At 62.7% G+C, this 56231-nt stretch carries 50 protein-coding genes and 2 pseudogenes (2 of these 52 cut by a window edge); 19 read left to right on the top strand and 33 right to left on the bottom strand.

The genetic code is table 11. From position 1 onward, the window contains the following. Both gshB and MF410_RS17525 read left to right on the top strand, forming a co-directional pair. On the top strand, window positions 1-274 hold the 3' end of the coding sequence (gene gshB, locus MF410_RS17530) for a glutathione synthase (protein WP_097624604.1). Its footprint begins 674 nt before the window's first position; 274 of the gene's 948 nt are visible here — the last part of the coding sequence; the start codon falls outside the window, past its left edge; the stop codon is at window positions 272-274. Window positions 275-448: 174 nt separating this feature from the next. Beyond that, entirely contained in the window at window positions 449-1981 is a 1533-nt protein-coding gene (locus MF410_RS17525) for a YifB family Mg chelatase-like AAA ATPase (RefSeq protein WP_131710687.1), read from the top strand. A gap of 499 nt (window positions 1982-2480) precedes the next feature. On the opposite strand, the gene MF410_RS17520 is transcribed toward MF410_RS17525, so the two are convergent. Then, window positions 2481-2981, bottom strand: a complete 501-nt coding sequence (locus tag MF410_RS17520; RefSeq protein ID WP_239619921.1) for a hypothetical protein — start codon at window positions 2979-2981, stop codon at window positions 2481-2483. Here MF410_RS17520 and MF410_RS17515 point away from each other — a divergent pair. After that, entirely contained in the window at window positions 2966-3892 is a 927-nt protein-coding gene (locus tag MF410_RS17515; protein WP_239619919.1) for a reverse transcriptase family protein, read from the top strand. The genes MF410_RS17520 and MF410_RS17515 overlap by 16 nt on opposite strands. 326 nt (window positions 3893-4218) lie before the next feature. Here the strand turns inward: MF410_RS17515 and cysK are convergent, their stop codons facing one another. Together cysK and MF410_RS17505 are read right to left on the bottom strand one after the other, a co-directional pair. After that, window positions 4219-5181 carry a cysteine synthase A gene (gene cysK / locus MF410_RS17510; RefSeq protein ID WP_097624608.1) on the bottom strand — a complete coding sequence of 321 codons (963 nt, stop codon included), beginning with the start codon at window positions 5179-5181 and terminating at the stop codon, window positions 4219-4221. A 144-nt stretch (window positions 5182-5325) separates the two neighbouring features. Beyond that, window positions 5326-5943, bottom strand: a complete 618-nt coding sequence (locus MF410_RS17505) for a LysE family translocator (RefSeq protein ID WP_097624609.1) — start codon at window positions 5941-5943, stop codon at window positions 5326-5328. A gap of 228 nt (window positions 5944-6171) precedes the next feature. Here MF410_RS17505 and MF410_RS17500 point away from each other — a divergent pair, with 228 nt between their 5' ends. Next, window positions 6172-6690 (top strand): DNA starvation/stationary phase protection protein, encoded by a 519-nt coding sequence (locus tag MF410_RS17500; RefSeq protein ID WP_097624610.1) that lies wholly within the window; start codon window positions 6172-6174, stop codon window positions 6688-6690. Window positions 6691-6735: 45 nt separating this feature from the next. Here MF410_RS17500 and MF410_RS17495 read toward each other — a convergent pair whose 3' ends face one another. Beyond that, complete coding sequence (locus MF410_RS17495) at window positions 6736-7638, bottom strand: DMT family transporter (RefSeq protein WP_097624611.1); 903 nt, start codon at window positions 7636-7638, stop codon at window positions 6736-6738. A 112-nt stretch (window positions 7639-7750) separates the two neighbouring features. Here MF410_RS17495 and MF410_RS17490 point away from each other — a divergent pair, with 112 nt between their 5' ends. Further along, window positions 7751-8215, top strand: coding sequence for an Lrp/AsnC family transcriptional regulator (locus MF410_RS17490; RefSeq protein ID WP_003583755.1), 465 nt, complete (start codon window positions 7751-7753; stop codon window positions 8213-8215). A 12-nt stretch (window positions 8216-8227) separates the two neighbouring features. On the opposite strand, the gene MF410_RS17485 is transcribed toward MF410_RS17490, so the two are convergent. Further along, window positions 8228-9127 carry a GNAT family N-acetyltransferase gene (locus MF410_RS17485; protein WP_097624612.1) on the bottom strand — a complete coding sequence of 300 codons (900 nt, stop codon included), beginning with the start codon at window positions 9125-9127 and terminating at the stop codon, window positions 8228-8230. Beyond that, complete coding sequence (dut, locus tag MF410_RS17480; RefSeq protein WP_097624613.1) at window positions 9127-9597, bottom strand: dUTP diphosphatase; 471 nt, start codon at window positions 9595-9597, stop codon at window positions 9127-9129. Before dut ends, MF410_RS17485 begins: the two co-directional genes overlap by 1 nt. 91 nt (window positions 9598-9688) lie before the next feature. Here dut and MF410_RS17475 point away from each other — a divergent pair, with 91 nt between their 5' ends. Further along, window positions 9689-11272: a peptide chain release factor 3 gene (locus MF410_RS17475; protein ID WP_097624614.1), complete on the top strand. Its 1584-nt coding sequence runs from the start codon at window positions 9689-9691 to the stop codon at window positions 11270-11272. 10 nt (window positions 11273-11282) lie between these two features. Here MF410_RS17475 and MF410_RS17470 read toward each other — a convergent pair whose 3' ends face one another. The 7 genes from MF410_RS17470 to MF410_RS17440 all read right to left on the bottom strand — a co-directional run bounded on the left by MF410_RS17470 (window position 11283) and on the right by MF410_RS17440 (window position 22645). Beyond that, window positions 11283-12617: an HlyD family type I secretion periplasmic adaptor subunit gene (locus tag MF410_RS17470; protein ID WP_097624615.1), complete on the bottom strand. Its 1335-nt coding sequence runs from the start codon at window positions 12615-12617 to the stop codon at window positions 11283-11285. Window positions 12618-12634: 17 nt separating this feature from the next. Continuing rightward, entirely contained in the window at window positions 12635-14359 is a 1725-nt protein-coding gene (locus MF410_RS17465; protein ID WP_097624616.1) for a type I secretion system permease/ATPase, read from the bottom strand. Between the two features lie 80 nt (window positions 14360-14439). After that, window positions 14440-17988 (bottom strand): DUF5801 repeats-in-toxin domain-containing protein, encoded by a 3549-nt coding sequence (locus MF410_RS17460; RefSeq protein ID WP_097624617.1) that lies wholly within the window; start codon window positions 17986-17988, stop codon window positions 14440-14442. A gap of 545 nt (window positions 17989-18533) precedes the next feature. Beyond that, window positions 18534-18935, bottom strand: a complete 402-nt coding sequence (locus MF410_RS17455) for a GFA family protein (protein ID WP_097624618.1) — start codon at window positions 18933-18935, stop codon at window positions 18534-18536. Between the two features lie 10 nt (window positions 18936-18945). Beyond that, window positions 18946-20478, bottom strand: coding sequence for a carboxypeptidase (locus MF410_RS17450; RefSeq protein ID WP_131710686.1), 1533 nt, complete (start codon window positions 20476-20478; stop codon window positions 18946-18948). Between the two features lie 200 nt (window positions 20479-20678). After that, the gene (locus MF410_RS17445) at window positions 20679-21971 is read right to left on the bottom strand and encodes an MFS transporter (RefSeq protein ID WP_097624620.1); all 1293 of its coding nucleotides are present in this window, start codon (window positions 21969-21971) and stop codon (window positions 20679-20681) included. Beyond that, window positions 21968-22645 carry a FadR/GntR family transcriptional regulator gene (locus MF410_RS17440; protein ID WP_097624621.1) on the bottom strand — a complete coding sequence of 226 codons (678 nt, stop codon included), beginning with the start codon at window positions 22643-22645 and terminating at the stop codon, window positions 21968-21970. Before MF410_RS17440 ends, MF410_RS17445 begins: the two co-directional genes overlap by 4 nt. A 507-nt stretch (window positions 22646-23152) precedes the next feature. On the opposite strand from MF410_RS17440, the gene MF410_RS17435 reads away from it, so the two are divergent. Beyond that, window positions 23153-23965 carry a class II glutamine amidotransferase gene (locus MF410_RS17435; protein ID WP_097624622.1) on the top strand — a complete coding sequence of 271 codons (813 nt, stop codon included), beginning with the start codon at window positions 23153-23155 and terminating at the stop codon, window positions 23963-23965. Window positions 23966-23994: 29 nt separating this feature from the next. Here MF410_RS17435 and coaBC read toward each other — a convergent pair whose 3' ends face one another. The 3 genes from coaBC to MF410_RS17420 all read right to left on the bottom strand — a co-directional run bounded on the left by coaBC (window position 23995) and on the right by MF410_RS17420 (window position 27019). Next, window positions 23995-25200, bottom strand: a complete 1206-nt coding sequence (gene coaBC / locus MF410_RS17430; protein WP_097624623.1) for a bifunctional phosphopantothenoylcysteine decarboxylase/phosphopantothenate--cysteine ligase CoaBC — start codon at window positions 25198-25200, stop codon at window positions 23995-23997. A 176-nt stretch (window positions 25201-25376) separates the two neighbouring features. Then, window positions 25377-26126: an SDR family oxidoreductase gene (locus tag MF410_RS17425; protein WP_130678829.1), complete on the bottom strand. Its 750-nt coding sequence runs from the start codon at window positions 26124-26126 to the stop codon at window positions 25377-25379. Window positions 26127-26254: 128 nt separating this feature from the next. Then, window positions 26255-27019 carry an SDR family oxidoreductase gene (locus MF410_RS17420; protein WP_130670205.1) on the bottom strand — a complete coding sequence of 255 codons (765 nt, stop codon included), beginning with the start codon at window positions 27017-27019 and terminating at the stop codon, window positions 26255-26257. Between the two features lie 126 nt (window positions 27020-27145). On the opposite strand from MF410_RS17420, the gene MF410_RS17415 reads away from it, so the two are divergent. Then, a complete protein-coding gene (locus MF410_RS17415) occupies window positions 27146-28051 on the top strand; it encodes a LysR family transcriptional regulator (protein ID WP_239619918.1) in 906 nt (301 codons plus the stop codon). A gap of 100 nt (window positions 28052-28151) precedes the next feature. Here the strand turns inward: MF410_RS17415 and MF410_RS17410 are convergent, their stop codons facing one another. Then, window positions 28152-29027 (bottom strand): LysR family transcriptional regulator, encoded by an 876-nt coding sequence (locus tag MF410_RS17410; RefSeq protein ID WP_131710685.1) that lies wholly within the window; start codon window positions 29025-29027, stop codon window positions 28152-28154. 91 nt (window positions 29028-29118) lie between these two features. Between MF410_RS17410 and MF410_RS17405 the strand changes: the two genes are divergently transcribed. Then, entirely contained in the window at window positions 29119-30369 is a 1251-nt protein-coding gene (locus MF410_RS17405) for an MFS transporter (protein ID WP_239619916.1), read from the top strand. Beyond that, window positions 30366-30752, top strand: a complete 387-nt coding sequence (locus MF410_RS17400; RefSeq protein WP_130670209.1) for a VOC family protein — start codon at window positions 30366-30368, stop codon at window positions 30750-30752. The genes MF410_RS17405 and MF410_RS17400 overlap by 4 nt, the downstream gene beginning before the upstream one ends. A 17-nt stretch (window positions 30753-30769) precedes the next feature. On the opposite strand, the gene MF410_RS17395 is transcribed toward MF410_RS17400, so the two are convergent. From MF410_RS17395 to ubiE, 8 genes and pseudogenes are all read right to left on the bottom strand, one after another. After that, window positions 30770-32431, bottom strand: coding sequence for a urocanate hydratase (locus MF410_RS17395; RefSeq protein ID WP_130703837.1), 1662 nt, complete (start codon window positions 32429-32431; stop codon window positions 30770-30772). Window positions 32432-32502: 71 nt separating this feature from the next. After that, window positions 32503-32832 carry a TfoX/Sxy family protein gene (locus tag MF410_RS17390; protein ID WP_239619914.1) on the bottom strand — a complete coding sequence of 110 codons (330 nt, stop codon included), beginning with the start codon at window positions 32830-32832 and terminating at the stop codon, window positions 32503-32505. Window positions 32833-32835: 3 nt separating this feature from the next. Continuing rightward, entirely contained in the window at window positions 32836-33933 is a 1098-nt protein-coding gene (locus MF410_RS17385) for a DUF917 domain-containing protein (RefSeq protein WP_130695754.1), read from the bottom strand. Further along, window positions 33914-35194, bottom strand: coding sequence for a Zn-dependent hydrolase (locus MF410_RS17380; RefSeq protein ID WP_130670213.1), 1281 nt, complete (start codon window positions 35192-35194; stop codon window positions 33914-33916). Before MF410_RS17380 ends, MF410_RS17385 begins: the two co-directional genes overlap by 20 nt. After that, window positions 35191-36570, bottom strand: a complete 1380-nt coding sequence (locus MF410_RS17375; protein WP_239619912.1) for an amidohydrolase family protein — start codon at window positions 36568-36570, stop codon at window positions 35191-35193. Before MF410_RS17375 ends, MF410_RS17380 begins: the two co-directional genes overlap by 4 nt. A gap of 24 nt (window positions 36571-36594) precedes the next feature. Beyond that, entirely contained in the window at window positions 36595-38181 is a 1587-nt protein-coding gene (locus MF410_RS17370) for an aromatic amino acid lyase (RefSeq protein ID WP_097624635.1), read from the bottom strand. Between the two features lie 199 nt (window positions 38182-38380). Further along, window positions 38381-39954: pseudogene (gene ubiB / locus MF410_RS17365) on the bottom strand (2-polyprenylphenol 6-hydroxylase). Between the two features lie 48 nt (window positions 39955-40002). Continuing rightward, window positions 40003-40779: a bifunctional demethylmenaquinone methyltransferase/2-methoxy-6-polyprenyl-1,4-benzoquinol methylase UbiE gene (ubiE, locus tag MF410_RS17360; protein WP_097624637.1), complete on the bottom strand. Its 777-nt coding sequence runs from the start codon at window positions 40777-40779 to the stop codon at window positions 40003-40005. A gap of 149 nt (window positions 40780-40928) precedes the next feature. Between ubiE and mutM the strand changes: the two genes are divergently transcribed. The 5 genes and pseudogenes from mutM to MF410_RS17335 all read left to right on the top strand — a co-directional run bounded on the left by mutM (window position 40929) and on the right by MF410_RS17335 (window position 46730). Next, window positions 40929-41834 carry a bifunctional DNA-formamidopyrimidine glycosylase/DNA-(apurinic or apyrimidinic site) lyase gene (mutM, locus tag MF410_RS17355; RefSeq protein WP_097624638.1) on the top strand — a complete coding sequence of 302 codons (906 nt, stop codon included), beginning with the start codon at window positions 40929-40931 and terminating at the stop codon, window positions 41832-41834. Between the two features lie 15 nt (window positions 41835-41849). Then, window positions 41850-42623, top strand: coding sequence for an enoyl-CoA hydratase (locus MF410_RS17350; RefSeq protein WP_097624639.1), 774 nt, complete (start codon window positions 41850-41852; stop codon window positions 42621-42623). Window positions 42624-42814: 191 nt separating this feature from the next. Continuing rightward, a complete protein-coding gene (rpsT, locus tag MF410_RS17345; protein ID WP_003570835.1) occupies window positions 42815-43093 on the top strand; it encodes a 30S ribosomal protein S20 in 279 nt (92 codons plus the stop codon). A 942-nt stretch (window positions 43094-44035) separates the two neighbouring features. After that, a pseudogene (dnaA, locus tag MF410_RS17340) lies at window positions 44036-45483 on the top strand (chromosomal replication initiator protein DnaA). A 164-nt stretch (window positions 45484-45647) separates the two neighbouring features. Further along, window positions 45648-46730 carry a saccharopine dehydrogenase C-terminal domain-containing protein gene (locus MF410_RS17335; protein ID WP_003589021.1) on the top strand — a complete coding sequence of 361 codons (1083 nt, stop codon included), beginning with the start codon at window positions 45648-45650 and terminating at the stop codon, window positions 46728-46730. A 62-nt stretch (window positions 46731-46792) separates the two neighbouring features. Here the strand turns inward: MF410_RS17335 and hemW are convergent, their stop codons facing one another. From hemW to rph, 4 genes are read right to left on the bottom strand one after another with little or no spacing between them, the layout of a single operon-like run. Continuing rightward, a complete protein-coding gene (gene hemW, locus MF410_RS17330; protein ID WP_097624641.1) occupies window positions 46793-47995 on the bottom strand; it encodes a radical SAM family heme chaperone HemW in 1203 nt (400 codons plus the stop codon). 9 nt (window positions 47996-48004) lie between these two features. Then, entirely contained in the window at window positions 48005-48649 is a 645-nt protein-coding gene (rdgB, locus tag MF410_RS17325; protein WP_097624642.1) for an RdgB/HAM1 family non-canonical purine NTP pyrophosphatase, read from the bottom strand. Between the two features lie 9 nt (window positions 48650-48658). After that, a complete protein-coding gene (locus MF410_RS17320; RefSeq protein ID WP_097624643.1) occupies window positions 48659-49075 on the bottom strand; it encodes a VOC family protein in 417 nt (138 codons plus the stop codon). Then, a complete protein-coding gene (gene rph / locus MF410_RS17315; RefSeq protein ID WP_097624644.1) occupies window positions 49072-49791 on the bottom strand; it encodes a ribonuclease PH in 720 nt (239 codons plus the stop codon). Before rph ends, MF410_RS17320 begins: the two co-directional genes overlap by 4 nt. 127 nt (window positions 49792-49918) lie before the next feature. Between rph and hrcA the strand changes: the two genes are divergently transcribed. Then, a complete protein-coding gene (gene hrcA, locus MF410_RS17310) occupies window positions 49919-51007 on the top strand; it encodes a heat-inducible transcriptional repressor HrcA (protein WP_097624645.1) in 1089 nt (362 codons plus the stop codon). A gap of 109 nt (window positions 51008-51116) precedes the next feature. After that, entirely contained in the window at window positions 51117-51749 is a 633-nt protein-coding gene (grpE, locus tag MF410_RS17305; protein WP_097624646.1) for a nucleotide exchange factor GrpE, read from the top strand. 30 nt (window positions 51750-51779) lie between these two features. Here grpE and MF410_RS17300 read toward each other — a convergent pair whose 3' ends face one another. After that, window positions 51780-52724 (bottom strand): nucleoside hydrolase, encoded by a 945-nt coding sequence (locus tag MF410_RS17300; RefSeq protein ID WP_097624844.1) that lies wholly within the window; start codon window positions 52722-52724, stop codon window positions 51780-51782. A gap of 238 nt (window positions 52725-52962) precedes the next feature. On the opposite strand from MF410_RS17300, the gene MF410_RS17295 reads away from it, so the two are divergent. Both MF410_RS17295 and MF410_RS17290 read left to right on the top strand, forming a co-directional pair. Next, window positions 52963-53388, top strand: coding sequence for an Hsp20 family protein (locus MF410_RS17295; RefSeq protein ID WP_097624647.1), 426 nt, complete (start codon window positions 52963-52965; stop codon window positions 53386-53388). A 47-nt stretch (window positions 53389-53435) separates the two neighbouring features. Continuing rightward, window positions 53436-53693: a DUF1150 family protein gene (locus MF410_RS17290; protein WP_003570822.1), complete on the top strand. Its 258-nt coding sequence runs from the start codon at window positions 53436-53438 to the stop codon at window positions 53691-53693. 147 nt (window positions 53694-53840) lie between these two features. On the opposite strand, the gene MF410_RS17285 is transcribed toward MF410_RS17290, so the two are convergent. From MF410_RS17285 to MF410_RS17275, 3 genes are all read right to left on the bottom strand, one after another. After that, the gene (locus MF410_RS17285) at window positions 53841-54542 is read right to left on the bottom strand and encodes a tRNA (guanosine(46)-N(7))-methyltransferase TrmB (RefSeq protein ID WP_097624648.1); all 702 of its coding nucleotides are present in this window, start codon (window positions 54540-54542) and stop codon (window positions 53841-53843) included. 8 nt (window positions 54543-54550) lie between these two features. Then, a complete protein-coding gene (metK, locus tag MF410_RS17280) occupies window positions 54551-55789 on the bottom strand; it encodes a methionine adenosyltransferase (protein ID WP_097624649.1) in 1239 nt (412 codons plus the stop codon). A 178-nt stretch (window positions 55790-55967) separates the two neighbouring features. After that, window positions 55968-56231 carry the 3' portion of a helix-turn-helix domain-containing protein gene (locus tag MF410_RS17275; protein ID WP_003589003.1) on the bottom strand. The gene runs 156 nt beyond the window's last position, so the window shows 264 of its 420 coding nt (coding positions 157-420); the start codon falls outside the window, past its right edge — the gene reads right to left on this strand; the stop codon is at window positions 55968-55970.

Here is a 56231-nt window from a genome sequence, read left to right as displayed (position 1 = left end):
CCGCGTCCCGGCCGAGCACGACAGCCGCTCCAACATGCATGTCGGTGGCCGCGCCGAGGCGACCGAGCTGACGTCGCGCGAACAGGAAATCTGCGAGCGCATCGGTCCGGCGCTGCGGGAACGCGGCTTCCTGCTCGTCGGCATCGATGTGATCGGCGATTACATGACCGAGATCAACGTCACCTCTCCCACAGGCATCCGCGAAGTGAAAAAATTCGGCGGCGCCGATATCGCAAGTCTGCTCTGGGATGCGATCGAGCGCAAACGCGGCTGAGCCTGCCGGCCGCAGCCGGACGCGGGCATGATCGGATACAACCAAGGTCACTTGCTTCGTCCGAATATGTTCCGCGACTGTTCTTGTTTTATTCTTTTTCCATGCCAGATTGCAACCGCTGGCCTTAAAGGCCGCAGGGCGGTAAGTAAAGTTTGCTGGGCAGGGGGTAGGCGGATGGTCGCGCGCGTCAGTACGGTTGCATTTCAGGGTATCGAAGGCGTGCCGGTCGAGGTCCAGGTCATGGTCGCGCCCGGCAAGATCGGCATGCAGATCGTCGGCCTGCCCGACAAGGCCGTGGCCGAAAGCCGCGAGCGGGTGCAGGCCGCCCTTCATGCCTCCGGCCTGTCGCTGCCGGGCAAGCGGGTGACCGTCAATCTGGCGCCCGCCGATCTGCCGAAAGAGGGCTCGCATTTCGATCTGCCGATCGCGCTTGCCCTGATGGCCGCCCTCGGCGCCATTCCCGCCGATGCGCTGTCGGATTATGTCGTCGTCGGCGAACTCAACCTCGACGGCACCATCGCCGCGATATCAGGCGCGCTGCCGGCTGCCATCGGCGCCAATGCGCTCGGCAAGGGGCTGATCTGCCCGGCCGAAAGCGGCGCCGAGGCCGCCTGGGCCGGCGCCGAGGTCAATATCCTCGCGCCGCGCAGCCTGATCGCCCTCGCCAATCATTTCCGCGGCACCCAGGTGCTGTCGCGGCCGGAGGCGTCGATCCGCGCCAATGCCGCCAACCTGCCGGATCTTGCCGAGATAAAGGGCCAGGAAAGCGCCAAGCGTGCCCTCGAAGTGGCGGCCGCCGGCGGCCATAATCTCTTGATGGTCGGCCCTCCCGGCTCCGGCAAGTCGATGCTGGCCGCACGGCTGCCGTCGATCCTGCCGCCGCTTTCGGCGGCCGAGCTGCTTGAAGTCTCGATGGTCCATTCGATCGCCGGCCAGCTTACCGGCGGCAAGCTTTCCGATCGCCGTCCCTTCCGCACCCCGCATCATTCCGCCACCATGGCGGCCCTCGTCGGCGGTGGCCTGCGCGCCCGTCCCGGCGAAGCCTCGCTTGCTCATCATGGCGTACTCTTCCTCGACGAATTTCCGGAGTTCACGCCGCAGGCGCTCGATGCGCTGCGCCAGCCGCTCGAAGGCGGCGAATGCGTTATTGCCCGCGCCAATCACCGCGTCTCCTATCCGGCGAAATTCCAGCTGATCGCCGCCATGAACCCCTGCCGCTGCGGCATGGCCGGCGAGCCCGGCCACAGCTGCGCCCGCGGCCCGCGCTGCATGAGCGATTACCAAGCCCGCATCTCCGGCCCGCTGATGGACCGCATCGATATCCGCATCGACGTACCCGCCGTCTCCGCCGCCGATCTCATCCGCCCGATGGCCGCCGAGGCCAGCGCCGACGTCGCCCGCCGCGTCGCCCGCGCCCGCGAACGGCAGCAAGAGCGCTTCGAGGCCGCCGGCGCCAAGGGCATCGGCACCAATGCCCGCTGCTCCACATCAATGATCGAGAAACTCGCCGAACCGGATGCCGCCGGCCTGCAGCTCTTGCGCGACGCCGCCGAAAAAATGAAATTCTCCGCCCGCGGCTACCACCGCGTCCTCAAGGTCGCCCGCACCCTGGCTGATCTCGACGGCAAACCGACCGTCGGCCGCCTGCATCTTGCCGAAGCGATTTCTTACCGGATCGCGGGGGAGAGGCTGACGGCGGCGGCGTAAGAAGAGTGGATTTTCTAACAAGTCTGAGGCCGGCTGGGCCGGCGCCGAGGGTAATATGCTCGCGCCAACCCCACAGCCTGATCGCCCTTGCCAATCATTTTCGCGGCATTCAGGTCCTGCCCCCTGACAGAATAACGCGTCCACGGTGGAAAAAAGTTCGCTGTTAGCGAATATTGTTCTTGTAATTGCGGCAGGGCGAGTTTACATCTCGTTTCAGATCACGAGCGGAAGAAGTCGTTATTTTCAGGCCATTCGCGAAAGCGAATGCCGTGGAGGGCCTTCGTGCCCTCTGATCTTACCCGGACGCCCGAGGAGACCCGAGAGGGGACGACGGCGGCGGGCGAAGCAGAAGCAACCCCGACGAGCGGGTTGCTTCTAGGTAGACGGTGCATGCTGCTGGTTCCGAGTTTGTTTGGCGACGACCCTTAGGGATGGTCCCGAGGGCAAACAGAAGGGAATCTCTATGTCTGTAGAAGAAAGTGATCGCCAGCGGCAGCGGTTAAGGAGTGGAACAAAGACGCGCTGGAAGCAGTTCGTCTCTTGGTGCTGGAAACAGCTGAAAAATCCGCAAATGTTGAAGGTGGTCGTCAGGCTGGCTTTGACCATATATCGCATATTGCGAGTATGCCACGATATCTTCGGACCGTCGTGATAAACCGTGAACCCAATATCTACAAGGAAGGGAACGTAATATGTTATCCGAAGCCTTGAGATTAATGAGGGTTTTCCATGACTTGAAGCAGGTTGAACTTGCGGAAAAGCTTGGTATTTCCAGATCGCATCTCTCAGAGATCGAGAGTGGAAGCAAGATACCTTCACTTGATATAATTGAGCGATACTCAAAGACCTTCGGAATCCCGGTGTCTTCGATAATGTTCTTTTCCGAGAACATCGAGAATGCCGGAAAGGGCGAGAGGGCGAAAGCTTTTGTTGCGTCGAAGGTCATCAGTTTCTTACGGTTGATCGAGCAGAAATCATCGTCGAATGCCGCGTAAGTCATTCCGTTTCCATAAGATCGAAGATAGCGCTCTTTTCAATGTGAGCACACGTAAGAAGCTCGCAAACGTTTTGATGTGTTCGCTACCGCTTCTGAAGGCCGTCGAGGGTCTGGATGTTCGCTATAAGAAACGTTGGAAGCGAAAAGACAGCGACACCGCGCCTTGGCTGACACAACCCCCGCCACCTGACCAAGCAACCCAGTACCGTCCTATCGATATTCCAGTCGATCAGTTGAAAAAGTTGCAAGCACGGATCGCAGACCTGCTTTCCCGCATCGAAACTCCCCCTTTTCTTTGTAGCCCTGTTAAAGGCGTCTCTTATGTGGATAACGCAGGAAGACACGTTAACAATCGCGCCTTCTGGCTCCTCGATATTGCTGACTACTTTCCGAACTGCAGCGCCGATCGAGTAGCCTGGTTTTTCGGAACGATCATGAAGTGTGCGCCTGATGTTACGGCGGTGCTGGTGTCGTTGACTACCGATATGAATAGGTTGCCCCAAGGATCACCCTGCAGTCCGATCCTTGCTTATTACTCGAACATGAAAATGTGGCACGACGTGGCGACCTTGGTTGCAGGGGCTGGGTGCATCCTCAGTGTATATGCGGATGACATCACTATTTCAGGAAAAACTGTGCCGGGCTCCCTCATTTGGCAAGTGAAGCAGGTTATTTTTAGGAACGGCTTTAAGCTTAAACACGAAAAAGAACTGAGCCTTATGGCCTCCCCTGCCGACATAACCGGCGTAATCGTTAGAGACGGAAAGCTCAAACTACCAAATCGGCAGCATAAGAAGATTGTTGACCTGTCAAAACAGCAGAAGATAGCAACCGATACGAAACTGCTGGCCAAGATAGAGAGTCAGATACGTGGGCGTCTCGCTCAGCGTAGGCAAATTGAAGAAGCCATCTAGGCCAACGTGGTTGCTTCCCAGGATCAGTTCCGGCCTCAGTCATCGCCAATTGCTGAGTCCGATTCTCCGTCCGCAGGAGCATGCCCCTGCGGACGGTTGCCGCAACGGCCCCGACGGCGTCCATAGGCGTTGTTGTTTGCACTCGGGCGTCCGAACTTCTGGACATGATCCAATCGGACAGTTCGGAAAGTCCCATGCCTCTTGACCTTGTCCCTTCCAATTGTAAGTTCGCTCCTGTCGATCACGTTAGCAATAGCAAGGGGCGCCGCAGCGCCCCAATATTTTCCCGAGAATTAGGAATGGGAAAGCGGAGCTGAAGCTCTACGTCAGCTCCCGAGCCCCTCAAACAGCGCCGTGGACAGATAACGCTCCGCAAAGGACGGAATGATCACCACGATATTTTTACCCGCATTCTCCGGACGGCTGCCGACCTTGATCGCCGCGGCTAGCGCCGCACCCGAGGAGATGCCGACCGGCACGCCTTCGAGCCTGGCGACCAGGCGCGCCTGTTCGAAAGCCTCGTCATTGGTGACGGTGACGACCTCGTCGTAGATGCCGGTATCGAGGATCTTCGGGGCGAAGCCGGCGCCGATGCCTTGGATTTTGTGCGGACCGGGATTGCCGCCGGAGAGGATCGGGGAATCGGCGGGCTCGACGGCGATGATCTGGATCTCGGGCTTGTGGCTTTTCAGCACCTGGCCGACGCCGGTGATCGTGCCGCCGGTGCCGATGCCGGAGACGAGGATGTCGACCGTGCCCTCGGTGTCGTTCCAGATTTCCTCGGCGGTCGTCTTGCGGTGGATTTCGGGATTGGCCGGGTTTTCGAACTGCTGCGGAATGATGGCGTCGGGAAGCGACGCCGCCAGCTCCTCCGCCTTGGCGATCGCGCCCTTCATGCCCTTCGGTCCCTCGGTCAGCACCAGCTCGGCGCCGAGCAGCGCCAGCATCTTGCGGCGCTCGACCGACATAGTTTCCGGCATGGTGAGGATCAGCCGGTAACCCTTGGCGGCGGCGGCAAAGGCGAGCGCGATACCGGTGTTGCCGGAGGTCGGCTCGATCAGCACCGTCTTGCCAGGGGTGATCTTGCCCTGCGCTTCCAGGCTTTCGATCATCGCCACGCCGATGCGGTCCTTGACGGAGGCGATCGGGTTGAAGAATTCGAGCTTGCCGATCAGGTTGGCCACCACGCCCTTTTCCCGCGCCAGCTTGTCGAAGCGCACGAGCGGCGTGTTGCCGATGGTCTCGGTGATCGAGGAATAGATGCGGCCGCGGCCGGGCTTATGCGACATGAGTGCCTCCCTTTGAAATCCTACGTCTGAAATTGAGGAGGAGAATAGGGTCAAAGGGCTGAAGAGACCAGACCGCGTTCATGTCGGGAGGGCGGGCGTCGGAGAAAAAAAGCTTTGAAAACCGTTTCTTGCCGGATGTTTATTTCAGGCCGCCCGTGTGGCGATGAAGGCCGCCGTGCCGGCCAGGATGCCTGAAGCAACCCGGTTCAGCGCCTGCAGGGCGCGCGGCTTTTTCAGCATCGTGCGGGCCCGCGAGGCCAGCAGCATATAGGGCACGAGCACGACGATCAGCACCACGAAGGTCACCGCAAGCAGCATCGCATAGTCGCGCAAGCTTATATGGCCGATATCGATCAGCGTTGGCGCCAGCGCGACATAGAACAGCATCGTCTTCGGATTGCCGAGCGTCACCAGCAGGCCGGAAAGGAAGGACAGGCCGATATTGCTGGATTTCTTCGCCGCGATATCCTGCGGCACCAGTCCCGCCGTCCACAATTTCCAGGCGATATAGCCGAGATAGAGCGCGCCGGCGATCTTGATGACGATGAACACCTCGGTGAAGGTCTGCGCCACAAAGGCAAGGCCGAGAATGACCGCGGTGAGATAAGTCATGTCGCCGAGCACCAGGCCGAGGCCCATGAAGAAGGTCTCGCGGAAATTCGAGCCGAGCGCGCGGGCGACGATCGCGGTAATCCCGGGTCCGGGAATGGCCGCGGCGATGAACAGCGCTCCGGCATAGGCGATCAGGGCGGTAAGGCTCATCTTTGATATCCACTGGATTGCGCGATCTCTCTATAGGCGCGCGTTGCGGCTTCATCAATGCTTCGGTGCTGATCGGTCCATAACCATAAGGAATAGGTCTGCTGAACCTCGGTCCACTTGGAAAGCGGTCGGGCCTTGCTAGTTCTCTCTCTGCACGCGCGCCGTCAGTGTCTTCTGCGCTCGAAAAGGTCGGCGGCGTCGAGATTTTGATCACCAAGGAGAGAATGAATGTCCCCGACCCCAGCCGAAACCCGCAGACTTTCGCCGCTGAAGACGCCGTCCACTCTGCCGACCAACGCCGTCACCGACATTTCGGCGGCGCTGACCGCGCTGCTCGCCGATGTCTTCGCGCTTTATCTGAAAACCAAGAACTTCCACTGGCACATGTCCGGCCCGCATTTCCGCGACTACCACCTGCTGCTCGACGAACAGGCCGAGCAGATCTTCGCCATGACCGACGACATTGCCGAGCGCGCCCGCAAGATCGGCGGCGTGACGCTGCGCTCCATCGGCCAGATCGCCCGCCAGCAGCGAATTTCCGACAATGACGCGGATTTCGTCACGGCCGAGGACATGCTGTCGGAACTGCGTGAGGACAATGGCCAACTCGTTTCGCTGCTGCGCGAGGTGCACGATCTCTGCGATGAGCACAATGATGTCGCGACCGCCAGCCTGATCGAGAACTGGATCGACGAGTCCGAGCGCCGCACCTGGTTCCTGTTCGAAACGACCCGGCGGCAGAAATAATATCGGCAGTCGGGCGTGGCGTCATCTGTGCGGCGCGCCCGGCTCTCAGCTCTGCAGCGCCCTCGGCCGCAGCCATCTCGGGCTCCAGCCGAGGTTCATGCCGGCGGCGGCAATGAGGATGATTGCGGCGCCCGCGATCTGCATCGGCTGCAGCGCGTGGCCGAAGGCCAGCCGGTCGACGAGGATTGCCGCGATCGGATAGAGGAAGGACAGGGCCCCCGTCAGATGTGTCGGCAGCCTCTGGATAGCGCCATAGAGCAGCACATACATCAGCCCGGTATGGACGACGCCGACGGTCACCAGGATCGCCCATGTCCCGAGATCCGCGGGCGGATGCGAAAAGTCGGTCATCGGCGCCAGCATCAGCATGCCGGTCGCGACCTGGATCAGCGCGATCAGATGCGGCGGCGTGCCTTTCAGCCATTTCGCGGCAAGTGCTGCCAGCGCGTAGAAGAAGGCCGCGCCCAGCGCCATGAGGATGCCGAGGCCGTAGCCGTCGACCGTATTGCCGCTCCCACCCGGTTTCGCCTGGACGATCGCCACCATGCCGGCGAAGGAAAGCATCAGCCAGAACAGCTTGGTGGCGGTTATCTTTTCGCCGAGAAACAGGGCGCCGAGCATCAGCAGCATGAAGGGCTGGGTGTTGTAGACGGTCGTGGCGATCGAGATCGTCGCATGCGAATAGGAGGCAAACAGCAGCAGCCAGTTCAAGACGATGGCGATGCCGCCGAAGATGGCGATGCCGAAGGCGCGCAACGTCAGGATACCAGGCCGAAGCAGCCCGAGCGCGCCGCAGATGACGAGTAGAGTCAGCGCGCCGAACAGGCAGCGCCAGAACACCACGCCGCTGACCGGCTGGCCCGACATGACGACGAACCAGCCGATCGTCCCCGAGATCAGCATCGCTGCCGTCATCTCCGCCGTGCCTCTTCTAATGTCGCCGCTCATGATCGCCTCCGTTTTCGATGGCATCATGATATTGCGGCGGTGCGCGATTTTATATAAGGTTGAAAAGGATGGTGAACGGCATAGCCTAATAATATGAGGAAAGATTGACGACATGCCTAACGATGTGCAATCGCTAGACGAAACCGATCAGGCCATTCTCGAAGCATTGGCCGGCAACGCCCGCATCTCGCTGAAGGAGCTGGCGCAGCAGGTGGGCCTTTCCTCGCCAAGTGCGGCCGAGCGCCTGCGGCGGCTGGAGGAGCGCGGCGTCATCAAGGCCTTCACCATCGATCTCGATCCTGCCGCCGTTGGCTACCCCCTGCAGGCGATCGTCCGTGTGCGGCCGCTGCCGGGACAGTTGCACATCGTCGAACGGCTCATTCAGGAGATTCCCGAAATCGTCGAATGCGACAAGGTCACCGGCGAGGATTGTTTCATCGCCCGCCTGGTCATCCGCTCGATGGCGGAGCTCGACGGTCTCCTCGACCGGGTCGCCGAACGGGCGGAAACCAACACCGCGATGATCAAAGCCTCGCCCGTCAAGCGCCGCCTGCCGCCGCTGTCACGGAAAAAGTAAGGCGGCGAACTTTTAGAAGTCCGCCATCGGAGACAGCATTGCCGGAAAGTGCGGGGCCTCATCGCCGAGCCCGCGCAGCATCAATACCGTGCCGCTTTTCGCCGGCTGCGGAGCACCCGCCCAGTCGAGCTTGTCGGGACGGAAAAACACCTCGATGGCGGCGGAGGCGATGTCGAGCCCGCCGAGGATGACTGCAAGCGTCGGGATCTCGACCGCCACGACATCGAGAAGGCTGAAGCGACCCGCCGCATCCATCTTCCAGGCGATCACCGCTTGCAGGTCTTCGATGAAGCTGACGCGGACATCGGGATCGAGCTGCGTGTTGATGAGAAACATCGCCGCATTGACGGTGACCGAGAGCGAGGTCGAAACCGGGCTCCGCGCGTTCAGCAGCGATTGCAGCAGGGCAAGATCATCCGCATCGGTCGGCGCAAGTTGCCGGGCAGGTCCTGAAAAAATCGATGGGTCTGGTGCCGCTCCCTGATATCGATGCTGTGGTATCGCGCGGAAACCATAGGGCTCATAGAGCGACGGCTTGTCGGTATAGAGGATGACGGCTTCAAAGCCCTGCCGGTCGCACCAGTCGAGCGCCTTCACCGTCAAATCGCGATAGAGCCCGCGTCGGCGCCATGCCGGCCGCACGGCGCCCGATTGCAGCCCGGCGGCATGGACGACCCTGCCATTGAGAACGAAAGGCAGCGCAAAGGCCGAGATATTGGCGGCAAGCCCGCCCTCGGCATCGAACCAGCCGAACGGCATGCTTGTGGGGTCGGGGCCGCCGAGCTGCTGCAACGGGCCGATATCGATGCCGAAAATATCCCGGAGCAGGCGCACCAACGCCGCCCAGCCGGCCGGGTCGCCGAAATAATCCTGCCGGAAGAATAGGCCCGCGCTGTCGGGGCGCTTTGTCATCACACGCCGGTGGAACCGAAGCCACCGGCGCCGCGCGTCGTCTCGCTTGCGGCGGCACTTTCGGCCACCCGCACCTGGGTCACCGGCGCAATCACCATCTGGGCGATGCGCATACCTCGTTCGATGATGAAGGCTTCCTCGCCGAGATTGACAAGCAGCACCTTCACCTCGCCGCGATAGTCGCTGTCGACGGTTCCGGGCGAATTCAGGCAGGTGATGCCGTGTTTGAAGGCAAGGCCGGAGCGCGGCCGCACCTGGCCCTCGAAACCTTCGGGGATCTCGAAGATGAAGCCGGTCGGCACCAGCGCCCTTTTGCCAGGCTGAAGCGTCAGCGGCGCTGCCTCGTCGACGGCGGCGCGCAGGTCCATGCCGGCGGCGCCCTTGCTTTCATAGGCGGGCAGGTCGAGGCCTTCGCCATTGGCCAGGCGGATGAGATTCAGCGTCGGTCTCACATCATGATGAATGGTCATGGCCCATTACTTTGCGCCCTGAGCGCCGAGGTCAATTGCAATGCCAGGCTTTAATCGCTAGATACGCGGCAATTCCACAGGATTCACAAGCATGGCCGAAAGTCTCGCCGAGGCGGTCTCCCGCCGCCGCACATTCGCTATTATCGCTCACCCGGACGCGGGCAAGACGACGCTCACCGAAAAGCTGCTGCTGTTCGGCGGCGCCATTCAGCTTGCCGGCGAAGTCAAGGCGAAGAAGGATCGCATGCAGACGCGCTCCGACTGGATGAAGATCGAGCGCGAACGCGGCATCTCCGTCGTCACCTCGGTGATGACCTTCGAATATAACGACAATGTCTTTAACATCCTCGACACGCCTGGTCACGAGGATTTCGCCGACGACACCTATCGCACGCTGACCGCCGTCGACGCCGCCGTCATGGTCATCGACGCCGCCAAGGGCATCGAGCCGCGCACCCTGAAGCTTTTCGAAGTCTGCCGCATGCGCGATATCCCGATCATCACCTTCATCAACAAGATGGACCGCGAAAGCCGCGATCCCTTCGAGATCCTCGACGAGGTGGAAGAGAAGCTGGCGCTGGATACGGCGCCGATCACCTGGCCGATCGGCCGCTCGAAAACCTTCTGCGGCTCCTACAATATTGCCGCCAACACGGTGCGCGGCTCGGATACCGAAATCGAGGGAACGCCGGTCAACGGTCCGCAGGCTGTTGCCGATCGGCTGCCGGAAAACGAGCGTCGGGCTTTCGTCGAGGAGACGGAACTGGCGATCGAGGCCTGCCGGCCCTTCGACCGCGAATCCTTCCTGGAAGGCCATATGACCCCGGTCTTCTTCGGCTCGGCGCTGCGCAATTTCGGCGTTCGCGATCTGATCAACGCGCTCGGCGAATTTGCGCCGCCGCCGCGCGACCAGGTCGCCGACACCCGGACCGTGCATGCGACCGACGACAAGATGACGGCCTTCGTCTTCAAGATCCAGGCCAACATGGACCCCAACCATCGTGACCGCATCGCCTTTGCCCGCATCTGCTCCGGCAAGCTCGAGCGCGGCATGAAGGCAAGGCTTGCCCGCACCGGCAAGCAGCTCGGTCTGACGGCGCCGCAATTCTTCTTCGCTTCGCAGCGCCAGCTCGCCGACACTGCCTATGCCGGCGATGTCGTCGGCATTCCCAACCACGGGACGCTGCGCATCGGCGATACGCTGACCGAAGGCGAAGCCCTCGTCTTCCAGGGCGTGCCGAACTTCTCGCCCGAGATCCTGCGCCGTGTGCGGCTGGAAGATGCGATGAAGGCGAAGAAGCTGAAAGAAGCGCTGCAGCAGATGGCCGAAGAAGGCGTCGTCCAGCTGTTCTCGCCGGAAGACGGCTCGCCGGCAATCGTCGGCGTCGTCGGCGCCCTGCAGCTCGACGTCCTGAAGGAACGGCTGATGGCCGAATACGGCCTGCCGGTCTCCTTCGAAATGTCGCGTTTCTCCGTCTGCCGCTGGATCTCGGCCGATCAGCCGGCCGATCTGGAAAAATTCCTCACCGTCAAACGCGGCGATATCGCCCGCGATCTCGACGGCGATCCGGTCTTCCTCGCCCAGGACGGTTTTTCGCTGCGCTACGAATCCGAACGCCATCCGGCGATCAAGATGGTCGCCATCAAGGAATATCACGCCGCCAAGGCGGCGTGATCGGTCGCCGCTATTTTTCCCGCAGCGCCCGGCGGAAATTCTGGGTGATCGGCTCGGCCAGATAGGAAAGCACGGTGCGGGCGCCTGTCCGGATCATCGTTTCGCTCGACATGCCGGGCAGAAGCTTGCGGCCTTCCAGCTTGGTGAGTTCGCTCTTGTCGATCAGCACGGTCGCCGCGAAATAGGGCGCCCCGCTGCGCTCCTCCACCATCCGGTCGGCCGACACGATCTCAACGACGCCGTCGAGCGGCGGCAGGTTGTAGCGGGCAAATGCCGGGAAACTGACGCGTGCGCGTTGTCCGGGCGCGATCGTCTCGACATCTTCAGGCCGGACCATGGCCTCGACCACGAGCTGCTGGCCGAGCGGCACGACCGTCATCAGTGTCTCGCCGGGTTTGATGACGCCGCCTGTTGTGTGGACCTTCAGGTCCATGACGATGCCATCGACGGGCGCGACGACATTGGTGCGGGCAAGCACGTCCTTGGCGGACCGCTCCTCCTGTCTAAGGTCGAACAGCTCAGCTTCGACCTTACTCAACTCTTCCACAGCCTCGTTTAGCCGCAAGGTGCTGAGATTGAGGATTTGCATGTCGATCTCGGCCATGGCGCTCTTGGCGCGGGCAATGGCCGCGACATTGGTCGCGCGTTCCCCCTCGACCTCCCGTTGTTGCCGTCTTAGCAGCAGGCCGCGCTCGCGGGTGACCAGCCCGCGTTTGAGGAGGCTTTCAAGATCCTTGGTTTCACCCTCGAACCCCTCGATCTGCTTGTCCTCGGTGATGATCAGCTCCTCCAGTCCCGTGATCTCTTCCTGGGTCTGACGACGGCGCTGGCTGAGAATTTCACGCTCGTCCTGCAGATTGTGGTGCTTCGCCGCGAAGACATCGCGCTGGGCGGCCACCGCGTCCTTTGCCGAGCGGGTGGGGTTTGCGAGCAGCGCCGGGTCGAATTCGATCTCGGTCTTGTCGTCGCGCTCGGCCCGCAGACGAGCGGCCAGCGTCTCACGCGTTGCGATCCGGTTCTGGACCAGATCGAGCCTCGCCTTTGCCTGTGTGGCGTCGAGTTGGATGAGGACAGTACCCGCCTTGACGATATCGCCATTGGCGGCGTTCAGACCGGCGATGATGCCGCCCTCCAGGTGCTGGATGAGCTTGCGGTCGCCGGCAACCTTGATGACCCCGGGGGCCACTGCGGCGCTGTCCAGCGGCGCCAGCGTCGCCCAGCCCCCGGCCATGCCGAAGAACAGGAATATGATCGCGAAGCCGGTGATCGTCACGCCGGTCAGGCGCAGGGGGACCGGAGCGGTGGGCGGTGAAACCGGTAACGGAACGACCTTCATATCCTTCATGTCTGTCTCGTTTCTTCTCACTTCGCCACGATAGTCGGCATCTGGGTGACCTTGCGCAGGCGCACGGCCAGTTCATTGAAGACGTAATCGCGTGGACCGAAGAGGTCCTGCTGGCCGCGGTTGAGAACCAATATCTTGTCCACCGTTTCCATGATGTTCGGCCGGTGCGCGATCAGGATGACGGTCGTGCCCGTCGCCTTGATCGTGCCGAGGGCCGCGATTAAGGCCTCCTCACCTTCGCGGTCGAGATTGGAATTGGGCTCATCCAAGATGACGAGGGCCGGGTCGCCGTAGAGCGCCCGCGCCAGGCCAATGCGCTGGCGCTGTCCGCCGGACAGGACCGCGCCGGATTCGCCAATCTCCGTCAAGTAACCCTTCGGCAGCCCTTTGATCAGGTCGTGGACGCCCGCCAACTGCGCTGCCTTGACCGCCTTGTCGAACACCACCGGACTGACCGTGGCGAAGCGGCAGATATTTTCGCAGACGTTCCCGGCGAAAAGCTCGATGTCCTGCGGCAGGTAGCCGACATGATGACCGCGGTCCTCCGCCGCCCATTGGGCGACATCCATGCCATCAAGCAAAGCCCGCCCGCCAGAAGGGCGCCAGGCCCCGGCCAGGATGCGTGCTAGGCTCGTCTTGCCGGCCCCGCTCTGGCCGATCAAAGCCAGGGATTCACCCGGCTCGAGACGGAAATTGATCCCTTTCAGAATATGTTCGCCGCCCTGTCGGGCAAGCACGATATTGTCGGCCTCGAACCGGCCTGTCGGCCGCGGCATCGCTGGAACCGGTGCGGCCTCGGGGTGCTCGCCGGCGACGGCGGTGAGACGCCGGTAGGCGGCGCGCGCGCCGACCGTCGCCTTCCACGTGCCGATCGCCTGCTCGACCGGCGATAGCGCGCGGCCCATCAGTATGGAGGCGGAGACCATGATCCCCGGGGAGGCCTCATTGCGCAGGACGAGATAGGCCCCGAGGCCCAATATCCCCATTTGCAGAGCCAGCCGGTGGCAACGCGCGATGGCCGAGATGATGCCACCGCGGTTGGCGGCAACAACCTGGCCCCTGTTTGCCTCGTCTTGCTGCACCTTCCAGCCCTCGAGCAGTGGCTTCAGCATGCCCATCGCCTGGACGACCTCGGCGTTGCGGATCGCAGCCTCGGCTTGGGTGTAGGCCCGCGACTGTGCGCTCGTCGCCTCGGTCAACGGCTTGCGTGTCAGCCATTCATTGAGCAGGGCCAGCGTAAACAGCACCCCGCCACCCGACAGCGCCAGCCAGCCCAGCCACGGATGCATGAAGAAGATGGCGGCGAAAAACAGCGGCGCCCAAGGTGCATCGAGAATCGGGAAGATGCTCGGGCTGGTGAAGAAATTCCGGACCTGGTCGAGGTCGCGCAGCGGGCGGGCATTGGCCTGGCCGGGCTTTGAGGCCGCATATTCCACCGATGCCGTCAGCAGAACGGGCGCCAGCCGCGCGTTCATCCACGATCCAAGGGTTGCCAGAAGGCGCCCGCGCACCACCTCCAGCCCCGCCATTGCCGCAAGTGCGCCTGCCGCCATCAGCGATAACATCAGCAGCGTCTCGAGACTGTGGCTGGACAGCACGCGGTGATAGACCTGCAGCATGTAAAGCGCCCCGGTCAGCATCAGGACGTTGATGGCGCCGCTGAACCAGATAAGCGGCCGGATAGCCCGTCTGGCTTCTTTCATCACAACCTGAAGCGCCGGGGGCGGCTGTTTGGTTTTCATCTTTTATGGCTCTGTACTCGAGATGACACTTTGCGCAATGGATGACGGGGGCAGCGAATGCTGCCCCCGTTGGTTACATGTCAGGCGACGTCGACAAGTATGTGCTGCATCACCGTCTGGTCTCCGTCCGCATCGACCACCTGGAAGGCGAAGTCGAGGTTGGCATCCGGTGTCTGGCTGACGGTTGAGGTGAAGCCGATGTCGGTGATCTTCAGCACGTCGTTGTCGGCGCCGTCGAAATTTACCAGGCCGGCGGTCGCATTGCTGCCGCCGTTGGCGCCGGTCGTCCGCACCAGGTCGATCGCTGTGTTGTTGCCGGTGATGCCGTTGCCCGACTGCATGATCTGCACGCCCTGGAGCACGTAGTCTTCGCCGGTCGCGTTGTAGTCGTTCTGCTCGACGATCACGAGGCCGTCATTGTTGTCGAGCGTGAACTCGCTGCTGTAGGGGGCCGGCACTTGCCCCGTCTTGTAGATGTCGGCGTTCGACACATACATGGCCCGCGTGATCGTCGTATTATCGTCTCCGTTGCCGGCGATGTTGTCGGCGCCGTTCTTGTCGATCAGGTTGAGGATCAGCATCAGGTCTTCGCTGTTGCCGATGCCGTCGAATTTGATCGCCATCGTGCCGGCGGTCGCTGTCGGGGTGGTGGCCTCATTGGAGATACCGACATCGCTGTTGAAGAACCGCAAGGTGAGCAGTTCGTCTTTTTGGATCGTGTCGCCGGCGACGCCGTTGGTGCTCTGTGTTGCAGACACCCACGTCTCATTCCCGTTGCTCACCATCTCGTGACCGCCGATGGTGAAGGTGGTGTCAGTGGACGAGCCTTGGCCATTGCTCGTCAAGCCGAACGGGTTGGCCTTGTTGACCAGGTTGCCGGTGAACTGCACATAGAAGTCTTCATCGGCAGGTGTATTCGAGTCATCTGCCTGCAGCTTTTCCAGCACGATCGGCGGGTGGCCGACATTGCTCGTCGGCTGCTTGGACAGCAGCTCGCTCGTATGGAGCACGTCGAAACTGAAGCCTTCGAGCGGGTCGGTCAGGTTGATGGTATAGGTGTCGGCGACCTTATCGAAGACGAGGGTGCCGCCTCCCGTGCCTGTCTGGGTGCCGGCAGCCGGATCTCTGTCGTAGGTGAAGGTGAAGTTGAACGTCGCTGAGGTGAGGCTCTCCGACGCCAGCGTCACATTCGAGGTGAGGAGATTGCCTCCGCCGCCGCCGGTGATCGTGCCGGTCAGTCCGATCTGGACGCCGGCCGTTACGCCATTCTGGTCGACAAAGTCGGAGCCGCCGCCGGTGTAGAAAGCGGCTGGGTGAATATCAGCGCCGATATCGTAGCCGAAGGCTCCGCTCGCCGAGGCGTTGAGCACGTTGGCGAGGGTTTCGTGCTGGGTGCCTGCGAGAGCGGGGTTGCCGTCAAACGGCACGGTGATCGTCGGCCCGTCGTCCTCGAAATTGAGGTTCTGGCCGATATTGTGGGTGGCGGTTGCCTGATCGCCGTCCTTGTCGGTGATGGTCGCGGTCAGGGTGATGAGGTCGTCGGCCGCCAGGGTCCGGCTGTCATCTGGGTTGGCGGCATCGGCGTGGATGATCGCCCGTTGCTGGTCGAGGGTGACGACGCCGGCAGCACTGACGCTGACGGTGAAGACGATGGCGCCGGCGGCCGATCCAGCGCGACCAACGACGTTGCCACCTTCGAGGAAGAGCAGCACGGACTGACCGGTTGCCGTGTCGGTGAGGCCGCTGACATTGGTGACCTGGCTGATGCCGAGCGCATAGGTGATGCCGTCGCCGTCGGCCCCGGCATTTGAGGTGAAGAAGGTCGAGAAGTCGCCCGGCGCGTTGGTCGCAAGGATAGTCTCGTCGACCGTCAGGTTCGGCGGGCTGCCGGTTGCCGTGATCGCCGGCCCGTCATCCTTGAAGATGAGGTTCTGGCCGATATTGTGGGTGGCCGGGGCGTGATCGCCGTCCTTGTCGGTGATGGTCGCCGTCAGGGTGATGAGGTCGTCGGCTGCCAGGGTTCGGCTGTCATCCGGGTTGGTGGCGTCGGCATGGAAGATCGCCCGTTGCTGGTCGAGGGTGACGACGCCGGCAGCACTGACGCTGACGGTGAAGACAATTGCGCCGGCGGCGGATCCGGCGCGGCCGACGACACTGCCGCTTTCGAGGAACAGCAGCACGGACTGGTTGGTTGCCGTATCGGTGAGGCCGCTGACATTGGTGACCTGGCTGATGCCAAGCGAGTAGGTGATGGCGTCGCCATCGGCCCCGGCATTTGAGGTGAAGAAGGTCGAGAAGTCGTCGCTGGCATTGGTCGCAAGGATAGTCTCGTCGACCGTCAGGTTCGGCGGGCTGCCGGTTGCCGTGATCGTCGGTCCGTCATCGTCGAAATTGATGAAGGAGCCGACCTCTTCGTTGTGAGCATTGCTGACCTCGCCGCCGTAGTGCACCTCCTTGACGTCGAAGAAGTCTTTCTCCGTGTCGATGTTCTTGATGGTGAAGCGGTCGAAGGTTCCGCCGGCCCCGCCTGCAGTGGTGAAATCGATCGTCACGCCCTCGCCGACATTTTCGAGAATCAGTCCATTGCCGCTGAGATTGACCGTGATGCCGAGTGCGGCCGCCGTTGTTGCCACACCGTTCAGCTTGAACGTCACGCCGGTTATATTGATCTCGGTATCGTTATCGTCACCCGGGAATGCGGAGCCCTCGGCATTGTCGTCGTTATTGTAGGCGTGGATCTCGATGTCAGCGACGGTGCCGGTCGGAGTCGATTGCGAAACCGAGAAGCCGGCGCTCGAGACGTTTTCGATGTGAGCGGTGTAATCAGGCGCGGTTGGCGTATCGGTAAAGTCCTTGCCCGCGCTCTGGGTGCCGCCGCTGATCAAGTCGATTTGAAGCTCACGGCCGAAGCGCACATCTTGAGAGGCGACGCCCAGGCCCTGCGTGCTGACATTGACTTCCGCCTGCGCGCCTTCGTCGTGAGCCGTCACGAGAATCTTCTGTGTGCTGCCTGTGTCGGCGTCGAGGATGTACCAGTCGTTGTGTCCGGAGGGTGCGTCGTCAAGCTGGCTGAAATTGACCACCGTGGTCCCTGTGACCGAGGCAAATACCTTATTGGTCAGATCGATGCGGTCGTCGGGGTTGGTTGCGTCGGGATGGAGCAGCGGCACGTATTGGACCGTATAGAGGTCATGGGTGGCGCCGGTGCCGATCAGTCCGAGCGAGAAGGCAAGCGGTCCCGTCTCGGCGGGTTCGGCGAGCGGATCAGAGGTACCGATGACGCCGATCACGACGTTTGCATTCGTTGCGCTCTGGAACAGCCAGACATAATTGCCGTCGACCGTGCGGATGTTGCTGTTGACGCCGACGGTGGTGGAAAACGGGGTCCCGGAAGAATTCTGCGTGAGAACCACCGAGGTGATGGTTTCCCCTGCGCTCGCCGAGGCGACGACGAAGTTGGACTGGTAGGCGACTTCAGGTGAGGATAGCCCGCCCGAGCCATCGAGGCCCAACATGTATTGCAGCGTTGTGTTGGTGCTGTGCGGCGCAAGCAGCGGATCGATGTCGTCGTCCTGCAAATTGGCGCTTTCGTCGATGACGATGTCCTGGGTTGTGATGTCGAGTGCCATGGAGATGCTCCCTCGGTTAGAGTCTGCAGGGGTCCAGGCCCCGGGCGCCGAATGCACCCGGCAGGTCTCCCCCGCGCATCGAACTTGCTGCTTTCCATCGAGTCGCGATTGTCTCGCCGATGGAGGGCGCCAGTCAGTTGGAGGGCATTAAGACCAAAGTCCGTCGGTGGATTAAGACCAAAGTCCATGTACAGAGGTTGCCATAACGACAACTCCAAATATTACATCCTCTTAAAATGCAAGAAAGAGTTTGTAAAATCCGGAATAAAGACATTTATGACTATGAAACCCCCACCGAATACGCCATGCAATTCCCCTCCGCTTTCTTTTATACTATAAGTTGGGCGAATTTGCACTTAGCAAGTTTGAGCTAATGGGGGATCTGTACTGAGCCTTAGCAGAATTTTTTCCGTTTTTTGCGAATGAATACATTGCGTTGACATTTCGCCAGGTCAAACGCGGACCTGCGGCGCGGCGATATTCAAAGATCCGACGCGGCGTCCGGTTGCGACAAGAGCAAGGCAAGGGGTCGCGCCGAATGTTTCTCAGTCTTCGCCGTCGGACCGTGGCAGCGGCTCGATATTCTCCACCCAGGGCAAGGCCGAGCGGCACCATATCTGCTTCCTCGGGGTGAGTTCCCGCCGCTGGTCGATGCCGCCGAGGCGGATGCCGATCGCGCCGCCGTCGCCATCCGTGCGGTAGAGCGGCGATCCGCAGTTCGGGCAGAAGAATTGCCGGCTGAGGCCGCCGCTGTCGCCGTATTTTGCATAGCCGCGCGGCTCGCCTGAGGTGAGCTCGAAACTTCCCGGCCGCGCCGGCGCGGTGATGCGATAGGCAGAGCCGGTCAGCCGCTGGCAATCGGTGCAATGGCAGATCGACACCCGCTCCGGCTCGATCGCCGCCTGATAGCGGATGGCGCCGCAATGGCATCCTCCGGTGATATGCATCCGCATTTCCTCAATCCGCCGGCTGCGCGGCCGGGTGCGTGGCGTAGAAGGCCTTGGCATCCGCCGTGAAGGCGGCCCGTTGATCGGCCTTGGTATAGAACATATGGCCGCCGCGATAAAGTTTCAGCCCGACGCGGCCGCCGCTAAGCGATGGCGGCAAGTGGTCGACCACGTAGCGGCTGACGCCGTAGGGCGTCACCAGATCGCTGTAGCCATGCGCGATCAAAAGATGGAAGGCCGTGTTCGAGGCAAGCAGCTGCCTGATGTCATCGGTCGCACTTGCCTGGAAGCGCGATCCGCCGCCGCGTCCGCTGCCCCATTCCCAGCGCCGGCTGATATCGCTGTCGAGCAGCGAATAGGTCATCTCGGTTTTGAAGCCAAGTTGGTTGCGGGCATAGTCGGCAAAGGCGCCGCCATAGGCGCGGGCGAAGCCATCGAGAATGGCGTCGTCGCCGCGGTCGTAATCCGATTCAGGATAGGCGTCGGGGGCCGCAAAAGAGGCGTCGTAAGGGCTCATCACTTCGCCGTTGCCCCCGTCGGAATGTTTGACGAAGGAGTTGCCGAGGAAGCCGCGGTTGCGCGTGACGATATCCTCAGGGATGCCCGTCAGCCCGGCAATCCTGCCATAGAAGGCGGCGGCATTGGCGCCCGTCGGCGGCGGCCCGGCGAGCGTCGTCAGATAATCCCCAAGCGCGAAGGTTTCCGCTTCGCGCAGCTTCCCTTCGTCAAAGGCGTTGTGCCGGTCGAGTTCGGCCGCCGCCAGCGACGGCAGCTCCAGTGCTGCGCCGAGCGGGAACTGATCGGCGTTGAACATCAACTGGCCCTCGAGCAGGGGCGACAGCATCACCGCGCCGGCGACGATAATGCCCTGGCTTTCCTGCAGCGCCGAGGCGACCTTGGCGGCGCGGAAGCCGCCATAGCTCTCGCCGAGAAGATATTTCGGCGCGTTGGAGCGGTTGTTGTGCGCGACATAAAGCGCGATCGCCTTGGCGATGCTCTGAGCGTCCGCGTTGACGTTGTAATAATTGGAGGCGTCGTCGGCCTTCACCGTCCGGCTCCAGCCGGTGCCGATCGGATCGATCAGCACGAGATCGGTGAACTCAAGCCAGCTCTGTGGGTTGTCGACGAGCTGCGCATGCGCGCCGTCGCGCGCCTGAGGCCCGAAATCGAGCACCTTGGGCCCGACCAGCCCGAGATGCAGGAAGGCGGAAGCCGCACCCGGGCCGCCGTTGAAGGCGAAGGTCAGGGGCCGGCCCGGGCCGCCGCCTTTCGCGACATAGGCGGTGTAGAAGATGGCGCCGGTCGGCGCGCCGTCCTGGCCGAAGAGATCGAGTGTGCCGGCGGTTGCGGTATAGGCAAACTTCCGGCCGCCGATCGTCATTTCGTGCTCGGTGACGGAATCGGCCGGCAGCAGCTTCAGCACGCCGTCGCGCGCGCTGCGCTCGACATTTGCCCCGGGTTGGGTGCTTTCCTCAGCCGAGGAAAGGGCAGGGGCCAGCGACACCGCCAGCGCTGCAAACAGAAACAGAGGTCGTAAACGCAAGATGTCTCCTCCGGCGGTACGGGCTGCAGGTAAAGCATGTCGCGCAAAAGCGTGCAGCGGTTTTACGGCAACGGCATGCGTAAGAACAAAGAGCTAAAGCGCGTCGCATGAATCAAGTTTGATGCGACGCGCTCTAGAGATAGCGTAACATCCGCGGCCGGGCGACCGACATCAAGAGATGGTGATGGGCCGGTGAGGGCTCAGATCACCTTCTCCACGGCATGAACATCGATCTCGATCGACCGGCCGGCCTTCCAGCCGTTGATCGCGGCTCCGAGCCCAAGCGCGACGAAGAGGGCGGCGCACCAGGAAAAGCTGCCGGTCCAGCCGCGGATGAGGCCGACGATGAGCGGGCCGATTGATGCAAGCAGGTAACCGACGCATTGCGCCATGCCGGACAGATGGGCGGCGACATCGGGATCGCGCGACCGCAGCACGATCGTCGTCATCGCCGCCGCGATCAGCCCGCCCTGGCCGATGCCCTGCAGCACAGCCCAGAGCCAGACGGTCGACAGCGGCGCAAAGAGCAGGCCGAGCAGGGCCGTGACGGCGACGCCGCAAAGGCTCGCATTGATCAGCCGCTGGTCTTTCCCGCGCACGGCGATATGCGGCACGATCAGGCAGGATGCGGCCTGCACCATCACCGAGAGCGATACGATCGCCCCGGCGGTGACGCCGTCGAGGCCGCGCTCGCGCAGGATCGGAACCAGCCAGCCGAAGACGCAATAGGCAAGTGCGGATTGCAGACCCATGAACAGCGTCACCTGCCAGGCGAGCCGATCCCGCCAGAGGCCTTTGACATGAAATCCGTTTCGCCTTGCCTTGCCTCCGCTGCGCAGAACCTGCGGCAGCCAGATCAGCCCGACGACGAGCGCCGGCAGTGCCCAGATAGCGAGCGCGCCTTGGAGAGAGCCGCCGAGCGCGTGTTCGATCGGCAGTGTCAGCCCCGCCGCACTGGCCGCACCCGCGCAGAGCGCCATGGTGTAGAAGCCGGTCATCAGCGCGGCGCGCCCGGCAAAATCCCGCTTCACCAGCCCCGGCAGCAGCACGTTGCCGACGGCGATGCAGGCGCCTGCCAGCGCCGTGCCGATAAAAAGCAGCGGTACGGAGGAGAGCCCGCGCAAAGCGGTGCCAAGGGTCAGAAGCAGGATGACGCCGAGTAGCGTCCGTTCGGAACCGAGGCGTTGGGCAAGACGCGGTGCAAGCGGCGAGAATGCGCCGAGGCAGACGACCGGCAGCGTCGTCAGCAGGCTGGCGCCGAGCGCGGTGAGACCAAGTTCCGAGCGGATCTCCGGCAGCAGCGCCGAAGCGCTCGAAAAGACCGGGCGCAGGTTGAAGGCGATCAGCACAAGGCTGGCGCCAAGCAGGAAACGATCCGCGGCTCCGCGGACCGGTGTTGCCTGCGGCGGCGGCAGGCTGCCGGCCTCGGCATCGATCAGCAGTTCGTCGGATGGGTCGAGCGTGGCGGCGAGATCGCGGGAAGGCGTGTTCATGACAGGATCATCCGGTCGAGGGCGGCAAGAACCGGCGCCATGAAGCGGCGCACAGCCAAATCCGCCCTGTCCGGATCGCCGGTTTCGATGGCGTCGACGATATCGGCATGCGCCTGCATATCCGGTTCAGGAATATCCTTCCCGAGCGTCGCCGCGATGGTATCGGCGATCGAGGCCGAGAAGAAATCGTAGATCTCGATCATCGCCCGGTTGCCCGAAGCGGCGATGACGGCCTTGTGGAAGGCGAGGTCGCGTTCGATGAAGGCGGCCTGATCGCCGCCGTCGTAACTGCCGCGTTCGGCAAGCAGCCGGCGAAGCCCGGCAACCGTCTCCGGCGTCTTGCGAAGCGCGGTCAGCCGCGCGGCCTCGACGTCGAGCGCCAGGCGAGCCTCGAACTGGTCGCGCAGGCTGGCGCGCCGGGCCATGGTCAGCGGCCGGCCGGCATCGCTGGTCGCCCGCACATAGGTTCCCGAACCCTGCCTTGTTTCGAGATAACCCTGCGACACGAGAACCCGCACCGCCTCGCGCACCGTGCCGCGGCTTACCGAGAGCATGGCAGACAGCGAGGCTTCATTCGGCAATTTCTCGCCGACCGCCCAGCGTTTGCCGAGAATATCGCTGCGGATCGCCTCGACGGCATCATCCGCGAGATTGGTCCTGCTGATTGCACGCATCCCACTACTCATAAAGTCATCTGATGACTTTATGAGTAGTGGGATTTCGATGGTCCGTCAACGATCTTATATCAGGGCAATAAAAAGGGTCGCCTCGGCGACCCTTTCCATGAGTTTGGCCTCAAACTGGCCCGGGCTGTCTACGCAGCCCCAGGAAGGCGGGATTACAGCGAGGGCTGCCTCGCTTTCATCACCTCTCCCATGCCCGTTACGAGGTCCGAAATCTCATTAGACATTGGATCACCTTCCTTTCTTTCTGTTGCTGATCGGTCAAAGGTAGGCTGATTCTTTTCAGATGCAAGAACAAATCCGTGCAACGCGCTGCCGCAAGGCAATCCGTATGTTCACAAAAGGACACAGACTTTCGCCGAATTTGAAGATGCCAGAGTCATGAATCCGTCATCTTGCGCTTGCAAATCGGCGGCGCGTTAAGCTGTTATTAGCCGCGACGACAGACAATTTCAGCATGCCCGCCGGTGCGGCGGCGGGGTCCGGAGCAAGAAAGCCATGTGTCGCTGGGCAGCCTATCGCGGAGACCCTCTCTATCTCGAGGAGCTGGTATCCTCGCCCGCCCATTCGCTGATCGAGCAGTCGCATTGCGCTACCCGCGCCAAGACGGCGACCAATGGCGACGGTTTCGGCATCGCCTGGTATGGCGACAGGCCCGAGCCCGGCCGCTACCGCGATATCCTGCCGGCTTGGTCGGATTGCAATCTGAAGAGCCTGGCGCGGCAGATCCGCTCGCCACTCTTTCTCGCCCATGTCCGCGCCGCCACCGGCGGCGGCACGCGCCGCGACAATTGCCACCCCTTCACGCATGACACCTGGTCCTTCATGCACAACGGCCAGATTTCAGGATTCGAGCGCCTGCGCCGGCCGATGGAAGCGATGCTCGACGACGAGTTGTTCAACGCCCGCGGCGGCACGACCGATTCCGAGCTGATGTTTCTGCTGGCGCTGCAATTCGGCCTGCGCGAGGCGCCGATCGCTGCGATGGCCCAGATGGTCGGTTTTGTCGAGGATCTGGCCGAAAGCATCCTCGGCTCGATTGTGCTGCGCTTTACTGCCGCCTTCTCCGACGGCAAGACGCTCTATGCGATCCGCTATGCCACCGATCGCAAGGCGCCGACGCTTTATGCCTCACCTGCAAGCGCCGGCTATTGCCTCGTCTCCGAGCCGTTGAACGACGATGTCGATGCCTGGGCGGAAATTCCCGATGGCAGCGCCGTCACCGTCGGTAAAGATGGCATCAATGTCGCCGACTTCCGGCCGGAGAAGCGGAGTGCCGCAAAGCCCCAGCGCGTGGCCATTCCTGCCTAAACGCCTGGCAGCAGCGGAGCCGCAGGCGATTAGCTCAGTTGCTTGGCGATCAGCGCCGCGAGCCTTTCGGCAACCTCTTCCTTCGCCAGATCAGGCCATTGCTCGACGCCGTCGCGGCGAATGAGTTTGACGCTGTTGCGGCTGCCGCCCATGATGCCGGTGGCGGGCGAGACGTCATTGGCGACGATCATGTCGGCGCCCTTCCGCTCGAGTTTCGTCTTTGCATTGCTTTCGACGTCCTGCGTCTCGGCGGCAAAGCCGATCACCAGCTTCGGCCGCATCGTATGATGGCCGACGGTTTTGAGGATATCGGGGTTCTCGGTCAGCGCCAGCGTCGGTATGGATTCGCCCGGATGTTTCTTCAGCTTCTGGTCGGCGGCCGAGGCCACCCGCCAATCGGCCACAGCCGCGACCATGACGGCGATGTCGGCCGGCAGCGCCGCCAGCACGGCGTCGCGCATTTCCTCCGCCCGTTCGACATGCACGGTGTTGACGCCGACAGGGTCGGCAATCGTCACGGGCCCCGAGACCAGCGTCACCTCGGCTCCCAGTTTGGCAAGGGCGGCGGCGATCGCATGCCCCTGCCGACCGGAGGAGCGGTTGGCGATATAACGCACCGGGTCGATCGGCTCATGCGTCGGGCCTGAGGTGACGATCGCCTTGCGTCCCTTCAGCGGTTTCTCCCCGTCGTCGAGCATGGTTTCGGCGGCCGCGACGATCTCCAGCGGCTCCGCCATCCGGCCGAGCCCGGCCTCGCGGCTTTCGGCCATCTCGCCGGCCATCGGCCCGACGAAGCGGATGCCGTCTGCCCGGAGCAGCGCCGCATTGCGCCGCGTCGCCGGATGCGCCCACATTCTGGGGTTCATCGCCGGTGCCGCGAGCACCGGCCTCTCCGTCGCCAAAAGCACGGTCGAGGCGAGATCGTCGGCCAGCCCGTTTGCCATCTTCGCCATCAGGTCGGCGGTGGCCGGGGCAATCAGCACGAGGTCGCAGTCGCGCGCCAGCCTGATGTGGCCAACATCCTGCTCGTCTTCACGCGAAAACAGATCGAGGAAAACATGGTCAGCCGCCAGCGCGCCGACGGCCAGCGGCGTGACGAATTCCTGGGCCCCCTTGGTCATCACCGGGCGCACGCTGGCGCCGCGCTCGCGCAGCCGGCGGATCAGATCCAGGCTCTTATAGGCGGCGATGCCGCCGGAGATGATGAGGAGGATGCGTTTGCCGCTGAGAGCCATGGCTTTCTTCCCGTCGCCTTATTGACCGGTCCCGACCCTAAGCCTTTGGCGGAGAACATGCAATCGCGAGGGCGACAGGCATCGGAGCTACTCCGGAAGCCGCCGCATGACGATCGCGATCGCCATGCCGAGGCGGGCAAGCTGCGGCGGCAGCCAGTCTCCGCCGCACTCGTGGGTCAGAGGTTGCTCATCCCGCCGTCGATGATGAGTTCGCTGCCGACGATATAGGCGGCCTCATCGGAGGCGAGAAAGACGATCGTCTTCGCGACTTCGCTGGGGTTCCCGAAGCGGCCGACGGGGATCTGGGACTGGATCTGCGCGGTCATCGCCTTGGAATCCGCTTCCGACGCCCCGAGCTTGCTGTAGAGCGGCGTGGCGATCGGGCCCGGGCTGACGGCGTTGACGCGGATGCCGCGGCCGATGAGTTCGCCCGACAGGGTCTTGGCAAGCGTCAGCAGCGCGCCCTTCGTCAGCGAATAGACGCTGGAGTTCGGCATGCCGATATGAGCGTTGATCGAGGTGTTGAGCACGATCGCGGCCTGCTTCGAAAAAATCGGCAACAGTGACTGAATGAGGAAGAACGGTCCTTTGACGTTGATATCAACCGACTTGTCGAAGGCGGCTTCGCTCCACTGTTCCAGCGGCCCGAATTCGGCGACCCCGGCGTTGACGAAAAGGATGTCGAGCGTGCCGAAAGCCTCTCTAACGCTATCGGCGACGGCCTTCTGGCCGGCCGCATTGCCGGCATCGGCCTGGATGACGGTGGCTTTGCCGCCAAGTTCGGCCCGGGCCGCCTCGACGCTTGCCGCGCTGCTGCCGGTAACGACGACGCGGGCGCCCTCGGCGATGAACTGGCGGGCGGTTTCGAGACCGATGCCGCTGGTGCCGCCGGTGATGAGGGCTGTCTTGTTCTGCAGGCGTGACATGATGACGTTCCTTTGACCGAATTTTGGGCCGCGGCCCGTTGTTGGGAGAATGCCCTGAAAAAGGCGGCGCGATAAGCCGGCGCGTTGAAGGATCATCAACCCGCAGCGGATAATCGCGCCGCGCCGCCTCAGGTGCGGGTGATCGAAGCGCCGCCGTCGACCAGCGAGGCCGTGCCGGTGACGAAGCTCGCATCGTCGGAGGCGAGATAGAGAACCGAGCGGGCGAGTTCTTCGGGTGTCGCGACACGCTTCAGCGCATGCAGATTGGTGACGAAGGCCTGCTTCTCAGGCGTATCGTTCATGTCACGATACATGTCGGTATCAACCGCACCCGGCAGGATGGCATTGACGCGCACGCCCTGCTGGCCGAATTCGGCTGCAAGCGCCTGCGTCAGGCCGATCAGCCCGGATTTGCTGGCGGCATAGGCGGCAACGCCCGGAAAGGCGAAGCTGTAGCCGACGAAGGTCGAGGTGAAGATCACCGAACCGCCGCCATTTTCCACCATTGCCCCGATCTGGTGCTTGGCGGCGAGGAAGGAGGCCGTCAGATTGATTGCCAGTGCCTCGCTGAAGCCTGCTTCCGAAACGGCGGTGCTCGGACCGGCTTCGCCGAGCGTGCCGGCATTGTTGAAGGCGATGTCGAGCTTGCCGTAATTCGTCACCGCGGCGGCGACCAGCGCCTTGTGGTAGTCTTCCGAGCGTACGTCGCCGGCAATGGCGATGGCGTCGCCCCCCTCTGCCTTGATCTCGGCGACGAGGCTGTCGAGTTCGCCCTGGCGGCGGGCGCCGACGACGATCTTGGCGCCTTCGGCGGCGAAGAGTTTTGCCGTGGCGCGGCCGATGCCGGAGCTTGCGCCGGTGACGATTGCGACCTTGTTGTTCAAGCGGTTCATGGTTCCATCTCCTGCGTTTGAGGTGAGACGGCCCCTGCCGTCCCTTTCGATGAGTGGAAGATGGCATTTTCCTTTCGTTCGGATTAGTCTCCAGATCGGGGAACTCGAATTCGGAAAAGCCGAACGATGATCAGGATCGAAGGTATTGCGGCTTTCGTCGCCGTGGTTGAGGCGGGCTCGGTCAGCGAGGCGGCCCGGCGCCTGCGGTTGTCCAAATCGGTCGTCAGCGAAAGGCTGGCCGAACTGGAAAAGTCGCTTGGCGGCATACTGCTGCACCGAACGACGCGCAAGCTCACCTTGACGGAGGATGGCACGGTCTTCCTCGAGCGTGCCGCGCGCATCGTGCGCGAGATCGAGGAAGCCGCGGCCGACATGGCCGAGCGGCGCGGAACGCTGTCCGGCCCGATCCGCATCGCCGCCCCAGTCACCTTCGGCCGCATGCATCTCGGCCCGGCGCTTTATCCCTTTCTTGCTGAACATCCCGAGATCGAACTGACGCTGGATATCGATGATCGACGCGTCGATGCCGCCTCGGACGGTTATGATGCCATCATCCGCAATGGTCCGATCGCCGATAGCCGGCTGGTCGCCTGGAAGCTCGCGCATAGCCGCCGCCTTCTCTGCGCCTCGCCGGATTATCTCGCGCGCCAGGGAATTCCGTCGTCGCTGGCTGATCTCAACAGCCATCGCGGCATCTTCTACACCAATCGCGGCGTTGCGGACTGGCGCTTCCAGACGCCCGACGGGGCGATCGTCGTCCGCGCGAAACTGGCGCTCGGCATCAACAATGGCGACATGCTCCGCGACGCCGCGATTGCCGGCCTCGGCATTGCGCTGCTGCCCGCCTTCATCGCCGGCCCGGCCATCCGCGAGGGCCGGCTTGCCGAAATCGATGTCGGTCACAAGCCGGAGGCCGAATTCATCTATATGGCGCATCCCGAGGGCCGAAACCCCTCCGCCAAGCTCCGTGCCATCGCCGATCACCTGAAGAAGAGTTTTGGCGATCCGCCCTATTGGGATCCGGCGGGCTAGAGCATGTCGCGCAAAAGTGTGCAGCGGTTTTGCGACAACGACATGCGCAAAAACAAAGACCTAAAGCGCGAAGAGCGAATCTGAAAGATCGCGACGCGCTTTAGCTCAGCAGGCTCATCAGGTTCTCGGTGACCGGCGAGCGATGTGTTTTCAGGATTGCCAGCGCCAGGCGCGCCACGGCCGGAGGCCCCTCGATCGGCCGGTAGGTCACACCTTCGAGCTTGATCCGCGAAATCGAGGCCGGCACGATCGAGACGCCGAGATCGGCCGCCACCAGATTGACGACCGAGGAAATCTGCGGCGCCTCCTGCGCCACGGTCAGCTCGAATCCCGCCTTGCGGCAGGCGAGCACGACATCGTCGTAGAGGCTCAAGCCCACGAGCCGGGGAAAGAGGATGAAGGGTTCGTCCGCCAGCATTGCAAGCGGCAGGCTGCGATGTCTTGCCAGAGGATGGCTGGCGGGCAGGGCGATCACCATCGGCTCGTCCGGCAGCCGCCGCAGCCGGATGCCGGCGGGATCGTCCAGGCTGGGGCGCATGAAGGTGGCGTCGAGCTCGCCGCGTTCCAGCTTCTGCATCAACGCCAGCGTATTCATTTCCGTCAACGACAGCCGAACCTCCGGCCAGCGTGCGCGAAACAGTCGAATCGTCGTGCTGACCACGGGGTTGAAGGCGGAGGATGCGGTGAAACCGAGCGACAGCCGGCCGGTCTCGCCGCGATTGGCGCTTTGCGCCGCAAGCTTCGCCTTCTCAGCTGCCACCAGCGACGCCTTTGCCTCGCCAAGGAAGGCCGCGCCCGCTGCCGTCAATTCGGCGCCGTGCGGCACACGGTGAAACAGCGCCGCACCCACTTCCCTCTCCAGGTCGCGGATCTGCTGGCTGAGCGGCGGCTGCCCGATGCCGAGCTTGCCTGCGGCACGGGTGAAATTGCCTTCCTCCGCCACCGCCAGGAAATATCGCAGGTGCCGCAACTCCATCGCCATCTCCAAAACCTATCGGAATCGACGGTCTCATATATTGGACAAATGGAGGCGCTTTGACTAGATCGGAGGCTGGAAGGATGAAGATGTGCCGACGTCAGTGCATGCAGTGAAGACCGCCGAGACAGCCGCAATCCCAGGGCAGAAGCAATACCTGACCCGCGGGACCGGCGCCTATCGCCGCGCCAGCCTGGCGCTCTTCCTTTCCGGCTTCTCCACCTTCTCGCTGCTTTATTGTGTCCAGCCGCTGCTGCCGATCTTTTCGCAGCAATTTTCCGTCAGTCCGGCCGAAAGCTCGCTGTCGCTCTCGCTCTCCACCGGCTTCCTCGCGGTCGCCATCGTCTGCGCCGCCGCCGTCTCGGAAGGTCTTGGCCGCCGCAGCCTGATGTCGATATCGCTGGTCGGTGCGGCATTGCTGACCATCGCCACCGCCTTTGCCCCGAATTGGCATCTGCTGCTCGTCATCCGCGCTCTCCAGGGCCTTGTTCTCGGCGGCGTGCCTGCTGTCGCCATGGCCTATCTCGCCGAGGAAATCGATCCGCGCGGCCTTGGCGCCACCATGGGCCTTTATGTCGGCGGCACGGCCTTCGGCGGCATGTCCGGCCGCGTGCTGACCGGCATTCTCGCCGAATATCTCACTTGGCGTCCGGCGCTCTTCATCATCGGCGCCATCGGCCTTGCCGCCGCGATCGGCTTCATCGCCCTCCTGCCGCCATCACGCAATTTCGTCCGCCGGCCGGGCTTCGATCCGCGCTTTCATGCAAAAGCCTGGCTCGGCCATCTCAGCAATCCGGCGTTGCCCTTCATCTTCGCCATCGCCTTTCTGGCGATGGGCTCCTTCGTGACGATCTATAATTATGCCGGCTTCCGCCTGGTGGCGCCGCCCTACGGCCTCAACCAGACCGAACTCGGCCTGATCTTCACCGTCTATCTCTTCGGCATCGGCGCCTCCTCGATCGGCGGCCTGCTCGGGGACAGGATCGGGCACTTTTCCGTGCTTCTCTTCGGTCTGGCACTCACCGCCGCCGGCAGCGCGTTGACGCTCTTTGCCTCACTCCCGGTCATCATCCTCGGCATCATCGTGCTCACGACAGGCTTCTTCATGAGCCATTCGATCGCCAGCGGCCTTGTCGGCAAGCTGGCGCATGGCACCAAAGGCCACGCCTCGTCGCTCTATATGCTCGCCTATTATGTCGGCTCCAGCCTCATGGGTTCGGCGGGCGGCTGGTTTTACGCGGTTGAAGGCTGGGCCGCCGTCGTTATCTTCACGCTTGTAATGCTGGCGCTGGCCTTTGTCTCCGCCTGTTTTGCCCAGCAATTCGCGAGGAGAAAAGCATGATCCGCATAGACCGCCTCGACCATCTCGTGCTGACCGTCGCCGATATCGCCATCACCTGCGATTTCTATTCCCGCGTCCTCGGCATGTCGGTCGAAACCTTTGCAGAGGGCCGCAAGGCGCTGAAATTCGGCGGGCAGAAGATCAACCTGCATCAGGCCGGCCACGAATTCGATCCCAAGGCGAGACACCCCACACCCGGCTCCGGTGACCTCTGCTTCATCGCCGAGACACCGCTTGCCGATGTCATCGCCCATCTGGAGGCCTCAGGCGTTGCCATCGAAGAGGGTCCGGTCGAACGCACCGGTGCGACCGGACGTCTGCGCTCGGTCTATTTCAGGGACCCCGATGGCAACCTCCTCGAAGTTTCCAATCTGATTGCCTGACGTCGGCCTCCTGCACATCAACCAAGCCGGATATAGGGCACGTTCTTCTTTGCCACCTCATCCAGCGCCTCCTCGTAACCGGCATCGGCGTAACGCATGACGCCGAGCGCCGTATCGTTGGTCAGCGCATGGTCGAGCCGTTCGTCGGCGGCATCCGTGCCGTCGGCGACGACCGTGACGCCGCAGCTCGTCATGTAGCCCGCATAGCCGCCGCCGCCGGAATGGATGACGACCAGATCGGCCATCGATGAGCAGAGCATCATCGCATCGATCAGCGGCCAGTCGGCGATCGCGTCGGACCCGTCCTTCATCCGCTCGGTCATGATATTTGGATGCGCCATGGCGCCGGCGTCGAGATGGTCGCGGGAGAAGGCGACCGGGCCCTTCAGTTCGCCGCTTGCCACCAGCGCATTGACACGTCTTGCGAGTGCCGTGCGTTCGCCGTGGCCGAGCCAGGCGATGCGGGCCGGAAGTCCTTCAAAGGGCACATGCACGCGCGCCAGCCGGATCCAGTTGGTGATGATCTTGTTATCGGGAAACATTTCCAGCAGCAGATCGTCGATCCGGGCGATATCGCTCTCCTCGCCTGACAGAGCCATCCAGCGGAACGGGCCGATCGCCCGGGCAAACAGCGGCCTGAGATAGGCTTCGGTGAAGATCGGAATGTCGAAGGCATTGGCGACACCGCCCTCTTTGGCCTGCGTGCGGATCAGATTGCCGTTGTCGAAGACTTCCGAGCCACGCTTCTGGAATTCCAGCATCGCCGTCACATGGTCGACGATCGAGGCCCGGCTTGCCGCCATCAATTGCCCCTGACCGTCGTCGCGCAGACCCTTGACCTGCTCGAGGCTCATGCCCTTCGGCACGTAACCGTAGACGAGGTCATGCGCCGAGGTCTGGTCAGTGACGATGTCGGGCACGATGCCGCGGCGGGCGATCTCCGGATAGACTTCCGCCGCATTGCCGACGAGGCCGACGGACAGCGCCCGCTTGTCCTTTGCCGCCGCGTCGATCATCTGAAGGGCGGTATCGAGATCGGGGGCGATTTCCTGGAGATAGCCGATCTGCTGGCGCTTGCGGGCCCGCTCCGGGTCGATGTCGACGCAGAGGATCGCAGCCCCCGCCATGCGGCCGGCGAGCGGCTGCGCCCCGCCCATGCCGCCAAGACCGGCCGTCAGCACGAACCGGCCGAGGAGATCGCCGCCGAAGCGCCGCTCGGCGATGCGCATGAAGATCTCGTAAGTGCCCTGGATGACGCCCTGGCTGCCGATATATTGCCAGGCACCGGCCGTCAGCCCGCCCCAGCAGATCAGCCCCTTGCGCTGCAGCTCGTAGAACACTTCGGCCTTTGCCCATTGCCCGACGATATTGCAGTTCGCCATGATGACGAGCGGCGCCTTGGCATGCGTTCGAACGAGGCCGATCGGCTTGCCGGACTGGATGAGTAGCGTCTGGTCCTCCTCCATCTCGGTCAGCGCGTTGACGATGCCCCTGTGCGCCGCCCAGTTGCGGGCCGCCTTGCCGAGCGCGGCATAGACGATCAGGTTATCGGGATCCTCGCCGACGGAGAGCACGTTTTCGAGCAGCCGCAGCAGCGCCTCCTGCCGCCAGCCCTTGGCGCGCAGCTCCGGCCCGCCGGGAATCGGAAATTTCGGATGACGTGGATTGGCCTTCGGCATCGTGGGTTCCTCGTTTTGCTCTCTGCTTTTCCCTTCTCCCCGCTGGGGAGAAGGGGGAATGGCATCGTTCGTTATTTGCTGGGCAGCGATCCCACATAGGCGAGTGCCGCATCGAGCAAACGCCGTCTCAGGGCATCGTCGCCATAAACCTCGGCACCGCCTCGCACCCAGCCATGCATCACCCGCTCGCCCGACAGCATCTGGATCACGCCCGGCAGCGCCAGCGCCCAGCCGTCATTGCCCTTGCCGAGACGGATCAGCATGCCGTCATGGCGCGCGCAGCAGAGAAGATTGCCGTTCAGCATGAAGGCCCAGCCGCCGAACATGGACTTTTCGGCAAGGCCCGGCTGACCGCCGAGCTCCTCGCGCATCAGTTCTTCGAGACCCCGATCGCGCGCCATGGCTCAGGCCTTCGTCGCCAATGCATAACGTGCGATCTCGATCCCCATCGCCTTTTCGACGACGGGATAGACGGTCGGATCGAGCACGCTTGCCGACAGCGGAATGATATCCATCGGCACATGCAGAATGAAGACATGCATGCCCTCCTTGAGCTGGCCGACACTCAGCGGCTCGCCCTCCGGTGAAAGCGTGGTGATCACCGCGGGGAAGGTCGCAAGCCTTTTGCCATCCGCATCGTCCACCGCCATATATTCGTTCATCACATGCAGCGTCACCGATGTTCCGCCCGCGCCGACGGTGATCGTGCCGATGTCGAAGGCTTCCTTGGTGTAGACGACCTCCTTGCGGGTAATGATTCCTTCGGCAAGGATATGTCCGCCCGTCGTCTTGCAGATCGCGTCGATGACATCAGATCCGCCGCGCTTCTCCGCCGCGATGATTGCCTCGCCGAGCGCAAGCGCCATCGAGATGCCGCCGAGTGCTGCATGGCTGCGGACATAGGAGGCGCGGAGCGGATTGCGGCAACTGGCGATGAAGCCGCCGGATTGATCGGCAGCAGCGCGCAGCACCGGCGAGATCTTCGCCGTCGCCCCCTTCACCACCAGCTCGATGTAACGATTCTCGGCGCGATTGCCGCCGACAGCGGTCTGGATCATTTGCTCGGGCGAACCGGCCATGCCGATCGAGCCCATGTCGCCCGTCGGATGCGCGCGGATATCGCCGACCGCGTCGACCACCTTGGTGCCGAGGATTGCTGACGGCAGCCAGCCGTTCAGGGTCGAGGATTTGCCGTTCTGGCCGATGATCAGCCCGGAAAGCTTTTCGCCCAGCGCCTCCTGCAACAATTGCACCGATTTCACATAGTCGATGCCCTGCATTTCCCAGGGAGTGGTGGAGGCCGGCGCGCCGATCGCGGCTGCAGTCGCAATCCAGTCCTCGTCCTTCAGCTCGTCGATCGAGACCAGCTCCGGCTTGCCGACATTGACGGCGGCAAACCCAAGCATCCGTCCGTGATCGGCCCAGCCGCCGCCGCCGGCCGCATAGACGGAGCCGCCCTTGACGGCAGCTTCCACGTCCTTCTCAACGAGTATGCGTCCCATTCGCCTTCTCCTGATTCAAGCTTTTGTCCATCTCGCGCACCGCCTCGAACAGCACGGCGGCGCCGAGCGCGATATCGTCGTTCTCAGCCCACTCGTCGGCCGAATGGCTGCGGCCTTCCCGGCAGGGCACGAAGATCATCGCCGCCGGCGCCACCTTGGCGATCCAGGCCGTGTCGTGCCCCGCGCCGGAGGCCATGCGCCGGTGTTTCGCGCCGACCCGCTCGCAGGCAGCCTCCAAGGTCGATAGCAGCCCGGCATCGCCAGGCGTCGGCTGATTGTCGGAAACCCGGTTCGGGGTCTTGATCGCCACGACGTAGGCCCCCGCCAGCTTTTCGACATGGCCGTCGAGCCAGCGGCAGAATGCCTCCATGTCGGCGCGGATTTCGGCACGGCCATCGATCAGCAGCACCACCTTCGACGGCACGACATTGGCGGCATTCGGCTCGATCCTGAATTCACCGACCGTTGCTGCAAAATGGCCCGGCGTTTTGGCAAGTTCTGCAGCGGCGTTGCGGATGTCGAGCACCAGCTGTGATGCCGCCACCAGTGCATCCGCTCGCCGGTCCATCGGCGTCGTGCCGGCATGGTCGGCCCGCCCTTCGACTGTGATCTCGATGCGGGTAATGCCTGATATCGCGGTGACGATGCCGATGTCCTCCTTTTCGGCTTCGAGCACCGGGCCTTGTTCGATATGAAGCTCCAGAAAGCCTGCTATATCGGGTCTGTTCTGCTGCATCAGCACGTCAGGTCGGCCACCAACCTGCGCGATGCCCTCGGCCAGGTCGCGTCCGTCGCTGACGCGCGAAAGCCAGGCCTCCGGCAACTGGCCGGTCATGCCGCGGCTGCCGATGCAGGACACGCCGAAGATGCTCACCTCCTCGGCAAGGAAATCGACGATTTCCAGATCGTGATCGAGCTCGATATTCTGATCGCGTAGCGCGCGCGCCACCTCCAGCGCCGCAATTACCCCGGCAATGCCGTCAAAGCGGCCGCCGTCCGGCACCGTGTCGGAATGCGAGCCGGCCATGATCGTGCCGAGCCACGGCTTCCGGCCTGTCCGCCGGCCGACCAGATTGCCGGCGGCATCGATCCGCGTTTCCAGTCCCGCCGCCTTCATCCGCGCTTCGATATAGGCCCGGCCCTCGAGAAAGAGCGGCGAGAAGGCTCGCCGCGTCCAGGGATGCCCCGGCTCGGTAATCCCGGCCAGCGCCTCGATATCTCCAGCGATCCGGTCGGCATTGACGGGAAGATTGCGCCTCATGCTTCAACTCCCGCAATAAGCTGGCGCGGCAGCGGCCGTACGAAGCGCCCGGTACCGGGTGTGGCCAGCACCTTTCCGCCCTCGGCGATCTTTTCACCCCTGAGATAGGTGGCGGAAACGGTCCAGGGCAGGCGAATGCCGTTGTAAGGGCTCCAGCCGACGACATTGTTGCCGCTTGCCGCAGCGTCATAGACGCTGTCCCTCGGTTCGAGCACGGTGATATCGGCATCTTTGCCCGGCGTCAGCGCCCCCTTGATATGGTCGAGCCGGAAATGCCTGGCCGGATTCTCCGCCATCAGCCTGGCTGCCCAGGTCAGCGGAATGCCGCGTTCGACGGCACCTTTGACGAAAAGCGGCACCATCACCTCGAGGCCGGGAACGCCGGAGGCGTTGGCGAGCATGTCGGGATTGGTCTTGCGGTTTTCCGACCAGCTGACGTGATCGGTCGAGACCAGCCAGACATCGCCCTCGGCCACTTTCCGCCAGAGCGTCTCCACCTCGGCGCGCGGCCGCACCGGCGGATTGATCTTCGCCTTGCCACCGAGGCGCTTCACGTCGTTTTCCTCGTCGAGCGTCAGATAATGGATGCAGCATTCGACCGTCGCCGCAAAGCCGTCGCGGCGATAGGCGCGGGCGATATCGTAGCCGCGCCCGAGCGAGCAGTGCACCACGTGCGCCGGGCAGTGGGTCACGGCACCGGTCTCGAAGATCGTATGCATCGCCAGCAGCTCAGTGATCGGCGGCCGTGACAGGCCGTGCGCCCGCCAGTCGGTGACGCCGCTTGCCTTCACCTCAGCCATATAGCTGCGCACCGCCTCGTCATCCTCATTGTGTACGCCTGCCGTCAGCCCGGTCGGAGCGATCTCCGCAAAACAGGCGTCGAGCAGGGTCGGCGGAATGCGCGGAAAACGCTTGGGATCGGTGCCGAAGGTCGAGAATTTGAACGCCGCAACGCCGGCCTCGACCATCTCGCCGATCCGCGCCGGGCCTTCTTCCGGGTCGACGGTGCCGTAAAGCGCGAAGTCGACGCGCGCCTGCTGCCCGGCATGGTCGATCTTGCGTTTGACCGCCGCCGCCGAGCAGACAAGATCGCCCTCGTCATAGGGCATATCGACGATTGTTGTCACGCCGCCGGCCGCTGCCGACCGCGTCGACCAGATGAAATCCTCCTGGTCCTTCTGCGAGAGCGAATGCACCTGCGCGTCGATCGCGCCAGGCAGGATCAGTGCTTTGCCGAGCAGGTGGCGTTCCCGCGCCGCAGGCGGCACGCCGAGGCCGACCTCGGCGATCTTGCCGTTGCGCACGGCAACATAACCCGCTTCGACAATGCGGTCCGGCAGCACCACCGTGCCCTGCAGAACGAGATCGAAGTCCATGTCGGCTCCTCCAAAAAGCTGAGTTCAGATTGCCTGCGCCTCGTGGCGGGTCAGCCGCTCCTCGATATGCTCCAGTGATCCGAGCGCAAAGAAATCGTCGAAGGAGGCGATCGGAACCTGTGCAGTCAGTCTCGACAGGAAGTCGTCCGAGCCGAGCTCCTCCTCGATTGCCTCCACCTCAGCCGAAAGCGGCCGGTCCACGATATAGAAATCCGCATGTTTGCGCACGACCTCGTAGAGCATGGCGGCAACGCCCTTCGGTTCATCGCCGAGGATGTCGATCGCCTGGGCGGAGAGCAGTGCCTCCAGCGCCGCCAGGCGCTTCAACGCCTGCATCTGCCGCTCGAAGCGCTCGATGACCAGCGGCAGGAACGCCGCCTCGTCCTCCAGCCCGGCCGCCACCACCAGCGACTGCGCCGACACCGGATTGGACATCGACAGCACGCGCGAAAAAATCTCGCCGGCAAGTTTGATGATCGGCCCGAATCCGGTGGCGATCCGCCCCGGCGGCACGAGATTGACCGGCAGGTCGCGCCGCTGGCCGTTGCCGAGAATGACGCAGCGGTTGAAGGCGTTGCGCGCCGCATGCGCCATGCAGAGGGCGGCCGATTCGAGCAGGATCGTCACGTCGAGCGGAAGCGATCCGCCCGAGGTCATCACCCGGCCTTCGACCACCACGGGATTGTCGTCCGAACGCCCGGTGGCGGCAAGGATTTTGTGGCCGGTCGATAGCAGGTTTTCGATGACCGCACCGAACACCTGGGCAATCATGCGCAGGCTGAGCGGATCCTGCACATGCGTTGCAACAGGCCAGTTCCAGTCATCGGATGCGTTGCAGAGCCAGGCGCCGATCAGCGCCTCGCGCGCGGTGCCGACATGGCGGACCGCCTTCCACGGATCACGCGATGCGCCGAGCGCACCGGCCGCCATCATCGCCGTCGCCAGCAGGATCCGGATCGAGGCCGCCGCATTGCGCGTCGTTTCCGCCGCCGCGGCAAAACTTACCGCATTGATGCTGAGCGAGGCGAGGCTGTCGCGCGGCGCCATCCGCACCGGCTCCAGCCCGGCCGCCCGGAAGGCTTCCGCTGCCTGCATGCGGTTGCCGCGATAGATCGCTTCGCCGACCCCGGTCAGCACCGCGCCGATCTGCCCCATCAGGCCGATATCGGCGCAGCCGATCGAGCCGGTGCGGCGCACGACCGGGATGAGATCGGCTTTCAGCATGGTGATATAGGCCTCGATCAACTCCGGCGTGCAGCCGACCTGGCCGGTCAGAGCCGTATTGACGCGGATCGCCATGGCATTGCGGACGACATTGCAGGAAAACGGCGTGCCGGTGCCGAAATGATGGGCGCGCACCAGGCCGAGATTGAAGGTGTCGAGTTCGTCGGCCGACCATTCCACATCCTTCATGGCGCCGACGCCAGTCGTCGAGCCGTAGACGGGCATGCCGGAGGCGATCGCATCCTCGACGATCTCGCGGGCAATGGCGATGCGCGCCATGCCGGTGGCCGAAGCCGAAATCGTCGCCTTGCCCGCACCGATCGTCACCATCTCGGCAAAACCGAGCGGCCGTCCGGAAAGTTCGATGCCAGGGCGTTCGTGCTGCATGTGCCATATCTCCTAGAACAGGATGATCTTAGGCCGGTCCGGCCGAAAATCTGAATCCCGTTCCAAATTAAAGAGCTAGAGCATGATGTCGCCCGAAAACCGCTTACACTTCGGCATCATGCTCTAACGGCGAGACTAAGCGAGCCCTCGGTCGCATGGGATATCCTAAATGCCGAACACAGCATGTTTTACCGATGGATCAGCTCAGCATCCAGGCAATATAGAGAAGCGTCAATGCAATGACCCAAAGGGCGATCCTGGCCGAGCGGTTGTGTCGCGCCTCGGCCTTGCCGATCGCCTCAGCCGTCTGCGCGTCGAAGCGTAAGCCGTGTTCGCTCATGTGCAGAAGCTGGTGGTGGAATTTTTCGGTCTTCGCCGCAATTTCCGGCACGGCTTCGGCAAGTTTGACCGCCGCCTTCAGCCCATCCTTGAGGTCGGTGGCGATCCGCTTCGGGCCGAGATTGGTGCGGATCCAGTCGCCGACGACAGGCTCGGAGGCTTTCCACATGTTGAAGCGCGGGTTGAGCATGCGCGACACGCCCTCGACCACCACCATGGTCTTCTGCAACATTACCAGCTCCGGCCGTGTCGCCATGTCGAAGAGTTCGGTCACTTCGAACAGCAGCGTCAAGAGTTTGCCCATGGAGATCGTCTCGGCCGGCTGCCCATGGATCGGCTCGCCGATCGCCCGGATCGCCTGGGCAAAACTCTCGACATTGTGGTGGCCCGGCACATAGCCCGCCTCGAAATGCACCTCGGCGACGCGGATATAGTCGCGGGTGATGAAGCCATAGAGGATTTCGGCGAGGAACCGCCGTTCCTTTTTGCCAAGCCGTCCGACAATGCCCATGTCGACCGCAACGATCATGCCGTCCGCATCGACGAAGAGATTGCCCGGATGCATGTCGGCATGGAAGAAGCCGTCGCGCAGCGTGTGGCGCAGGAAGGACTGGATCAGCGTGTCGGCAAGCAGGTTGAGATCGTGGCCGGCCGCGCGCAGTCCTTCGACGTCGGACATGCGGGTGCCGTCGATCCATTCCATGGTGATGACATCGCGCCCGGTGCGCTCCCAGTCGACCTTCGGCACGCGGAAGCCGGGATCCTTTTCGGTATTCTCGGCGATTTCGGAGAGGGCGGCCGCCTCGAGGCGAAGATCCATCTCCACCTTCGTCGTCTGCTCCAGCGTCTTCGTCACCTCGACCGGCCGCAGCCGTCGGCTGGAGGCCAGGAAACGCTCCTGCATATGGGCAACGAGGTACATCGCCTCGATGTCATGAGCAAAACGCTGGCGCACGCCGGGCCGCACGATCTTGACGGCGACCTTCTTGCGGCCCTCGGATGTTTCGACTTCGGCCGGATGCACCTGGGCGATCGAGGCGGCGGCGATCGGCTCGCCGAAGCTCGCATAGAGTTCGCCGATCGGCCGCCCGAGCGAGCCTTCGATATTGGCCTTGGCGGCAGCCGAGGGAAGAAGGCCATCCGATCCTGCAACTGCGACAGGTCGTTGGCGAATTCGACGCCGACCACGTCAGGCCGCGTTGCCAGGAACTGCCCGATTTTCACATAGGAGGGGCCGAGCCGCTCGACGGCATGCGCCAACCGGTCGCTGCGCTTCTGATGGCGCGCCTTGCTGCGCTCGAAAATCGTCACGAAGGATTTGGCGAGCGCCACCGGAGGCGGCAGGCCTTCGGACGGCAGAGCTGACACGACGCCCTCACGCACGAGCACCCAGCCGACGCGCCAAAGGCGGAAATAGGCCCCGAACGTGCTCATGCTGCAGTGCCCCGCCGGCCGAGGTTGGTGTTTGCTTCCCTCATTCCCTCAGAGCTTCCAGCCGGAATGCAGCGCGGCGATGCCGCCGGTATAGTTGGTGTAGGTGACGCGGGAAAAGCCGGCCTGACGGATCATCGCCGCGAAATTCTCCTGGTTGGGGAATTTGCGGATCGATTCCACCAGATACTGGTAGGGTTCGGCATCGCCGGTAATCGCCTTGCCGAATTGCGGAATGGCATTGAACGACCAGGCGTCATAAATCTTGTCGAGCAGCGGCATGTCGACCTCGGAAAATTCGAGCACCAGCAGCCGTCCGCCGCGCTTCAGCACGCGATAGGCCTCTGACAGTGCGGCATCGATCCGCGGCACGTTGCGGATGCCGAAGGCGATCGTATAGGCGTCGAAGCTCGCCGCCTCGAAGGGCAGTTCCTCGGCATTCGCCTCGACGAAGGTGAGATTGCCGGAAAGCTTCTTCTTTTCCGCCCGCTCGGCGCCGACGCCGAGCATCGAGCCGTTGATATCGAGCACGGTCGCATGCGCCTGCCGGCCCGAGGCCTCGACGATGCGGAAGGCGATGTCGCCGGTGCCGCCGGCAACGTCGAGCACCTTGTAGCCCTGCTCCTTGCGCGGGTTCAGCGCCGAAATCATCGCGTCTTTCCAGGCGCGGTGCATGCCCATCGACATGACGTCGTTCATGATGTCGTAGCGCTTGGCGACCTTGTGGAACACCTGGTTGACCAGGTCCTGCTTCTCGCCGCCCGGCACCTCGCGGAAGCCGTAGGAGGTCTCCATGCCGCCATCGGCGGAAGTGCGGCTTTCAGGCATCAGACTGCTCCGTTCCTCGATATTCAGCCGCGCAGGCCATAGCGAAAGACCGCGCGCGACGTTATCACTGGGCCGCGCTCTCCGCGGACCACTGGCGCTATAGCGCACATCGTCCTCGGTTGAAACACGTTAGATACAGATGGGTTAAGATGCCGGAATTGCCAGAAGTCGAAACGGTAAAACGCGGCCTGGCGCCGGCGATGGAGGGGGCTCGTATTGCCAGGCTTGAGCTGCGCCGTGGGGATCTGCGCTTTCCCTTTCCCGACGCTTTCGCCGACAGGGTTTCCGGCCGCACCATCGTCAGCCTTGGCCGCCGCGCCAAATATCTGCTGGTCGATCTCGACGATGGCAACACGCTGATTTCCCATCTCGGCATGTCCGGCTCTTTTCGGATCGAGGAGGGTCGCATCGAGGAGGGCGCTGGCGCGGCCACGCCTGGCGAATTCCACCATGCCCGCTCGAAGGACGAGAAGCACGATCACGTCGTCTTTCATCTGGAAAGTCCAGCCGGTCCGCGCCGCGTTGTCTATAATGATCCGCGCCGTTTCGGCTTCATGGATATGGTGGGGCGCGCCGATCTTGCCGCCCATCCCTTCTTCCGCGATCTCGGCCCGGAGCCGACGGGAAACGAGCTCGGCGCCGCCTATCTCGCCGAGCGCTTCCGCGACAAGGCGCAGCCGTTGAAGAGTGCGCTGCTCGACCAGAAGAATATTGCCGGTCTCGGCAATATATATGTTTGCGAGGCGCTGTGGCGCGCCCATCTTTCGCCGATCCGCGCCGCCGGCACGCTGGTGACGGCAGGCGGCCGGCCGAAGGAGCAGCTCAACCTGCTCGTCGCCTCGATCCGCCATGTCATTGCCGATGCCATCGCCGCCGGCGGATCCTCGCTGCGCGACCATATCCAGACCGACGGATCGCTCGGCTATTTCCAGCATTCCTTCTCCGTCTATGATCGCGAAGGTCAGGCTTGCCGCACGCCCGGCTGCGGCGGTACGGTCGCCCGCATCGTCCAGGCGGGCCGCTCCACCTTCTATTGCGCCACCTGCCAGAAGTAAGAACGGGAGAACAGCATGGCCTATGAGACCCTGATCGTCGAAACCCGAGGCAATGTCGGCCTCGTCACGCTGAACCGACCGCAGGCGCTGAACGCGCTGAATTCCACCGTCCTGAAGGAGTTGAAGGAGGCCTATGCCGCCTTCCATGCCGACGAGGCGGTCGGCGCGATCGTCATCACCGGTTCGGAACGCGCCTTTGCCGCCGGCGCCGATATCAAGGAGATGCAGGCGCTTCAGTTCGCCGATATCTATAAGAGTGATTTCATCAGCGGCTGGGATGAGGTCGCCAAGGCCCGCAAGCCGGTCATCGCCGCCGTCAGCGGCTTTGCGCTCGGCGGCGGCTGCGAACTCGCCATGATGTGCGATTTCATCATCGCTTCGGAAACGGCGAAGTTCGGCCAGCCGGAAATAACCCTCGGCGTCATCCCCGGCATGGGCGGCTCGCAGCGGCTGACGCGCGCCGTCGGCAAGGCGAAGGCAATGGATCTCATCCTGACCGGCCGCATGATGGATGCGGCCGAAGCCGAACGCTCGGGACTCGTTTCGCGTGTGGTGGCGCCCGAGCGTCTGCTCGACGACGCGTTGGCGGCGGCGGAAAAGATCGCCTCGCTTTCTCAGCCTTCGGTGCTGATGGCCAAGGAGGCGGTCAATCGCGCGTTCGAGACCACGCTGGAGGAGGGGCTCCGCTTCGAACGCCGGCTGTTTCACAGTCTGTTTGCCACCGACGACCAGAAGGAAGGCATGGCGGCCTTCGTCGAGAAGCGCAAACCGGCTTTTAAGCACCGTTGAACGCTTTTCGGCGGTTCCGGCTGCAAAGCTTGAAAATCCGCGTTGACGTGGGCCGGCTTTAGAGTTATATGCCCGCCCACGGTTCGGAAAGCCGGTTTGGTTTTCCGCGATTGCTCCCGCATTGCTGGATTTTGTGGCCGCAGGGCCCGCGGTAATGGCGGAGTTTGTTCGAATTCTTGAGAGAGGCATCCATGGCCAATACAACTTCGGCGAAAAAAGCGACCCGCAAGATCGCCCGCCGTACCGACGTCAATAAGGCTCGTCGCTCGCGCGTTCGTACTTTCGTTCGCCAGGTCGAAGAGGCCATCGCATCCGGTGACGCCGCCAAGGCGAAGGAAGCTTTCCTGGCGGCTCAGCCCGAGCTTGCCCGCGCCGCCAGCAAGGGCGTGCTGCATGCCAACACGGCATCGCGCAAGGTCTCGCGCCTGGCCGCTCGTGTGAAGGCTCTTTCGGTCACCGCGACCGCGTAATCTTCCGTTAAGAACTTCCTCGTTATGATTAGCCCGGTAATTTTACCGGGCTTTTTGATTCCGCCGATCAGCCCCTCTATGGTTAATCCTGCGACTGTTTCGTGTCAGCGCCATGACAGGAAAAATTGTTTGATAACAAACACTTGCGCAAGGATGCTTTCACGCCACGCGAACTCTGACCCGACGTTCCGGGACCAGGGGGAAGTCAAGAAGATTTTTATTTTTTTCTTTCCATGCGTGTCCAAATAGCCCGAACGGGGAATCTCCTTGATTCAAAAGCGATTCTTTTTTGACGGTGGTGTGACGCCCGAAAAGGGCAGGCGGAGTCAATGCCCGCTTCTTAATTTTGCGTAAAATTCATCGTTGATATTGCCTTTTGATCCTGCCTAAATGGCTTCCAACAGAGGGCGCGGACATCACCTGTAGAGGCTCGGTCTTAACTGCCACGTCGGCAGGGCGATAAGTTTGTGCCATTTGTTACGGAGCCTTGCGCTTCCGTTTTTTCAAGCACTCGACGGATTTGGGCCGTAACGTGGCTGTTACGGGCAGGGATGTTTTGTGCCTTCAGTGGCCACACGTTTAAGGCGAGGTCGCCGGAGAAGGTTAAAGTAATATTGCGTACGGGCTGATCGGTCGAAAACGAGGATCGACCGCCAGCCTGGCACGGAAAGCCGGTGAAGGTTGCCGCATGAACGCGGTCCCTGCAACGGTGTTCTGCGCCATGTTTGAGTGAACCGGCAGGTAAGCGGCTTCATGAGGATGCCGTCAGCTCGCCAAAGCGGGGAATAATCGGGCGGCTATTTTAGCGGAAGCCGCCCGGTGGAATTGAAAGGCGGCATTATGCAGATGAATACGATGACGGCGGGCGGGCCCGACAATGGGGATGTGGCACCGCAGGCGTTTGGCTCCATTCGCCTCGAAGGGGGAGAAGCAAAGGCGGAAATGAAGCACAGCATCTTGTTTGAGCGCGTCAGCGCGCGCTTGAAGGCCCAGGTCGGCCCTGACGTCTATGCCAGCTGGTTCGCCCGGCTGAAGCTGCATTCGGTGTCGAAGAGCGTGGTTCGCCTGTCGGTTCCCACCACCTTCCTGAAGTCGTGGATCAACAATCGTTATCTCGATCTCATCACCGGTCTGTTCCAGGCCGAGGATCCGGAAATTCTGAAGATCGAAGTCCTGGTGCGCACTGCGACGCGCAGCGGCACGAAGGCGCTCGATGAGGCGGTTCAGCCCGAGCCGGTCGTTGCCCCCAGGCGCGCCGCCCCGCAAGCGCCCAGCCGGCCGGCCAGGCCGTCCAGCAGGCGGTTTCCTCCGTTGCCGCGGCAAGGCCCGCAAGCTTTGGCGCGCCGCTCTTCGGTTCGCCGCTCGACAGCCGTTTCACCTTCGACACCTTCGTCGAAGGCAGCTCGAACCGCGTCGCACTTGCGGCCGCCAAGACGATCGCCGAGGCCGGTTCCGGCGCCGTGCGCTTCAATCCGCTGTTCATCCATTCGACGGTCGGCCTCGGCAAGACCCACCTGTTGCAGGCGATCGCCAATGCGGCGGTGCAGAACCCGCGGGCGCTGCGCGTCGTCTATCTGACGGCCGAGTATTTCATGTGGCGCTTCGCCACCGCGATCCGCGACAATGATGCGCTGACGCTGAAGGATTCGCTGCGCAACATCGATCTCCTGATCATCGACGACATGCAGTTCCTGCAGGGCAAGATGATCCAGCACGAATTCTGCCATCTCCTCAACATGCTGCTCGACAGCGCCAAGCAGGTCGTCGTCGCCGCCGACCGCGCCCCCTGGGAGCTGGAATCGCTCGACCCGCGTGTGCGCTCGCGCCTGCAGGGCGGTGTCGCGATCGAATTCGACGCGCCGGATTACGAGATGCGCCTCGAGATCCTCAGGCGTCGCCTTGCTGCGGCCCGGCTTGAAGATCCGTCGCTCGAAATTCCGGCCGAACTGCTCCAGCACGTCGCCCGCAACGTCACGGCCAGCGGCCGCGAGCTGGAAGGGGCTTTCAACCAGCTGGTCTTCCGCCGCTCCTTCGAGCCGAACCTGTCGATCGAGCGCGTCGACGAACTGCTCGCCCATCTCGTTGGCTCCGGCGAACCCCGCCGCGTGCGTATCGAGGATATCCAGCGCATCGTCGCGAGGCACTACAATGTCTCGCGCCAGGAACTGGTCTCGAACCGCCGCACCCGCGTCATCGTAAAGCCGCGCCAGATCGCCATGTATCTGTCGAAGACGCTGACGCCGCGCTCCTTCCCCGAGATCGGACGCCGTTTCGGTGGGCGCGATCACACGACCGTGCTGCACGCCGTGCGCAAGATCGAAGAGCTGATTTCCGGAGACACCAAGCTGTCGCATGAGGTCGAGCTTCTGAAGCGGCTGATCAACGAATAACGACCCGATTTTCGGAAAACGTTGACGGCTGGAAGCGATTCCGGCCGTTTTGCTTTATGAGCTTTTTATTCTATACCTCCGGCCACCCCGTGCATGCCCGATTTGGAGCGGCGTGTGCCGGGCAAAGACTGAAGCGCCGAAGAGGGCGCATGGGAGGATCATAAATGAGTTTTAGAAAGATCGCCGTTCTCGGCCTGGGCAAGGTCGGACGGCTGGCGGCGACGCTGTTGCATGAAGGTGGTTTCGAGGTCATCGGCGTCGATGCGCAACTGCCGCTGAGCGACGTTCCCTTCAAGTGCCGCGCCGGCGATATCTCGGACCCGCAAGTGGTCGGCGAACTGTTGTCGAATGTCGAGGCGGTGCTCTCCTGCCTGCCTTACCATCTGAACATCGAATTGGCGCGCGCCGCCCATCTCGCCGGCATTCATTATTTCGACCTGACCGAAGACGTTCCCACCACCAATTTCATCATCGAATTGTCGAAGACCGCCCGCGGCCTGATGGCGCCGCAATGCGGCCTGGCCCCGGGTTTCGTCGGCATCGTTGGCGCCAGCCTTGCCGACGGCTTCGATCGCTGCCGTTCGATCCGCATGCGCGTCGGCGCCCTGCCGCAGCATCCGACGGGGCTGCTGGGTTATGCCTTCAACTGGTCGCCCGAAGGCGTCGTCAACGAATATCTGAACGATTGCGAGGTCATCGAAGGCGGCGTGCGCAAGCTGGTCTCGCCGATGGAATGGCACGAGACCGTCTATGTCGGCGGCGTCAAGCTCGAAGCCTTCACGACCTCGGGCGGCCTCGGCACCATGTGCGACACCATGCTCGGCAAGATCGACAATCTCGACTACAAGACCATGCGTTATCCCGGTCACATGGAACTGATGAACTTCTTCTTCCACGAGCTTCTGATGCGCGACAAGCGCAAGCTCGCCGGCGAGATTCTGACCAATGCCAAGCCGCCGGTTGAAGACGATGTTGTCTATGTCCATGTCGCCGCCGAGGGCACGGAGAACGGCAGCCTGCGCCGCAAGGAGTTCGTGCGCGCCTATTACCCGATCGAGATTGCCGGTGCACGCCGCACGGCGATCGCCTGGACGACGTCAGCCTCCGTCGTTGCCGTTATCGAAATGGTCCGCGACGGCCTGCTGCCGGCGACCGGCTTCCTGCACCAGGAGCATATTCCGCTGGAGATGTTCTTGAAGACGCCGACCGGCAGCCTGTTCAAGGCCGGCGCCACCAGCCACGGCTGAGAATTGTTTTCCAACGCGGCGTTGATGTCATCGCCGCGTTGGAAACAATCCGTTGTCAGATGTCAGCAGGCGAGATCGGCGACGACGGAATCGAGGATCAGCATGCCCGCCGGCGTGCAGCGCAGCCGTGAATTGCCGATCCGCTCGATGAATTTGTGTTCGAGCAGAAACTCTTCGCGCTTCGGGTCGAGGTCACGGCCGGAAAGCTGCTGCCAGCGGGCAAGATCGACGCCTTCCCTGAGCCGCAACCCCATCAGCAGCAGTTCGTCGGACTGTTCCTCGTAGCCGAGCCGCTCCTCGTCAAGAATGCCGTGGCCGTCGCGCTCGACCATGTCGAGCCAGGCTTCCGGCTTGCGCTCGGTCGCCGTCGCGATCTTCTCGGGGCCACGCGTCAGCCGGCCGTGCGCGCCGGGGCCGATGCCGGCATAATCGCCGTAACGCCAATAGGTGAGGTTATGCCGGCTTTCGGCGCCCGGCCGGGCGTGGTTGGAAACCTCATAGGCCGGCATGCCCTCGCGCGCGGTGATTTCCTGCGTCGCCTCGTAGAGCACAGCCGACTGCTCGCCATCCGGCACGATCAGCTTGCCTGCTTTGTGCAGGCCGTAAAACGGTGTGCCTTCCTCGATGGTGAGTTGATAGAGCGAAAGATGATCGACCGCATAAGAGATCGCTTGCTTCAGCTCCCTTTCCCATTGCTCAACCGTCTGGTGCGGCCGGGCATAGATGAGGTCGAAAGACATGCGCGGAAAAATGTCGCGCGCCAGCCGGATCGCCTTCAGCGCGTCGGCGACATCATGCAGCCGGCCGAGAAATTTCAGGTCGCGATCATCAAGTGCCTGCACGCCGAGTGAGACGCGGTTGACGCCGGCCGCCCGGTAACCGCGGAAGCGATCGGCCTCGACGCTGGAGGGATTGGCCTCCATGGTGATCTCGATACCATCGGGCACGTGCCAGTGCCGGGCAATGCCGTCGAGAATGGCGGAGACTGTTTCCGGCTTCATCAGCGACGGCGTGCCGCCGCCGAGGAAGATGCTCGTCACCGTCTTCGGCCCGCTCATAGCCCGGATCGCCGCCATCTCCTTCAGGAAGGCTGCTGCAAAGCGCTCCTGATCCACCGGCTGATGGCGCACATGGCTGTTGAAATCGCAATAAGGACACTTCGCCGCGCAGAAGGGCCAATGCACATAGACGCCGAAACCGGGCTCGCCGGTATCGGGCAGCAGCGCAGCATCGCGCGAGGAGCCTGGCGTGTCGAAATTGTCCACTTCGCGACCTTATGCCTCCAGGCAGGTTTCGACAAAGAGTTTGAAGGCACGCGCCCGGTGCGACAGCGCCTGCGGCTTGCCGATGTTCCAGCCGTGTTTTTCCTCGCCGCTCATCTCGCCGAAAGTGACGCCGTAACCTTCCGGCTGGAAGACCGGATCGTAGCCGAAGCCCTGCGTGCCGCGCGGCGGCCAGACGACATTGCCTTCCACTTCGCCGCGGAAGAGCTCGGTATGGCCGTCCGGCCAGGCGAGGCAGAGCACGCTGACGAAACGCGCGGTGCGCTGTTCCGGCTTGCTCGCGCCCGCATCCTGCAGCGCCTTTTCCACCTTCGCCATCGCCATGTCGAAATCGCGTGTGCCGTCCGATGTCTCTGCCCAATTGGCGGTGTAGACGCCGGGATCGCCGCCGAGCGCATCGACCACCAGCCCGGAATCGTCCGACAGCGCCGGCATGCCGGCTGCATTGGCGGAGGCCACCGCCTTGATCGTCGCATTCTCCTCGAAGCTGGTGCCGGTTTCGTCAGGTTCGACGAAATTCAGCTCGGCCGCCGATTTGGCGGTGAAGCCGAGCGGTCCGATCAGTTCCTGGATCTCGCGGATCTTGCCGGCATTGTGGCTGGCGACGACGATGGTCTTCGTTTCGAGCTTGCGCATTCAGATATCCTATTCGATGCCCCAGATTTTAGCCTCCGCGCATTCCAGGCTGTTGCCGGCTGGATCGCGGAAATAGATGGAGCGGCCGCCATTCGGCCAATGCACCTCGGATTCGATCGCCACACCGGCCGCCGTCAGCCGTTCGGCCATCGCATTGATGTTGCGGCCGGACACCCGAAAGCAGGCATGGCCCTGTCCGGTCGTGCCATGCGGCGGCACCTGCAGCGCGTCAGGCGACGGCGGCTTCACGGTTTCCTCCGGATTGAAGATCAATAGAACGCCGGGGCCGCAGCGGAAGAAGACATGCCGGTTGGCGGCGCGGGTGATCTTTTCAAGCCCGAGGACGCTCTCGTAGAACGCCTCGGCCTCATCGAGATCGCGCGCATAAAGCGCCGTTTCCAGCATGCCTTCCAGCATGGGGTTCATCCCGCAATCGCCTGTTTCTGCAGGGCGACGAGTTCGCCGATGCCGTTCTTGGCAAGACCCATCAGCGAAGTGAATTCCTCTTCGCTAAATGGCGTGCCTTCGGCCGTTCCCTGGATTTCGACGATGCCGCCGGCGCCGGTCATGACGAAATTGGCGTCGGTCTCGGCCGAGGAATCCTCGAGGTAATCGAGATCGATCACCGGCTGGCTGGCGAAAACGCCGCAGGAGATGGCGGCGACATGATCCTTCAGGACCCGGTCGACCTTGATCATGTTGCGGCTTTCCATCCATTTCAGGCAGTCGTAAAGCGCGATCCAGCCGCCGGTGATCGCGGCCGTCCGCGTGCCGCCATCGGCCTGGATGACGTCGCAATCAAGGGTGATCTGCCGCTCGCCGAGCGCCTGCAGGTCGACGACGGCGCGCAGCGACCGGCCGATCAGCCGCTGGATTTCCTGGGTGCGGCCGCCCTGCTTGCCGGCGGCCGCCTCGCGCTTCATGCGCTCGCCGGTCGCCCGCGGCAGCATGCCGTACTCAGCCGTGACCCAGCCCTTGCCGCTATTGCGCAGCCATGGCGGCGTCTTTTCTTCGAGGCTGGCCGTGCAGAGCACATGCGTATCGCCGAATTTCACCAGGCAGGAACCTTCCGCATGCTTGGAAAAATTGCGCTCGAACGAGACCTTGCGCATCTGGTCGATTTTTCTGCCTGAAGGCCGCATTCTTATCTCCTGGGGTTTGTTGACCGCTTCTACGATTGGCGGCGCCCATTTGCAAATTCCCTTTTGCCACGGCTGCGAGTTTGACTTACTTTTCGCGAAGTATCATCAGCGCGGGTTCGAGAGTTTCATGGGCATCAGGTCGACATCGGTTTCGGATGCCGTTGCTGCGCTGGACGAGCGCTCCAGGGAAATTTTTCGCCGCATCGTCGAGGGCTATCTGGAGAGCGGCGAGCCGCTCGGGTCGCGCAATCTGTCCCGCCTGCTGCCGATGTCGCTGTCGCCGGCCTCGGTGCGCAACGTCATGAGCGATCTCGAGGATCTCGGCCTCATCTATTCGCCGCATATCAGCGCCGGCCGGCTGCCGACCCAGATCGGCCTGCGTTTCTTTGTCGATGCCTTCATGCAGGTCGGCGATCTCTCCGCCGAGGACCGCGCCAGCATCGACCGCCAGGTGCGGGCCGAAAGCGGCGGCAATCCGGTGGAATCGATGATGAACGAGGCGAGCCGCATGCTGTCGGGCATTTCGCGCGGCGCCGGCTTGGTCATCACCTCGAAAAGCGATCCGGTGCTCAAACATGTGGAGTTCATCCGGCTGGAGCCGACAAAGGCGCTGGCCGTGCTCGTCGGCGATCACGACCAGGTGGAAAACCGCATCATCGAGCTGCCGGCGGGCGTTACCTCCTCGCAGCTGGCCGAGGCGGCGAATTTTCTCAATGCCCACATGTCCGGCCAGACCCTGCCGGAGCTGCGCAAACAATTAAGTCAGCTGAAGGATAACGTCCGCCACGAACTCGATGCCCTGTCGCGTGATCTCGTCGAGCGCGGCATCGCCGTCTGGGCCGGCAGCCCCGACGAGGGAAAGCCGGCGCAGCTGATCATCCGCGGCCGCGCCAACCTGCTTGAAGGTCTCGCCGGCGCCGAGGATCTCGACCGGCTGCGGATGCTGTTCGACGATCTCGAAAAGAAAGACAGCCTGATCGAGATCCTCAATCTCGCCGAAACCGGCTCGGGCGTGCGTATCTTTATCGGCTCGGAAAATAAGCTCTTCTCGCTGTCCGGCTCATCGCTCATCGTTGCGCCCTATCGTGACGACGACGATCGCATCGTCGGCGCCGTCGGCGTCATCGGCCCGACGCGGCTCAATTATTCCCGTATCGTGCCGATGGTGGACTACACTGCCCAGCTCGTCTCCCGGCTTTCACGCAATCCGCTTTGACCACTTTGACGAAGACCGCGGAATTTTCGCTTCTTTGTCACGCAGACTTGATTTTTTTCGGTCAAACCTCGATATCGGGCGCATCTGAAGACACCAACCGGAGACCGTCATGACCGATGACACGACGAAAAACGGACCTGACGCAACTGCGGCCGATGCCGCAGCCGACGCTGCCGCCTACGTCGAGAACGATATTGCGCAGGAAGAGGCGCCCCAGCCTGATGCACTCGAGCTTCTGAAAGCCGAAAACGGCGAACTGCGCGACCGCTATCTGCGCCTTGCCGCCGAAATGGATAATCTGCGCCGCCGCACCGAGCGTGAGGTCAAGGACGCCAAGTCCTATTCCGTCGCCGGTTTCGCGCGTGACATGCTCGCCGTCTCGGACAATCTGCGCCGGGCGCTGGATGCCATTCCGGCAGAGGTCAAGGACGCGGCCGATGCCGGCCTGACCACGCTGATCGAGGGCGTCGAGATGACCGAGCGCGCCATGCTGTCGGCGCTCGAGCGCCACGGCGTTCGCAAGCTGGAGCCGGTCGGCCAGAAGTTCGATCCGAATTTCCATCAGGCGATGTTCGAAGTGCCGAACCCGGATGTGCCGAACAACACGGTCGTCCAGGTCGTGCAGGCAGGCTTTTCCATCGGCGAGCGCGTGCTGCGCCCGGCCATGGTCGGCGTCGCCAAGGGCGGTCCGAAGGCCACCGAAGCCGAAACCAATTCGGTCTTCGACGAGAAGGACGCCTGAACCTTCTCCCTTTGGAGAAGGATGCCGAAATCAGATGCGGGCGAAGCGTTCGATCAAAAGATCGAAGAAGCCGTCCGCATCGACTTGGCGCATGACCTTTGCATTGCGCTTGCGCTCGGTGACATGCCACCAGTCGACGACCGTCATGCCGACGGTGAGTTCGGAGTGGATCTCGATTTCGACATTGCAGTCTCGGCCGTTGAAAAGCTCCGGCTTCAGCAGGTAGGCGATCACGGTCGGGTCATGCAGCGGCCCGCCGTCGGAGCCGTATTTCTCGATATCGAAGCGTTCAAAGAATTCCAGCATCTCGACCATCGCCTTTGCCGGCGCCGTGCCGATCTCGGCCATGCGCTTCACCCGATCCTTGCGGGTCAGCAACTGGTGCGTCACGTCAAGCGGCATCATCACGATCGGAACGCCCGAGCGGAAGACGATATCGGCGGCCTCGGGATCGACGTAAATATTGAATTCGGCTGCCGGCGTGATGTTGCCGCCCTCGAAAAAACCGCCGCCCATCATCACCAATTCGCGGATGCGCGGGGCGATGTCGGGCGCCTTCTGTAAGGCCAGGCCGATATTGGTGAGCGGCCCGAGCGTGCAGAGCGTCACCGTGCCTTCTTCCTCACGCCGCAGCGTCTCGATGATGAAGTCGACGGCATGTCCCGTTTGCAGCGCCATCGTCGGCTCGCTGAGGTGAGGACCGTCGAGGCCGGTCTTGCCGTGTACATGCTCGGCGGTCACCAGCTTGCGGGCGATCGGCGCGTCGGCGCCGGCAAAGACCTTCGTCTCCGTCTGGCCGCAGAGTTCACAGACGATGCGCGCATTGCGGCTGGTCAGCGAAAGCGGCACGTTGCCGGCGACCGTGGTGATCCCCAGCAACTCCAGCTCGTCGGGACTGCCGAAGGCCAGCATAATGGCGGCCGCGTCGTCCTGGCCGGGATCCGTGTCAATGATGATCTTTCTTGCGCTTGCCATCCGATGCACCGTTTTCTTCATTTCTCGTCACAAATCGGCACATTCTGCGCCGGCCCGTTTTGATGCGAGGCAGCCGCCGCTTTGTCAAGCAAGGAGCCATCACCACCTCAAAATTGAGGGGTGGTGCCGAGACGTCACCCGCGTCTTGCAGCGCCGGGGTGCTGTCCCCATATTAGCGGCATCCGGATGCTGCCCTTAAGGTCCGGGATGGTCGCTTGCATCAAGGACTTGAAAAGAGATGAGCCGCATTACCCCTTTCGCCAGCCCGCTGCTTCTGGGCTTCGATGCCATGGAAAAGACGCTGGAGCGCATTTCCAAGGCGAGCGACGGATATCCGCCTTACAATATCGAACGCATCGCCGCCGATAACGGCGCGCCGGAACGTCTGCGCATCACGCTGGCTGTCGCCGGCTTCGGCGAGGAGGAACTCGATGTTTCCATTGAGGAGAACCAGCTTCTGATTCGCGGCCGTCAGGTGGAGCACGGCGAACGGGACTATCTCTATCGCGGCATCGCCGCCCGTCAGTTCCAGCGCACCTTCGTTCTGGCCGACGGCATGCAGGTGCTCGGCGCCGGTCTGAAGAACGGTCTGCTCTCCGTCGATCTAATTCGACCGGAGCCCGCGCGCATGGTCAAGAAAATTAACATTTCGGTCTCACAGTAGCACAACGGTTTGTCGAACCGTTGGTCCCTTCTTCCGGAGGAACAGGAATGTTGATGAAAGAAGCCACGTCTCACTTGACCAAATCCGAGCTTGCCCACATCGGCAGCGGCGAGGTCGCCTATATCAGAAAGATGCGCACCGAAGAGGTCGCCAAGTGTTTTCCCGAGGCGCCGGATATCGATCCGAACGTCGATCTCTGGGCACTTTTCGGCGCCGACGGCACGCCGATCCTCTTGACGGACAACCGCTCCAGCACCTTCTTCAAGGCTGCCGAGGATGAACTGAAGACGGTCAGCCTCCACTGACCGTCAAGATAATGCCTGGCGCGTTGTGCTGCTTTTGCGGTGCACTATCGCTTATTCGATTTCGCTGCGGAGGCTGCGTCAGGATAGGCTCATCGTTCGTGCCACACGGCACGCCCGTCACTATTGCCCGTTAGCCGCCGTTGAAACTCAGATCTTCCTGAACGTCAAATAGGCCGAAGACCGGCCCTCGCGTCGCGCCTTGGCCTCGTAGCGTGTGCTCGGCCAGCCCTCATAGGGCGTCAGCCAGTCCGCCGCATTGTCGGCCAGCCAGTTGAAGCCGCCATGGTCGCGGCATTTGAGCAGCGTCCAGTTCACATAGGTGTCGATGTCGGAGGCGAAGCAGAACAGGCCGCCCGGTTTCAGCACGCGGTGAAAGCGGTCGAGATTGGTCTTCGAGACGAAGCGGCGCTTCCAGTGCTTCCGCTTCGGCCAGGGATCGGGATAGAGCAGGTCGATCTGATCGAGCGAAGCGTCCGGCAGCCAGTCGAGCAGTTGCGTCGCGTCGTCATTATAGACGCGGATATTGCGCGCCCCGGTCTCGCCGATGCGCGACAGCAGCTTCTGCATGGAATTGACGAAGGGCTCGACGCCGATGAAGCCGGTCGAAGGCCTCTCGAGTGCGCGGTGGATCAGGTGCTCGCCGCCGCCGAAACCGATTTCCAGCCGCAATCTGTCGACCGGAACCGTAAAGAGGGACGTCAGCGGCTCCAGCGGAGCCGCCGAAAGATCGATAAGGAATGCCGGCAGCAGGCTGTTCAGCGTCTCGGCCTGGTGTTCGCGCAGGGCCTTGCCTTTGCGGCGACCGAAGAAGGCTTCAGTCGCCCGGCCGCGGCGTTCCATATCCGTCATGCTTTATCTCAGGCCTTTACGCTTTCCTTGAGGGCCTTGACGAGGTCGGTGCGCTCCCAGGAGAACGAGCCATCGCGGCCGGCCTTGCGGCCGAAATGGCCATAAGCGGAGGTCTTCGCATAGATCGGCTTGTTGAGGTCGAGATGGCGGCGAATGCCCGACGGAGACAGGTCCATATTCTTGCGGATCGCTGCTTCGACCTGATCTTCGCTGACCTTGCCGGTGCCGTGCAGGTCGACATAGATCGACAGCGGCTGGGCGACGCCAATCGCGTAGGAAATCTGGATCGTGCAACGGTCGGCTAGGCCGGCGGCAACGACGTTTTTCGCCAGATAGCGGGCGGCATAGGCAGCCGAACGGTCGACCTTGGTCGTGTCCTTGCCGGAGAATGCGCCGCCGCCATGCGGTGCGGCACCGCCGTAGGTGTCGACGATGATCTTGCGGCCGGTGAGGCCCGCATCGCCGTCCGGTCCGCCGATGACGAACTTGCCGGTCGGGTTGATGTACCACTTGCAGTCGTCAGCGATCTTCAGTTCGCCGAGCGCCTCGCGGATATAAGGCTCGACGACGGCGCGGACCTTCTTCGAATCCCAGCTTTCGTCGAGATGCTGGGTCGAAAGCACGATCGACGTTGCTTCGGACGGCTTGCCGTCGACGTAGCGCACGGTCACCTGGCTCTTGGCGTCGGGGCCGAGCTTGGCGACTTCGCCGTCACCCTTCTTGCGGGCAACCGCGAGCAGCTGCAGGATCTTGTGGGAATAATAGATCGGCGCCGGCATCAAATCCGGCGTTTCCTTGCAGGCGTAACCAAACATGATGCCCTGGTCGCCGGCGCCCTCGTCGCCCTGCTGGTCGGCGGCGCTGTCAACGCCCTGCGCGATGTCGGCCGACTGCGAGTGCAACAGCACATCGATCTTGGCCTTCTTCCAGTGGAAGCCGTCTTGCTCGTAACCGATATCCTTTATGGCGCGGCGGGCAGCGGCCTTGAACTTAGAAGGATTGATGACGTCCTTGCCCTCCTTGTCCTTCTTCATCAGGCTCGGCGGCAGGCGGACTTCGCCGGCGATGACGACACGGTTGGTGGTCGCCAGCGTTTCGCAGGCAATGCGCACGCCCCACGGATTGACGCCTGTTTTGGCCGCTTCGCGGTAGACCAGATCGACGATCTCGTCGGAGATGCGGTCGCAAACCTTGTCAGGATGACCTTCGGCAACAGATTCGCTGGTAAAGAGATAATTCGCGCGCATTCCGGGATTCCCCTCAAAGAATAAAAGCTAGCTAGTAGGTACTCAGTTCGAGGCCCGATGACAAGCGCAGAAGGACATAAATATATCTTTATATCTGCGGCAAAGTGACAAATTTTGCCCCAAAAACGCAAAAAAGGCGGCCTTTCGACCGCCTTTGGGATTCAGCGATTGGTGTGGCTCAGTCGGAGTCGGCCTCGGCTGCCAGAGCCTTCACCAGCTCCACGACCTTGCGGCGAACCTTCGGATCGGAAATCTTGACGAAGGCGCGGTTGAGCTGCAGGCCTTCGGAAGAGGAGAGGAAATCGACGACGTAATTCGAGCTGGAGGCTTCGGCCATGCCGCCGCCGGCGCCTGCATGTTCGCCGGGTGCGTCCTCGAAGAAAAAGGAAACCGGAACATTGAGGATGTTCGAGATGTTCTGCAGACGGCTTGCGCCGACGCG

Origin of the sequence: Rhizobium sp. C104 (genome assembly GCF_022354505.1) — a bacterium.
GTDB classification, from domain to species: domain Bacteria; phylum Pseudomonadota; class Alphaproteobacteria; order Rhizobiales; family Rhizobiaceae; genus Rhizobium; species Rhizobium redzepovicii.
The sequence above is the reverse complement of the archived record's forward strand: the minus strand, read 5'-3'. Positions and strand labels throughout refer to the sequence as shown.

Excerpts from the sequence above, each read along its gene's own strand:
- MF410_RS17485 (WP_097624612.1), bottom strand. The coding sequence starts at position 9,127 with ATGACAAAGCGCCCCGACAGCGCGGGCCTATTCTTCCGGCAGGATTAT.
- MF410_RS17495 (WP_097624611.1), bottom strand. The coding sequence starts at position 7,638 with ATGAGCGGCGACATTAGAAGAGGCACGGCGGAGATGACGGCAGCGATG.
- hrcA (WP_097624645.1), top strand. The coding sequence starts at position 49,919 with ATGGGCATCAGGTCGACATCGGTTTCGGATGCCGTTGCTGCGCTGGAC.
- MF410_RS17440 (WP_097624621.1), bottom strand. The coding sequence starts at position 22,645 with ATGCGTGCAATCAGCAGGACCAATCTCGCGGATGATGCCGTCGAGGCG.
- MF410_RS17415 (WP_239619918.1), top strand. The coding sequence starts at position 27,146 with ATGATCAGGATCGAAGGTATTGCGGCTTTCGTCGCCGTGGTTGAGGCG.
- MF410_RS17380 (WP_130670213.1), bottom strand. The coding sequence starts at position 35,194 with ATGAGGCGCAATCTTCCCGTCAATGCCGACCGGATCGCTGGAGATATC.
- MF410_RS17410 (WP_131710685.1), bottom strand. The coding sequence starts at position 29,027 with ATGGAGTTGCGGCACCTGCGATATTTCCTGGCGGTGGCGGAGGAAGGC.
- MF410_RS17515 (WP_239619919.1), top strand. The coding sequence starts at position 2,966 with ATGCCGCGTAAGTCATTCCGTTTCCATAAGATCGAAGATAGCGCTCTT.
- MF410_RS17300 (WP_097624844.1), bottom strand. The coding sequence starts at position 52,724 with ATGGCAAGCGCAAGAAAGATCATCATTGACACGGATCCCGGCCAGGAC.
- MF410_RS17470 (WP_097624615.1), bottom strand. The coding sequence starts at position 12,617 with ATGAAGGATATGAAGGTCGTTCCGTTACCGGTTTCACCGCCCACCGCT.
- MF410_RS17490 (WP_003583755.1), top strand. The coding sequence starts at position 7,751 with ATGCCTAACGATGTGCAATCGCTAGACGAAACCGATCAGGCCATTCTC.
- MF410_RS17375 (WP_239619912.1), bottom strand. The coding sequence starts at position 36,570 with ATGGACTTCGATCTCGTTCTGCAGGGCACGGTGGTGCTGCCGGACCGC.
- MF410_RS17390 (WP_239619914.1), bottom strand. The coding sequence starts at position 32,832 with ATGGCGCGCGATCGGGGTCTCGAAGAACTGATGCGCGAGGAGCTCGGC.
- MF410_RS17350 (WP_097624639.1), top strand. The coding sequence starts at position 41,850 with ATGGCCTATGAGACCCTGATCGTCGAAACCCGAGGCAATGTCGGCCTC.
- MF410_RS17420 (WP_130670205.1), bottom strand. The coding sequence starts at position 27,019 with ATGAACCGCTTGAACAACAAGGTCGCAATCGTCACCGGCGCAAGCTCC.
- MF410_RS17320 (WP_097624643.1), bottom strand. The coding sequence starts at position 49,075 with ATGAACCCCATGCTGGAAGGCATGCTGGAAACGGCGCTTTATGCGCGC.
- MF410_RS17425 (WP_130678829.1), bottom strand. The coding sequence starts at position 26,126 with ATGTCACGCCTGCAGAACAAGACAGCCCTCATCACCGGCGGCACCAGC.
- ubiE (WP_097624637.1), bottom strand. The coding sequence starts at position 40,779 with ATGCCTGAAAGCCGCACTTCCGCCGATGGCGGCATGGAGACCTCCTAC.
- MF410_RS17370 (WP_097624635.1), bottom strand. The coding sequence starts at position 38,181 with ATGCAGCACGAACGCCCTGGCATCGAACTTTCCGGACGGCCGCTCGGT.
- mutM (WP_097624638.1), top strand. The coding sequence starts at position 40,929 with ATGCCGGAATTGCCAGAAGTCGAAACGGTAAAACGCGGCCTGGCGCCG.
- MF410_RS17400 (WP_130670209.1), top strand. The coding sequence starts at position 30,366 with ATGATCCGCATAGACCGCCTCGACCATCTCGTGCTGACCGTCGCCGAT.
- dut (WP_097624613.1), bottom strand. The coding sequence starts at position 9,597 with ATGACCATTCATCATGATGTGAGACCGACGCTGAATCTCATCCGCCTG.
- MF410_RS17395 (WP_130703837.1), bottom strand. The coding sequence starts at position 32,431 with ATGCCGAAGGCCAATCCACGTCATCCGAAATTTCCGATTCCCGGCGGG.
- MF410_RS17500 (WP_097624610.1), top strand. The coding sequence starts at position 6,172 with ATGTCCCCGACCCCAGCCGAAACCCGCAGACTTTCGCCGCTGAAGACG.
- MF410_RS17385 (WP_130695754.1), bottom strand. The coding sequence starts at position 33,933 with ATGGGACGCATACTCGTTGAGAAGGACGTGGAAGCTGCCGTCAAGGGC.
- grpE (WP_097624646.1), top strand. The coding sequence starts at position 51,117 with ATGACCGATGACACGACGAAAAACGGACCTGACGCAACTGCGGCCGAT.
- metK (WP_097624649.1), bottom strand. The coding sequence starts at position 55,789 with ATGCGCGCGAATTATCTCTTTACCAGCGAATCTGTTGCCGAAGGTCAT.
- MF410_RS17520 (WP_239619921.1), bottom strand. The coding sequence starts at position 2,981 with ATGACTTACGCGGCATTCGACGATGATTTCTGCTCGATCAACCGTAAG.
- MF410_RS17335 (WP_003589021.1), top strand. The coding sequence starts at position 45,648 with ATGAGTTTTAGAAAGATCGCCGTTCTCGGCCTGGGCAAGGTCGGACGG.
- MF410_RS17295 (WP_097624647.1), top strand. The coding sequence starts at position 52,963 with ATGAGCCGCATTACCCCTTTCGCCAGCCCGCTGCTTCTGGGCTTCGAT.
- cysK (WP_097624608.1), bottom strand. The coding sequence starts at position 5,181 with ATGTCGCATAAGCCCGGCCGCGGCCGCATCTATTCCTCGATCACCGAG.
- MF410_RS17505 (WP_097624609.1), bottom strand. The coding sequence starts at position 5,943 with ATGAGCCTTACCGCCCTGATCGCCTATGCCGGAGCGCTGTTCATCGCC.
- MF410_RS17475 (WP_097624614.1), top strand. The coding sequence starts at position 9,689 with ATGGCCGAAAGTCTCGCCGAGGCGGTCTCCCGCCGCCGCACATTCGCT.
- MF410_RS17455 (WP_097624618.1), bottom strand. The coding sequence starts at position 18,935 with ATGCATATCACCGGAGGATGCCATTGCGGCGCCATCCGCTATCAGGCG.
- rph (WP_097624644.1), bottom strand. The coding sequence starts at position 49,791 with ATGCGGCCTTCAGGCAGAAAAATCGACCAGATGCGCAAGGTCTCGTTC.
- rdgB (WP_097624642.1), bottom strand. The coding sequence starts at position 48,649 with ATGCGCAAGCTCGAAACGAAGACCATCGTCGTCGCCAGCCACAATGCC.
- MF410_RS17525 (WP_131710687.1), top strand. The coding sequence starts at position 449 with ATGGTCGCGCGCGTCAGTACGGTTGCATTTCAGGGTATCGAAGGCGTG.
- MF410_RS17290 (WP_003570822.1), top strand. The coding sequence starts at position 53,436 with ATGTTGATGAAAGAAGCCACGTCTCACTTGACCAAATCCGAGCTTGCC.
- MF410_RS17460 (WP_097624617.1), bottom strand. The coding sequence starts at position 17,988 with ATGGCACTCGACATCACAACCCAGGACATCGTCATCGACGAAAGCGCC.
- MF410_RS17465 (WP_097624616.1), bottom strand. The coding sequence starts at position 14,359 with ATGAAAACCAAACAGCCGCCCCCGGCGCTTCAGGTTGTGATGAAAGAA.
- MF410_RS17285 (WP_097624648.1), bottom strand. The coding sequence starts at position 54,542 with ATGACGGATATGGAACGCCGCGGCCGGGCGACTGAAGCCTTCTTCGGT.
- coaBC (WP_097624623.1), bottom strand. The coding sequence starts at position 25,200 with ATGGCTCTCAGCGGCAAACGCATCCTCCTCATCATCTCCGGCGGCATC.
- MF410_RS17445 (WP_097624620.1), bottom strand. The coding sequence starts at position 21,971 with ATGAACACGCCTTCCCGCGATCTCGCCGCCACGCTCGACCCATCCGAC.
- rpsT (WP_003570835.1), top strand. The coding sequence starts at position 42,815 with ATGGCCAATACAACTTCGGCGAAAAAAGCGACCCGCAAGATCGCCCGC.
- MF410_RS17435 (WP_097624622.1), top strand. The coding sequence starts at position 23,153 with ATGTGTCGCTGGGCAGCCTATCGCGGAGACCCTCTCTATCTCGAGGAG.